Source organism: Proteus sp. G2675 (assembly GCF_963886535.1).
GTDB lineage: Bacteria > Pseudomonadota > Gammaproteobacteria > Enterobacterales > Enterobacteriaceae > Proteus > Proteus mirabilis.
Genome location: NZ_CAWPCB010000052.1, coordinates 115,344 through 173,014 on the forward strand (window position 1 = coordinate 115,344; position 57,671 = coordinate 173,014).

The window sequence follows — 57,671 nt, forward strand, 5'->3', positions numbered from 1 at the left end:
TCGGCGCCCTCGTCGCTGTGGGTGTTGGGCGTTACATTGTTAAGGGATATTCGCCAACAGGTGTGCTACTTACTGGTGGGCTATTATTGCTTATCATCAGTGTGATTATGGGCAAATCAGTATTACCAGCTAGTGTCACAAGTACCGGTTATCGCTTAATCGATATTGTTGAGTATGTAAAAAATCTACTTATGAGCCGTGGTGGTGATCTGGGGATGATGATCATGGTGCTATGTGGGTTTGCTTCTTATATGACTCATATTGGTGCCAATGACGTGGTCGTGAAACTTGCCTCACGCCCATTAAAAATGATCAACTCACCTTATCTTTTAATGGTAGCGGCTTATATTGTTGCATGTTTAATGTCATTAGCTGTTTCATCCGCAACAGGTCTTGGTGTGTTATTGATGGCGACCTTATTCCCAGTGATGGTCAATATGGGAATTAGTCGTGGTGCGGCGGCAGCTATCTGTGCTTCACCTGCATCAATTATTTTAGCGCCAACCTCTGGTGACGTGATTTTAGCGGCACAAGCTTCTGAAATGCCACTTATTGATTTTGCGTTTAAAACAACACTGCCTATCTCTATTGCCGCAATTCTTGGGATGTGTATTGCTCACTTTTTCTGGCAACGTTATCTTGATCGTAAAGAGCATATCGAAACAGAGATGTTAGATGTGAACGAAATCAAAACTCACGCCCCTAATTTCTATGCGATTTTACCTTTCACACCTATTATTGGTGTATTAGTTTTTGATGGTAAATGGTTACCAGAGCTTCATATTGTTGCCATTATTATTCTTTGCATGATGTTATCTGCGGTTATTGAATTTATCCGTAGCTTTAGTGCTAAAGAGGTTTTTGCCGGTTTAGAAGTTGCTTACCGTGGTATGGCTGATGCATTTGCCCAAGTGGTAATGTTATTAGTTGCCGCAGGGGTTTTTGCGCAAGGTTTAACAACGGTTGGCTTTATTCACGCGTTAATTGATGGTGCACAATCATTAGGCTCAGGGGCGATTGTTATGATGATTGCATTAGTCTTAATTACCATGCTCGCGGCAATGACAACAGGCTCAGGGAATGCGCCTTTCTATGCTTTCGTTGAATTAATTCCTCGCTTAGCAAGTAATATGGGTGTGAATCCTGCTTACTTAACTATTCCGATGTTACAAGCATCAAACTTAGGACGGACTTTATCACCTGTATCGGGTGTGGTAGTTGCTGTATCAGGAATGGCGAAAATTTCACCTTTTGAAGTGATGAAACGCGTTTCTGTACCAGTATTGGTCGGGCTTGTGATTGTGATTGTTGCAACGGAAATACTGGTACCCAGCACATTAGGTTGATCATCAATAAATTATTGAAATAAAGTTAGCTTTATCTACTTTATTTTTCATTCTATTGACGGGCTTTGTTATGCATAGACAAAGCCCGTTTTTTATTAAGCACCATTTTCAGATAAAAAATATCCGCCTTAGAGACGGATATTTAGTTATTTAATAGAAATTAAGCTTCGTCGACGTTTTCTTCGTCTTCAGGTGTTGGTTCAACAATACGTACTTTATTAATACGGTGATTGTGTACATCTAATGGTTCAAATTCAATACCATCAATAACCACTTTTTCACCGACGGCAGGAACGCGTTGTAAGTGTTCCATCAATAAGCCAGCCAAGGTTTCATACTCACGTTTTTCATCCAACTTAATAGGAATATAAAGCACCAAGTCTTCCAGTGGTGTAAAACCATTGACGGTCCATGAGCCATCTTCATTTTGTACTAAGTCGTGACGAGAGTCATTTTCCTCTGTACTTACTGGTAAATTACCGGCGATGGTTTCCATTACATCGGTTAAGGTAACAATGCCTTCGACAGAGCCAAACTCATCAACCACAAAGGCAAAGTGAGTATGAGCATTACGGAATTGTTCTAATGCCTGTAATAGTGATAACCCCTCAGGGAAGATTAAGGGTTGTGTAATTAATAAACGCAAATCTAATGGTTCATTACGTAACTGTTGATTTAATAATTGAATAACATTTACCACGCCGATAGGTTCGTCGCTATTTTCTTCGTCGGTAATAACGAGACGAGAATGGGGATCTTCTTCTAGTAATAGGCGAATATCATCTTGGGTGGCTTTTAGATCAACATATTCAACATCATGGCGTGAAGTCATAATACTATTGACGTTTCGCTGGCTTAAACCCAGAACGCGCACAATCATTTGGCGCTCTTGAGGATCAAACACCTCTTCTGTATTAGCAACTAAATCAGAAGTGTGAGGGTCAAGTTCAGAGGCTTCTGGTTTACCATTAATAATGCGCAATACCGCTTCCGCTGTACGTTCACGCAAAGAGCGAGAAGCTGATAAGAAGCGTCGACGGTTAAACTGTGCGAGTTGGTTAAATATCTCTATCATAATAGAGAAACCAATGGCAGCGTATAAATAGCCTTTAGGTATTGGATAGCCAAACCCTTCTGCAACTAAGGCAAAACCAATCATCAATAAGAAGCTTAAACATAAAATAACAATAGTTGGGTGATTATTGACAAATGTGGTTAATGGCTTACTTGCGAGGATCATCAAGAACATCGCAATAGTTACAGCAGCAATCATAACGCCGAGATGGTCAACCATCCCTACCGCAGTGATAACAGAGTCTAGAGAGAATACAGCATCTAGTACAATAATTTGCGCAACAACAGACCAAAAACTCGTGGTTTTACGTTGTTTTCCCTCGTTATGATCTTTACCTTCTAGCCGTTCATTAAGCTCCATTGTGGCTTTGAAAAGTAAGAATATCCCTCCGAGGAGCATGATTAAGTCTCTGGCACTGAAAGGATGATCAAACAGTGTGATAAGAGGTTTGGTTAGGGTGATAAGCCAAGAGAGACTAAATAGCAGTACAATCCGCATAATAAGAGCACACAATAATCCTGTGATACGTGCTTTATCTCTTAATTTTGCTGGGAGTTTATCTGCTAGAATAGCAATAAAAACAAGGTTATCAATACCAAGTACGATTTCGAGAACAATAAGGGTGGAAAGACCTACCCATATCGTCGGATCTACGATCCATTCCATACAGTTTGTTTTACCTTCTATAAAGACGGCATATGCCGACTTGGGAATAATGAGCAATTTAGCGGAATTTTTCAATAAATTATTATTGATAGTGGCAGAATAATTTCATTTTATCCATAAGGAATGCGATATCGATTGCATCAATAACTACCACCAAATGAGAGAGTGAGTTACTATGTGATCAGGTTAACAAATTGTCAGTACATTGAGACTGGCAGGTTTATATTCAGACGGGAGTTATTTCATGTCAAAACAGCAAATCGGCGTGGTTGGTATGGCAGTGATGGGACGTAACCTTGCGCTAAACATTGAAAGCCGTGGTTACACTGTATCTATCTACAACCGCTCGAGCGATAAAACCAATGAAGTGATCGCTGAAAATCCAGGTAAAAAACTGGTTCCGAATTACTCTATTGAGGAATTTGTTGATTCATTAGAAAAACCGCGTCGTATTTTGTTAATGGTTAAAGCGGGTGAAGCAACAGATAAAACCATCGCAGCGCTGACACCACATTTAGATAAGGGCGATATCCTTATTGATGGCGGAAATACTTTCTTTAAAGATACTATTCGTCGTAATCGTGAGCTATCGGCTCAAGGTTTTAACTTTATTGGTACGGGTGTTTCTGGTGGTGAAGAAGGGGCATTAAAAGGACCTTCTATTATGCCTGGTGGTCAAAAAGAAGCCTATGAGTTAGTTGCTCCTATTCTTGAGAAAATTGCCGCGGTGGCAGATGGCGAGCCTTGTGTCACTTATATTGGTGCAGATGGTGCAGGCCACTATGTGAAAATGGTACACAATGGTATCGAATATGGTGATATGCAACTGATAGCAGAAGCTTATTCAGTATTAAAACACTCACTAGGTTTAACTAACGAAGAGTTAGCGGACACTTTTACCGAGTGGAATAAAGGCGAATTAAGTAGCTACCTTATTGAAATTACTGCTGATATTTTCCGTAAGAAAGATGAAGAAGGTAACTACCTTGTTGATGTTATTCTTGATGAAGCGGCAAATAAAGGCACCGGTAAATGGACTAGCCAAAGCTCTTTAGACTTAGGTGTTCCTGTTACGTTGATTACAGAATCTGTTTTTGCACGTTATATTTCTTCACTGAAAGATCAACGTGTGGCGGCATCTAAAGTATTATCAGGTCCAACACCAAAAGCATTTACTGGTGATAAAAAAGCCTTTATCGAGAATGTTCGTCGTGCACTATATTTAGGTAAAATCGTCTCTTATGCGCAAGGCTTCCAACAATTGAAAGCTGCATCAGATGAATATAACTGGGATCTAAATTACGGTGAAATTGCGAAAATTTTCCGTGCAGGTTGTATCATTCGTGCTCAATTCTTACAAAAAATCACTGATGCCTATAATGACGATGCGAATATCGCTAATTTATTATTAGCACCTTACTTTAAAAATATCGCTGATGAGTATCAACAAGCATTGCGTGATATTGTTTGTTATGGTGTTCAAGCAGGTATTCCTACGCCAACATTCTCCGCGGCTATCTCTTATTACGATAGCTACCGTGCGCAAGTGTTACCAGCAAACTTAATTCAAGCACAACGTGACTATTTTGGTGCGCATACTTATAAACGTACTGATAAAGAAGGCGTATTCCATACTGAGTGGATGGAGTAAGTTTTAAAAACAGTGAGTTATAAGTGTTAGGGGTGCTGAATTTCAGCACCTTTTTACTATTTGTAATTAAAAAGTTATAGTTAAAAAATACTTTTTAACTGCATTTTATAGTACTTTTATTAATCATTATCATCTTGGCGAATAAAATGAATTAACTCAGGCTGAGCAATACGCTGATAATCTTGTGTATTAAGAATAATAGAACGCTCTAATGTTCCAGCATTAAAGGCTAATTCATCAAAACGTTCAAATAATAGCGGATCAGCAACCAGTTTTAGTGCTGGATGAAAACTAAAAGGTGGGATCGCGCCAAATACACATTGCGTTAGTTCATCAACTTCTTTCGGGCTTGCAAGAGAGGCTCTTGTCCCACCAATAGCGATAGCGAGTTTTGATAGATCAGCTTGTTTATCAGCAGGTAAAATGGCCAGTACATGTTGTTTAATACCATTGCCTTTTACATGACAAACTAGACCTTTTGCCCCTTGCCCTAATTGTGTACCTCTTATTTTAGCAACTTCCTCAGAACGACCCGCGGTCGGGTGTTCCATGACGCGATAACGGGCGTGGTGGTTATTGAGTAATGTGGTTAATTGCTCGAAAATAGTCAAAGACATCAATGACTCCTAAGATTAAGCATGTATTTTTATTCGGTCATTATACGACTTTAAAAAAATTTTTCTGCGGTGATATGTTTCTTTGGTATTTATTATTTTGATAAGCCTATCAAATTATTTTGTTACAAATGATAATATGTTAATAGTATTATCCTATTGAATTAATAGGATAATTAGATTATCTATATTATTTTAGAGCTCTAATATTATAAAAAAATTAATATTTATTCATTATATTGATAATGATCAATTTAAGAATAAAAAGAATAGAACATATTAAAACGTAGATTAAATTACTAAAAGGAAGTCAATAATGGCCAGTTCAACATTTTATATCCCTTCAGTAAACAAATTAGGCGCAGGTTGTCTTGCAGACGCGATAAACTCAATGAAAGACTTTGGCTTTCATAAAGCACTGATTGTTACTGATAGTGTTTTAAATCAATTAGGTGTTGTAAATAAAGTGAGTGAATTACTGGCGAAATCAGGTATTGCTAGCGTTACTTATGATGGTACAGCGCCAAACCCTACCGTTGAAAATGTTGAAGCGGGGTTAGCCTTATTAAAAGAGCATCAATGTGATTGTGTTATCTCTTTAGGTGGTGGCTCTCCTCATGACTGTGCTAAAGGTATCGCACTAGTCGCTGCCAATGGTGGTAAGATTGCCGATTATGAAGGGGTTGATCGCTCTGAGCATCCGCAATTACCACTGATTGCAATTAATACAACCGCTGGTACTGCTTCTGAAATGACACGTTTTTGTATCATCACGGATACTGCGCGTCATATTAAAATGGCTATTGTTGATAAAAATGTAACACCAATCTTATCTGTAAATGATTCAGAGTTAATGATTGGCATGCCAAAAGGTTTAACCGCAGCGACGGGTATGGATGCGTTAACCCATGCTGTTGAAGCTTATGTCTCTACTGCCGCTAATCCTATTACTGATGCATGTGCGTTAAAAGCAGTGACGATGATCAGTGAGTCTTTACGTAAAGTCGTTGAAAACGGTGGTGATACAGCAGCACGTGAAAATATGGCTTATGCACAATTTTTAGCGGGTATGGCATTTAATAATGCTTCTTTAGGTTATGTGCATGCTATGGCTCACCAATTAGGTGGTTTTTATAACTTACCTCATGGTGTATGTAATGCAGTATTACTGCCTCATGTTCAAGCTTATAACATCCAAGCAGCAGCAGGTCGTTTAAAAGATATAGCGCAAGCTATGGGTGTTGATGTTTCGGCAATGAATGATGAGCAGGGTGCGCAAGCTTGTATTGAAGAGATCCGCAAAATCGCCAAAGATGTCGGTATTCCAGCAGGCCTGAAAGAATTAGGCGTGAAAGAAGAAGATTTCAAAACATTAGCTGAAAATGCATTAAAAGATGCATGTGCCATCACTAACCCTGTTCAAGGTAGTGAAAGTGATGTTATCGAGATATTCCGCCAAGCAATGTAATCGCTAAAAATAAGAGGGTTAATATAAATTAACATCTTGTTTAAGCAAAGAATTAACACCTCAAATATCAATGTCGTATTTGAGGTGTTTTTTATATTATCAAGTATAAAGTGGTCATGTAGTTTAATGACTGATACTTATTTTATTGCGCTTTTTTATGACGCTTTTGTAAGCAATCAATCACATCAGATAGAGATAGTGATTGGTCTTGTAATAGCACCATTAAATGATAGAGCAAATCAGAAGCTTCATTTTTTAACTCTTCACGATCATTAACAGTTGCAGCTAAAGCAGTCTCAACACCTTCCTCTCCGACTTTTTGTGCGATACGTTTGGTTCCGCTGGCATAAAGTTGTGCTGTATAAGAGCTATCTGGCGAAGCGCTTTTACGCTCGCGCAGTAAGTTCTCAAGCTCATAAAGAAATCCCCATTGGCTTTGAGCTGGAGCAAAACAACTTTCAGTCCCATTATGACAAGTAGGCCCGATTGGGTGAGCTAAAATAAGTAAAGTATCGTTATCACAATCAGGATAAATATCCACCAATTTAAGGAAATTGCCTGATGTTTCACCTTTTGTCCATAAACGTTGTTTAGTTCGTGAATAGAAAGTGACCTTGCCACTGTTTAGCGTCATTTCTAATGCAGCTTTATCCATATAACCAAGCATTAAGACATCACCAGAAATAGCATTTTGGATAATGGCAGGCATTAGGTTATCGACTTTTTGCCAATCTAATTGGGCGAGTTTTGTATTATTCATTATATTCTTACCTTAACGCCATTTTCTGCGAGATACTGTTTCAATTCGTTGATATTAATGATCTGCTTATGGAATACGGAAGCGGCAAGGGCACCGTCAACATTGGCTAATTTAAATGCATCCAGAAAGTGTGACATTTCACCTGCACCGCCAGAAGCTATCATGGGAACCTGAGTGACTTGGCGTACCAGTGCGAGTTGTTTTAAATCATAGCCTTGTCTTACACCATCTTGGTTCATCATGTTTAACACTATTTCTCCCGCCCCCCGTTGCTGTACTTCTTGTACCCAATCGAGCGTTTTCCATGGCGTTTGTTGTGTGCGTTTTTCATCACCCGTAAATTGATAAACGAGATATTCCCCGGTTTTTTCATCAAACCATGTATCAATTCCCACAACTACACACTGCACACCGTAGCGATCGGCAAGGCGAGAAATCAGTGTTGGATCAGAAAGTGCAGGGGAATTAATTGAGATTTTATCTGCTCCAAAAGAGAGAATTTTCCCGGCATCTTCTACTGAGCGAATACCACCCGCAACACAAAATGGAATATCAATCACTTCGGCTACCCGCGATACCCAACTTTTATCGACTACTCGGCCATCAGAAGAGGCGGTTATATCATAAAAGACCAGCTCGTCGGCACCTTCTTTCGCGTAGCGTTCTGCTAAGGGAACAATATCACCAATAATTTCATGGTTACGAAATTGCACACCTTTAACAACCTGTCCATCACGAACATCAAGACAAGGAATTATGCGTTTTGCCAACATGATATCGCCTCTTGTAATGTGAATTTGCCTTCTAATAGTGCTCTGCCAACAATAATGCCCGCAACACCCGATCCAGGAAGTGCTGCAATATCCTGTAAATCACCAATACCGCCTGAAGCTTGGAATAAAATATCAGGGAAACGCTGGCTAATTTCTTTATACAGTTCGACGTTAGAACCGGCTAAGGTGCCATCACGAGAAATATCAGTACACAACACATGCTTTAATCCTACAGGTTGATAAAGTGCGATGATCTCTTCTAGTGTATAGGGGGAGTTTTCTTGCCAGCCACTTACCGCCACCCATTTTTTACCTTGTTCGTCGATACGAACATCAAGGGCGAGTACAATCGCATCGGCACCATAACGCTCAAACCATGTTTTGACTAATTCGGGCTGGCTCACCGCTGTAGAGCCAATCACCACTCGACTTGCTCCTGCGGCTAATAGCGACTTCACATCTTCTTCGCTACGAATACCACCACCAACTTGCACAGGAACGTTAACACAGGCAACTAGCTGTTTTAATAGTGGGATCTGCCGTGCAAGTGGATCTTTCGCACCAGTTAGGTCGACGAGATGCAATAATTTTGCTCCGTCTTGTTGATACTGTTGATAGCGACGGATCGGATCATCATCATAATCACGTTGTTTATTATAATCACCTTGATGAAGACGAACGACTTTGCCATCAATTAAATCTAATGCCGGAATAATCATAACGCGTTACATCTCCAAAAAATTCTTAATCAGTTGAGCACCCGCTTTTCCTGAGCGTTCAGGGTGAAATTGCACCCCATAGAAATTATCTTTCTGAATGGCACTGCTAAAGCGTGAACCATATTCTGTTTCGGCTATGGTTGAGTCATTGAGCCCTAAACCATAACTGTGAACAAAATAGAACCAAGCGTCGCTGTCAATATTGCGAAATAGAGGGTGAGCGGGTTTTGCTAATACCTGATCCCAACCCATATGCGGTAAGGGTAATCCTTTGGTATCAAGTTTATTGATATTACCGTCAACTAATCCTAATAGAGGGATATTGTGACCTTCTTCACTCAGAGAGGCCAAAATTTGCATTCCTAAGCAAATGCCTAATACGGGTTGGGTTAACGCTTTAATTAAAGGGATAAGTTCACGGGCTTTTAGTTGTTCCATAGCGGCACTAGCTGTTCCCACCCCGGGTAGAAACAGTTTATCAGCAGATAACACGATATTTTTTTCATAAGAAATAATCGGATCGTAACCTAGCCTTTGTACGGCGTATGCAACCGAGGCTAAATTAGCACAACCTGTATCAAGAATGACGACTTTCATCACAGCACACCTTTTGAACTGGGTAAGGTATTTCCTTCAACACGAATAGCTTGGCGTAAGGTACGACCAAATACTTTAAACAGACTTTCTGCTTTGTGGTGATCGTTTTTGCCTTTTGATTTTAAGTGTAGAGTGCAGCCCATAGTGTAAGAGAGAGAGCGGAAAAAGTGCTCAATCATCTCTGTGCTTAAATCACCAACGCGCTGATATTTAAATTCTGCTTTATATTCAAGGTGAGGGCGTCCAGAAATATCTAGCGCACAACTTGCTAGGCACTCATCCATAGGCAAAGTAAAACCAAAACGTGCAATGCCGCGTTTATTACCTAATGCTTCTCGCAGTGCTTCGCCGAGTGCAAGGCCTGTATCTTCAACGGTGTGGTGATCGTCAATGACTAAATCCCCTTGTACATTGATATTCATACGAAAGCCACCGTGGGTGGCAATTTGATCTAGCATATGATCAAAAAAACCAACTCCAGTGCTAATTTGGCTCTCGCCTTCACGATCAAGCCAGATATCAATGGCAATTTGTGTCTCTTTGGTTTTACGTTCAACGTGGGAGTAGCGATCTTTTTTCGTCAGCAATTCACTGATAGCTGACCAGCTTAATTCATTGGCGTTATAACGTAATCCGTTGATCCCCATATTTTCAGCTAATTGTAGATCGGTTTGTCTATCACCAATCACATAGCTATTGGTTTTATCAAGAGCACTTTCAACCAGATATTGGGTGACTAACCCTGTTTCAGGTTTACGACAAGGACAGTTGTCTTCAGGTTTATGAGGGCAGATTAATACTTCATCAAAAACAATACCTTGTGAAGAAAAAACCTGCATCATGAGATTATGAGGGGGGTCAAAGTCAGCTTGTGGAAAACTGTCTGTACCAAGCCCATCTTGATTGGTGATCATAATAAGCTTATAGCCCGCCTGTTGTAAGTTGAGTAATGCGGGAATAACGCCATTTTCAAAGGCAAGCTTATTGAGACTATCAACTTGGTGATCGGTTGGTGGCTCTGTGATCAAAGTACCATCACGATCGATAAAAAGAATTTTCTGGCTCATGGTTGAGATCCCTCAGTGGTGATTTTTTATTGTTATCATTAGTGATGTTTATACGTTTGCCGTTTGTCTATTTTTTATAGCGGTTATCACGCTATCACACTCTTGACGCGTACCGATAGAGATGCGTAAACAACCTGCCAGCCCATATTGACGCTGTTGATCGCGTAAAATAATCCCTTGCTCCCATAAACTGCGGAAAACACAATCAGCATCAGTGAATTTCACTAAAATATAGTTGGTTTTACTACAATAAACCTGTTCAACATTGGGTAAATTTTTTAGTGCATCCGCTAAATATGTTCTATTGCGTACAATTTCCGTTACCCGTTGTTTCATCGCTTCTATACCTGGGTCAGTTAATGCTTGTGCCGCAATATCAGCAACTGGGGTAGAAAGTGGGTAAGGGGCGATCACCTTAAGTAATAATTCAATAACAGGTGAATTGGCAAGTACAAAGCCACAACGCAGCCCCGCTAATGCAAAAGCTTTAGAGAGCGTTCGCAAAATGACTAAATTCGGATACTCTTTTAACCAAGTGACTAGTGATGCTTGAGGACAAAACTCAATATAAGCTTCGTCAATAGCCACAATGGCTTTATCTTTTGCTAATGCTAATACTTCGCGGATCAGTGAAGGCTCAACGATATTGCCCGTTGGGTTATTGGGACTGCATAGGTAGATAAGTTTTACATTATCAAGTTGTGATGCAATGGCTTTGACATCAGGCTCCCAATCAGCAAGAGCAGGGACAACACGCTGTTCTACACCAAAGGTTTCCGCACTGACGCTGTACATACCATAAGTGGGTGGACAATAGAGAACAGCATCTTTACCAGGCTCACAAAAAGCACGGATCAGTAGTTCTATCGCTTCATCGGCACCTCGGCTAACTAACACTTGCTCAGGTTGGACGCCTGCATATGCTGCATAGCGATTAATTACGTTAACAGGCTGACACTCAGGGTAGCGGTTTAAATTTTTTTCATTAAACGTAAAGTCAGGAGCGGTAGGGTATTCATTGGCATTTAACCAAACCGAGCCATTTCCACCTAAACGTCTCGCCGATTGATAAGGGGTTAACTGGCGAACATTTTTTCTGGCTAATAGGGTAATATCAAAGGGCGTGTTCATGGCTAGTTATCTCCTTGAGCCAAGGCGTTAACGCGAAGTGTGACGGCATTTTTATGTGCAGTTAATTGCTCTGCTTGCGCTAATATTTCAATGGTATTGGCTAAATCAGCCAAACCTTGAGCAGTCAGTTTTTGTACGGTCATACGCTTCATAAAATCGGCTAAGCCTAAACTCGAATAGGTGGCGGTATAACCGTATGTAGGTAGTACGTGATTGGTGCCAGAAGCGTAATCTCCCGCTGATTCAGGAGACCAAGCCCCTAAGAACACTGAGCCGGCGCTAGTAATGCTATCAACAAGTGAGTCTGCATCATTAGTCTGAATAATTAAGTGTTCAGGCCCATAGCGATTACTGATTTCAATACATTGGTTGAGATCACGGGTGATAATGACACGACTTTCGGCTAAGGCTTGTTGTGCTATTTCTGCGCGAGTTAATTGTGTTAATTGGGCTTGCGTCTCGCTAATGACCGCTTTGGCAAGGGCTTCATCTGGGGTTAATAGCACCACTTGTGAGTCAGGGCCGTGCTCTGCTTGTGATAGTAAATCAGCGGCAATAAAGGCAGGATCAGCATCGGCATCAGCAATCACTAATACTTCCGAAGGGCCGGCTGGCATATCAATAGCCGCACCTTGTAGTGATTGGCTGACTTGGCGTTTTGCTTCTGTCACATAGGCATTTCCCGGGCCGAAAATTTTATCTACCTTTGGGATAGACTCTGTACCAAAAGCCATCGCAGCAATGGCTTGAGCACCACCGACTTGGAATATTTCATCAATACCAATTTGTTGCGCAATATACAAAATTTCATCAGCAATCGGTGGCGGAGAGCATAAAATTATTTTGCGACAACCGGCAATACGGGCCGGTAGCCCCAACATCATCACTGTTGAGAGTAAAGGCGCTGATCCACCGGGAATATAAAGTCCTACTGCATCAATAGGGCGACTGAATTGTTGGCAAAATACACCGGGTTGCGTTTCTACCTCAATGGTTTTAGGAATTTGCGCTTCATGAAAACGGCGTATATTGCTCATGGCTTGCGCTATTGCTTGTTTGATTTCGTTATTGAGCCTTGCACAAGCCGCGTCAATCTGTGTTTTTGTTACCAATACGCTATCGGGAGCCGCTTTATCATATTTTTGACTCAGTGCCTTAAGGGCTTTATCCCCATCGTTGCGTACCTGAGAAATAATCGTAGCAACTTGCTCTGTAATAGGTGCTGATGCGGATATCGCTGGGCGAGTGAGTAGCTGTTGTTGTTGCTGTTGTGTGCATTTATCCCAGAAATTTAATGTATTAAACGCCGTTTTCATCATCTCACCTTATTCCATCATTTTTTCAATTGGTAAAACAAGAATTGAACTTGCCCCTAATGCTTTTAGTTTTTCCATCGTTTCCCAAAAGAGGGTTTCACTGCTGACCATGTGCATTGCTACTCGATTTTGATCACCCGCTAAAGGAAGGATGGTGGGGCGCTCAGCACCCGGTAATAGGGCGATAACATCTTCAAGGCAATCACTTGGCGCGTGTAACATAATGTATTTTGACTCGCGCGCTTGAATAACTCCTTGAATACGCGTCATTAAGCGATCGATAAGGGCTTGTTTTGTTGCGTCCATTTCACCGTCACGTTGAATTAAACAAGCTTTAGAACGATAAATAACTTCTACTTCTTTTAATCCATTGGCTTCTAATGTGGCGCCAGTAGAAACTAAATCACAAATAGAATCGGCCAGACCAGCTCGAGGTGCGACTTCAACGGAGCCATTTAATAAGCAAGATTTAAAGGTGATCCCTTTTTGGTCTAAATAACGTTTTAATAGATTAGGGTAAGAGGTGGCAATACGGGTATTATTGAGGCATTCAACCCCTTGATAATCAAAATCAACCGGTGCAGCAAGAGATAAACGGCAAGCACCAAAGTCAAGACGACGTAGTGTGATATAACTTGGATTTTCTCCTTGTGCTCGGCGTTTTAGTAATTCTTCTTCTAATACGTTTTCACCAATAATGCCTAAATCAACCACTCCGTCCATCACTAAACCGGGGATATCATCATCTCTGACACGTAAAATATCGATAGGCATATTTTCCGCATAAGCGATAAGGCGTTGTTGGTTTAAGTTTATTTTAATGCCACAACGCGCTAAAAGTGCTCGTGAATCATCACTTAAACGACCTGATTTTTGCATGGCAATTCGTAATCTTGCTTTATCTAACATAATGTTACCCTATCTTTGTCCGTATTCTTGTTATGAAATTTAGCTATAAAAAAACCCCGGAAGTTGCCTTCCGGGGTTTTTATTTTATTGTCTGCACTCAGACCACCGGAAGCGTTACCTAAACGTCTTCCAGCACTCATCGCCTGAAAGACTAGTCAGGATGATGGTGATGATGGTGGTTTAATTGAATGCTATACATAATGTTTTCCTAGCGAATAAAAATACCCGTTATAAATAATTAACCAGTATTTAGAATTTGTCTGCCTTTCAACCTACCTGATTTATAAAGTAAAAAGCAACCTATTTTTTAATAATAATTTAAATAAATTGTAACCTTATGTTTTTTAGAGAATTTTAATATTTCTTTTCTTTACTTAACCGAGTAAGTGCGCCAGTATATTAAAGCAGGCTAAATATATATAACGCTTAAGCAGTTTTTATCAGTAATGGATAAAATTAAGTTTTGTTACATAATTTAAATAAGCCATGAAAGTAGGGGTAGAAAATGAAACGGATCACGATAGTCGGATTAGGTTGGTTAGGATTACCACTTGCCAATGCCTTGCGTGAAGCGGGGTATCAAGTAAAAGGAACAAAAACCACAGAAGATGGTGTAGAAGCAGCACGAATGAGTGGTGTTGATTGTTGTCTAATGAATTTAACACCGGCTATTGAGTGTGATAGAGATGATTTTGATTACTTAATGGAAACTGACGTACTGATTATTACATTACCTCCCAGTGCGGCGGGGGGAGGATATGATTATGTTGAAGGGATACAAACATTAGTGGATAGCGCCATGTCTCGGCATGTGACAAGAGTGATTTATATTAGCTCTACTTCAGTATATGGCAATCAAAGTGGTGTTATTACAGAAGAAGTTGATATTAGGCCAGAAACGCAATCCGCTAAGATGATAGCGGAAGTTGAAAATTGGTTACATCGCTTACCACTTACGACCGTCGATATTTTACGTTTGGCGGGGTTAGTTGGGCCTGGTCGTCATGCAGGACGCTTTTTATCCGGTAAAAAACAGGTCAAAGGTGCACATCAGAGTGTCAATTTAGTGCATTTAGACGATGTTATTTTTGCGATAGAGCAACTGCTTGCTCAAAATGAAGGAGGCCGTTTATATAATTTATGTGCCCCTATTCATCCTAAAAAGAAAGATTTTTACAGCCGTGTTGCTGCACAGTTAGATCTTACTCCCCCTGAATTTGCTCTAGAAGATAAACCGCCAGCACGAGAGATCGACGGTCAGGAGATTTGTCGAGATCTCGGATTTCATTATCACTATCCTGATCCCGACAAAATGCCAATGAGTTAATTTACCGGCAGTAAAACGACATCACGGAAGATCTGATTTTCACTTAATTGTGCAAACCAGCGTTGTAGATGTGGATAATTTGCACCTTCTTGGCAAACCTCTAGCCATGGGTATACCAAAGGAGCAATAGCGATATCAGCTAATGAAAAAGAGTCACCGGCAAAATAAGCTGTTTTAGCCAGTTGATCATCGGCAATTTTGATCAGTTGGTTTAATTTCGCTTTTAGGCTCTGTACAAGCTGTGGATCTTGCTGCTCTTTTGGTGTGCGAACAAGATTTATCATCATTTGTTGGATTGGGGAAAAAAGGCTACCATTTGACCAATCCATCCATTTTTCAACGTTTGCGCGTTGCTTTACATCGGTTGGGTAGAGATGATAATTTTCATATTTGGTACATAAATAACGAATTATGGTATTTGACTCCCATAAGGCAAAATCATCATCTTGTAAGGTAGGAATAGATGCATTGGGATTGAGTGCTAAATAGTTGGCCTCATGAAGTCCACCAAAAGGGCCTCCGACATCAATTTGTTCGTAAGGAGCTTGAAGCTCTTTTAAACACCACAGGACTTTTTTAACGTTCGATGAGTTTTTTCTACCCCAGACTTTTAACATAAAGGTCTCCTAAACCACGATAAGTAACAAAAATTCCCTCTGTAGGGCGTTAAATATGAATATAAGATAAATCTTTATCTATCAATGTTGGCGTCTTATTCCATAAAGCCCTATAGTAGGAAAGCTTTAACAAATTGATATAAAAGGGTGATCGGTAATGAAAACAAATCTTCCATCCGTATTGGCTAAGGTTACCGCGGGAATGGGTTTACTGCTAATTATTTCTAGTCCTACTTTTGCGGTGAATAATCCTGTGCCGCCTCAAATTGAGGCTAAATCTTACGTATTAATGGATTATAACAGTGGAAAAATACTTGCTTCAGAGAAGCCTGAAGAGCGCCTAGATCCTGCCAGTCTAACCAAAATAATGAGTAGTTATGTGGTAGGACAAGCGATAAAAGAGGGACGTATGTCGCCCGATGATATTGTTATTGTTGGGCGCAATGCTTGGGCGACGGGTAATCCTGTTTTAAAGGGCTCATCCTTGATGTTTTTAAAACCAGGCGATCGAGTTAAAGTGATCGACTTAAATCGAGGTATGGTGATCCAATCTGGTAATGATGCCAGTATTGCGTTGGCAGAGCATGTTGCCGGTAGCCAAGAAACCTTTGTTGATCTTATGAATACCTATGCCGCGAATTTAGGTTTAAAAAACACTCACTTTAAAACAGTACACGGTCTAGATTCTGAAGGGCAGTACACCACAGCACAAGATATGGCGTTATTAACGGCTGCTATGATCCGCGATGTACCTTCAGAATATGATATTCATAAAGAAAAAGAATTTACCTTCAACAATATTCGCCAGCCAAATCGTAACCGTCTATTGTGGAATAAAAATATGAATGTCGACGGTGTAAAAACCGGGCATACCAATGGGGCTGGCTATAACCTTGTCTCTTCGGCAACCGAAGGAAATATGCGTCTGATTGCAGTGGTTTTAGGGGCACCATCAGATAAAGTGCGTTTTGCTGAAAGTGAAAGATTACTCGGCTGGGGTTTCCGCTTTTTTGAAACCGTGACACCTGTAAAAGAGAACGTGCCCCTGACTACGCAAAAAGTATGGTATGGCGATAAAGGTGAAGTGGCTTTAGGTGTTGCTAAAGATGCATCAATCACCATTCCTAAAGGAGAGCTAAAGAACTTAAAAGCCTCTTTTACATTGACTAACCCCGAATTAGAAGCACCATTAACACAAAATCAAGTAGTAGGAACAGTGAATTTCTTACTAAACGATGAAGTGATTGAGCAGCGTCCATTAGTGGTAAAAGAAGCGGTTGAAGAAGGGGGGTTCTTTAGTCGTATCTGGGACTTTGTGGTTAAAACAGTCTCTGGTTGGTTTAATGCGCTTTTTGGTTAATTAAGTTCATAATTACTGAAAAAACTCACCCATTTAAAATAAGAATGCCAGTATTAACTGGCATTCTTTATTGAGTAGGTTTTAAGTGCCTTAGAACAGTCCTTTTATTGCCCCATGATCATCAACGTCCATCGCCATTGCTGCCGGTTTTTTAGGTAATCCTGGCATCGTATTTATTGTGCCCGTTAATGCAACAACAAAGCCTGCACCAGCACTGACATACACTTCCCGGATATTAATGGTAAAATCAGTCGGGCGACCAAGTAATGCGGGATCATCTGATAGAGAATATTGCGTTTTTGCCATACAAATAGGGAAATGGCCAAAGCCCATATCCTCGATTTTTGTTAGCATCTCTTGGGCGTTAGCATTGTAAGTCACTCCTTTTGCACCATAAATTTCTTGAGCAATGGTCTCTATCTTTTGCTTTAAAGGCATATTATCAGGGTAGAGTAATTGAAACTGTGGTGCATCATTTTCTAGTGTATCAATAACCTGATTGGCTAATTCAATACCACCCGCGCCACCTTTCTCCCATACTTGACTAATGGCAAAACGACATCCTCTTTGCTGGCAATATTGGGCGATAAATTCATGCTCTTTAGCAGAGTCTGTCACATAAGCATTTACTGTAACAATAACCGGAACACCATATTTTTTCAGATTTTCAATATGCTTACCTAGATTTTCGATCCCCGTTGCTAAAGCGGTGAGATTTTCGTGATCCCACTGTGTTTTGCCTAAGCCACCATTATATTTTAATGCCTTAGTGGTAACGACTAAAACTGCACAGTCTGGTTGTAAGTCGCCTATGCGACATTTGATATCAAAGAATTTTTCCGCACCTAGATCAGCACCAAATCCCGCTTCTGTTACAGTGATATCAGCCAGTTGAAGAGCAAGTTTAGTCGCTCTTAGGCTATTACAGCCATGGGCAATGTTGGCAAAAGGGCCACCATGAATAATCGCGGGGGTATTTTCTAACGTTTGTACTAAATTAGGATTAAGGGCATCTTTAAGTAAGGTTGCCATAGCGCCGACAGCGTTGAGATCTTCAGCACTAACAGGCTCGCCTTCATAGTTATATGCAACGATGATACGTGCTAAGCGCTGTTTTAAATCATTAATATCTTTTGCTAAACAAAGGATAGACATAATTTCGCTAGCAACGGTGATAACAAAGCTATCTTCTCTAACCACCCCATCTTTGTCGCCACCTAATCCAATCACTAAATGACGTAGTGCGCGATCATTCATATCCATACAGCGCTTAAAAATAATCTTTTTAGGATTAATGTTAAGGGGATTACCTTGATAAAGCGAGTTATCTAACATCGCTGCTAATAAATTATTTGCAGAGGTGATAGCATGAAAATCACCGGTAAAATGAAGATTGAGATCTTCCATCGGTACAACTTGTGAATATCCACCGCCAGCCGCTCCTCCTTTTAGACCAAAACAAGGGCCTAAGGAGGGTTCGCGTAATGCAATAATGGCACTTTTGCCTAATTGATTAAGGGCTTGTCCTAATCCTACCGTAACGGTGGTTTTACCTTCACCTGCTGGTGTGGGATTAATGGAAGTGACAAGCACCAATTTACCCTGTTTTTTTGAGGTGATTTTTGACCAAATACTCTGGCTAAACTTGGCTTTGTATTTGCCATAAAATTCAATATCGTCTTGGTCTACATTTATTTTTTTAGCAATATCTTGGATGGGTAAAAGCGGTGCTTGATGGGAAATTTCAATATCTGATTTCATTTTGGTTCTCTTTTTATCCCGTGTAGAGCTACATGAGTGATAATGCATCAATGCTATCGATTCAACAGATCAAGAAAAAATGTGTCGCTCTGTTGCTACTTATTGAGCGAATAACCCTCTAATTAATCAACTTTAGCTAATAATATAAATATGACCAATAGATTTATAGGTTTATAGATATTGGACTTTAGAAGATATGCTCAGTGTCACATGATACTGCCATTGTGATAAAAATATAAAATTATTATGTTGTGATTGAAGGGATCTTGGTCGGGGAGCAAAAATAAATAATGCCAGCAAAAGCTGGCATTGGTTTATGGGTAACTGCCATGTCAAAGTGTTAAATTAATCGCAAGAGACTTTAATGGCTAAGCCACCTTGTGATGTTTCACGATATTTAGAATTAATATCTTTACCTGTTTCATACATAGTCTCGATGACTTTATCTAAACAGATACGTGGATCACTGACACGACGAAGCGCCATCCGTGCTGAGTTTACCGCTTGTACGGCAGCAATAGCATTACGCTCGATACAAGGCACCTGTACTTGTCCTGCAACCGGATCACAAGTAAGACCTAAGTTATGCTCCATCGCGATTTCAGCCGCAATACAGACTTGCTCAGGACTACCCCCTAGCAGTTCAGTTAAAGCGCCAGCAGCCATTGAGCAGGCTACACCGACTTCACCTTGACAACCCACTTCAGCACCGGAAATAGAGGCATTCATTTTGTACAGCGACCCAATAACACCGGCTACTAAGAAAAAGCGTGTATAAGAGTTTTCGTTGACTGGGCGAATAAATTTATCGTAATAGGAGAGTACGGCAGGAATAATACCGCATGCGCCATTAGTGGGTGCTGTTACAACACGTCCACCGGCGGCATTTTCTTCGTTTACGGCTAATGCAAACATATTGATCCAATCAACCACTGTCATAGGATCGGTGGTGGTTTTATCTTCAGTCACTAACATACGACGTAATGCAGACGCGCGACGAGGAACACGTAATGGTCCCGGTAATAAGCCTTCGGTATTAACACCGCGCTCGATACCTGATTTCATTACCTCCCAAACGGCAGCAAAATGGGCTGAGATCTCTTCTTTACTGCGTAATGCAAGCTCATTTTGCATCACCAGTGCAGAAAGAGAGAGACCGGTTTCCTTACAGTGACGTCGTAAATCAGCAGCATATTGATAAGGATAAGGTACTTCAACTTTATTCTCTTCGGGCTGACCAAAATGCTCTTCATCAACAATAAAGCCGCCACCAATGGAGTAATAGGTTTTTTTCAACAGAAGTTGTTCGCCATTATAGGCGCTGATAGTCATACCATTTTCATGAAGAGGTAAATTACTTTTATGAAAATTCATGCCTCCAACCGCGGGGAAATCAACCTCTTGAGCACCATTAGCTAACATCAAACGTCCGGTATTTTCGACTTGTTTAATAAAAGGTGCGATAGCGTCAATATCAACCGTATCAGGTAAATTACCGGCTAATCCCATAATAATCGCGATATCTGTTGCGTGACCTTTACCTGTTAGAGATAAAGAGCCATACACATCAACGACTACGCGGGAAACAGAGGAGAGAAGGTTTTTCTCAGCAAGTAAATCGACAAATTCTTTACCTGCTTTCATTGGGCCTACCGTGTGTGAGCTTGAAGGTCCAATACCGATTTTAAAAATATCAAAAACGCTAACCATAATATTCGCCTCCCTAATTTAAAGGCGCACTGTGTGTTATTAGAATGAAAACTGTTTTGTAGACTGTAGCGATATGGCTACTTTCATTTTAGAAAGTAGCCATCGATAAACTTATTAGTTAAAGAAATAATTAATGAAAGTATTACCTAAGGTGTAGAAAACCGCTGAGATTGCAATCAGACCCATGATAACAACAAATACGTTGCTAATATGGCCTTGATATTTTTTCATCGCTGGTACTTTACGGATAGCATACATAGGCATTAAGAACAGTAACATTGCGATGATTGGGCCACCCAGTGTTTCAATCATACCAAGGATACTTGGGTTTAATGTTGCAACGATCCACGTTGTAACCAACATAAACAGAGCTGTGATTTTGTTTAAACGATCTTTTTCGACATTCTTACCAATTCCGCGCATCCCTTTGATAATTAAGCCATTGAAACCTTCACGAGCCCCTAAATAGTGACCTAAGAAAGATTTAGTAATCGCAACAAAGGCAATGAAAGGTGCAATGTAAGCGATAACGGGTGCTTCAAAGTGGTTAGCAAGATAAGACAGAATACTGATGTTTTGCTCTTTTGCTTCTGCTAAATTTTCTGGTGTTAAGCTAAATACGCAGCTAAACACGAAGAACATAACAGTGATCACCATCATAATATGAGCATAAGCTAAGATGCGTGAACATTTTTTCTCTGCATTGTCACCGTACTCTTCGCGTTTTGCCACAGCAAAAGCAGAGATGATAGGTGAGTGGTTAAAAGAGAACACCATCACAGGGATAGCTAACCATAAGGTTACTAACAAGCCTTGGCTCATACCAGAAGTTGAGGCGTGATCAAAAGAGAGCGTATCAAGAATGGCACCATTCCATTCAGGAATGAGGTATAAAGCAAGTACCATCAAGATGGCAACGAATGGGAATACTAAGACACTCATTGCTTTAACAATAGCTTGTTCACCAAAGCGAATGATACACATAATACCGACAATCAGTACCAGTGATAAAATCGCACGAGGTGGTGCTGTCATATGCATTTGGTGAACAATAAAGCTTTCTACCGTATTAGTGATAGCGACACTGTAAACCAACAAGATAGGATAAATAGCAAAGAAATAGAGCAGAGTGATTAATACACCTGCTGTTTTACCAAAGTGTTCTTCAACCACTTCAGTAATATCTTCACCTGGATTTTTACCTGATAGCACAAAGCGACACATACCACGGTGTGCAAAAAAGGTCATAGGAAAAGCAAGTACTAACATAATCAACAGAGGAATTAAGCCACCAATCCCGGCATTGATAGGTAAAAACAGAACGCCAGCACCGATAGCTGTACCATACAAACCGAGCATCCATACTGTGTCTGACTTACGCCATGTTTTGTAATCACTTTGGGTATTACCCTGTGCGATAGAACCAGCTTTGGTTGTATCCATAATACTCTCCGAAATAACGCGGTAAAAAAATAATGAAAAATAAAGTGAGTCATTGCCTTTTTACAAAGCAATCACTGCATAAATTTTATTATGAATAAATGAGCGCATTGAGTGCCTGGTGTTATCTCAATATCTTCAATTACCACATACTAAAAAAGCTAGATTTTAAAAGAATAAAAATCTTCTAAAATTTGAAAAAATATTCAATAAGTTTATATCTAGACTTTAGATGGGCAGAATATAGTGTTTTTCAGGATAAACTACCGTGATCACCATCTCAAATGCTAAATATAACTAAAAAATCGCTAAATGTAACATTTTTTATACTTTGTGCTTTTTGTGTGCTGTTTATAAACATTTTGAAATGGTTTTCCAAAATTGTTTATTTTTTAGAATAAAATTAAATATAGAAATATTCATATGTTAATGATTATTTTTCCTGCTTTCTATTTTTTATAAAATAGATGATTTAAATCAATGAGGTTATTTTTATTTACATTTAAAACATTATTTTAACTTTATAATATTTTGATTTATATATAAAAAATAAATTTTGTGACTTGGCTAAAAAATCACTTAAAAGCCTATAGAAATAAAAAAATATGATTATTTATTAATGGTCTTCTACTGTTTGATAAAATAGTTATCTCATTATTTTATCAATAACAGAAATATTGTTTATATTTGGTACAATATTCCTGTTAATAAAATCATAAAATATTTTATTTCTAGTGAATATAAAAACTTCATTTTGATTAAAATAACAACGAAATTATTTTTTGGACAAAAAATATAATAATAGAGAATATTTTTATTCATATATTAATATATAAAATCTTTATTTATTTATATTAAATAGCAGAAAAAGACAACCGCAAAAGACCACATTAATACTGTGGCCTTTTGCGGTTGTTTCTTATCCTAATAGGATTAAGCTTTTGTCCAACCTTTGCGAATAGGATATGCAAAGCAGAGTTGATAAAGCTGGTGGATCGCTTTTTGTAACTTTTTCCCGCCTTGTGACCAAAGTATTTGGCTTAATGCACAAGAGAGGAGAGCAACAATAAATGCACCAACCATATCTATTGGCCAATGGACGCCAAGATAGATACGAGCCCAAGCAATCGCAAGACCTAAAATAAGCATCAGCATGCCAATGCGTTTACTGTTATGCCAAAAAAGATAAGCCAGTGCGATAGTAAACACGAAAGTACCATGATTACTAGGGAAGGAAGGCGTTGCCTCATGATCAAGGAAGTTATAACCGATATTGGCTGCAAAAGGGCGATCATGGGGAGCTATCATACCGATAAACCAAGAGATAGAGAGGGCAATAATCAGAGCGACCCCAGCCTTACAAGCTAAAGTCCTTTGCTGATCAATATGCTTTTCATTTCCCCATAGCCAATAGAAAGCTAAAGACAGAGGGAACAAGTAAACCAAGTATTTAGCAATAAAGATCGCGACATTAATCTCTAAAGGGGAGGCCGAAGGGGTTGCATTCATCAATGAAAATACGGCTAAATTGAGTTGTTCCAGCAAAGTAAGCTCCATATATATCGTGCTGATAGGCAATGTTTATGGTACATAATCAGTCAATCCCACAAGGTTAAATGAGGCTGTGCGCAGGGTAAAGAGTAATTTTCTTATTTAATTGTGCTTTTTTTCAAGAATTGTCAGTTTTTTTTCGCTGACTGACTGAATTGACTAAAAAAACACTTTACCCTTGAGTAATTGCACTTTTTTATCTATCACCCATATGTTTAAAGGTATTAATCAATGTGGTTTCAAAAAGAGATTTTACTTCAAGCAAAACCGAGAGGATTTCATTTAATCACACAGGCACTGTTGCAAGAATTACCCGAACTCAGACAATACAAAATAGGTATTGCTCATTTTTTTATTCAACATACTTCTGCGTCATTAACCATTAATGAAAACGCCGATCCGACTGTACGTAGTGATTTTGAAAGTTTCTTTAATCGCTGTGTGAAAGAGCATGAAGCTTATTACCTTCACACTTATGAAGGCAGTGATGATATGCCTGCCCATCTTAAAAGTAGTTTACTTGGTCAGAGTGTGTCGGTGCCTATTTGCCAAGGGGAATTAAATTTAGGTACATGGCAGGGGATTTATTTAGGTGAACATAGAAATCACGGTGGGCGTCGACGTATTGTGGTGACATTACAAGGAGAGTGTTACTGAATTTTAGGCAATAAAAAACCCGACAGTTATTTCACCAAAAGGGGTTGAAACTATCGGGCTCCTCAATATTTGGGGACATCAAAGAAAAGCAGTGGCACTAATTCAGACTACGAGTTAAAAAGAAAGTTCGCCAATTAATGAAAAAAATTAGAAATATTTTTAGTAAGTGGTCTGAAAAGGGAAAAAACAACGGAGAAAGTAGTAGGTAAAAAAGAATGAAAACGCTAAAACACATTGATAAATAAAGTATTTTAGCGTTTTAAAAATTAGTTATAGATGCCTAAATGCTCTTTCGCATAAGCTTCAAAATCTGTGCAGCCACCAATGTGTTTTTCATCAATAAAAATTTGTGGCACAGTTTCAACTGGTTTACCGACAGTTTTTGATAAGTCTGCTTTGGTAATACCTTCAGCTTGAATATCCACATAGCGGAAATCAAAGTCATCACGTTTTTCAGACAAGGTTTCAGCAAGTTGTTTAGCTCGGACACAATATGGGCAACCAGGACGACCAAAAATTACAACAAACATACGACACTCCTTATTGAGGAAATAAATTCAGGCATAATAGTCTTTATTTGTGAATACTATGCCTTTTTATTCGAATAAACAAAAACAGTTATTGCCTTTTAGTGTAATAAATTATATCAATTTGCTGAATGATGATATAGGACTAGTGCAAGGTGATGAACGGAGACAACATGGAAAAGCCCTCTAAACGGGATATGAAAACACTATCAGATATGCCAAAGCCAATTATTATTATTGAACTAATTGGTATTGTGCTATTGGTTATCGCTTACTTATATATTAATCAATATATGACTTCACCGGAATGGTTAACAACCTATACAGGGCAATTGACCTTGGTTGTTTTAGGGGTGCTTTGTATGATCCCACCTGCAATACATATCGTTTGGCGAGCGATCTATCGTTTAACCTTCTTAGGTATTGATACTAAGGCAACTGAAAATAAAAAGAAAAAGCCACATAACGAAAAATAAATACGCTTTTATATGATGATGATTGAAAGAGGCTAGGTGACTTAGCCTCTTTGTCACTTGACTTTATTTGAGGCGTTTTTCTATTTATTACTGCCTTCTGGTGAAAAAAAGTGGCAAAATAACATCAATGCAGAAAAGCACTCTTATTTTTAGCGCGTAAAGGTTATTTAATGGACGCTGTTGTTACTATCGATCTGGATCAGCTGAAATCTTGGCTGGATGAATTACAGATTGCTTTCTATGAATGTGACTCTTGTCAGGCGTTACATTTACCTCATCTTCAATATATCAATGGTATTTTTGATGCTAAAATTGATGTGCTTGATGATGTGCTTGTTTTTACCGCTATTGCTGAATTAAAACCATCAGCGATAGTGCCTGTTATGGCAAATCTTAGTCAAATTAATGCAAGTTCCCTATTTATTAAGACGTTCCTAGAAATTAGCGATGAAAACTTACCGAAATTAGTTTTGAGCCAATCTTTACCTATTGCTGTGGGACTATCATTTAATCAGTTCGATCTGTTTTTACATAAGGCTGAAGAGCAGTCAGCAGAAGTGATCAGTGAGATCTTTAATAATGATTTTCTGTATGGCGAAAGACAAGAAAATGAAGAAGATGAAGATCTAGACATAACATCATCATCAACAGACTCTTCATATACTGTACATTAATTACTATCTATAACGGTCACAAAATCTTATGCAATGCGCACGCTCCAGTGCGGGTGATTGCCACTCTTGTGAGTGGCTTTCTCTTGCTTATTCCGAACAAATTAATCAAAAACAACATAATCTATTAGACTTATTGCCCAAAAACTACGCGTTTACTCAATTAGCGCCGGTAGAAAGCCAACAAGTTCAATTTCGTAATAAAGCGAAAATGGTGGTAAGTGGTAGTGTCGAAAAACCGATTTTAGGGTTACGTAAACCAGAGGGGGAAGGTGTTGATTTATGCCAATGCCCACTCTATCCCGCTTCCTTTGAACCGGTTTTCCCAATATTAAAAACCTTTATTGCCAAAGCAGGATTAGTGCCTTATAACGTGGAACGTCGTCGAGGCGAGCTAAAATTTATTTTATTAACAGAAAGTCGCCACAATCACAGCATGATGCTACGTTTTGTGCTGCGCTCAGAAAAAAAGCTGGCGCAACTTCGCCAAGCATTACCATGGTTACAGGCTCAATTACCCCAATTAGCCGTTATTTCGGTGAATATCCAACCTGTCCATATGGCGATATTGGAAGGTGAGCAAGAAATTGTATTAACAGAGAAAACCTTTTTAGATGAATATTTTAATGAGATTCCGTTACATATTCGCCCGAAAGGTTTTTTTCAAACCAATCCCGATGTTGCCGCGTCACTGTATGCAACGGCAGGGCATTGGGTCAAAGAGTTGCAGATAAACCGGTTATGGGATCTCTTTTGTGGCTCAGGGGGGTTTGGCTTACATTGCGCACAAAAAAACACAGAATTAATAGGCATTGAGATTAGCCCAGAAGCAATTGAATGTGCACGTTTATCCGCCAATGAATTAGGGTTAGAGCATGTAGAGTTTCAAGCGCTGGACTCTACTGGTTTTGCTTTAGCAAAAGAGTCTGTTCCTGAATTAGTACTGGTTAATCCGCCACGACGAGGTATTGGCGAAACGTTATGCGACTATTTAAATAGTATGAAGCCTCGTTTTATCCTCTATTCCAGTTGTAATGCTCAAACGATGGCAAAAGATATACAACAACTTTCTCATTATCGTATCGATAGAGTGCAACTGTTTGATATGTTCCCTCATACTGCTCATTATGAAGTGTTGACGCTCTTGGTTTTACAACAAAGTTAAACGCTCATTTAATCGCAATAACATGTTATTGTCGTTAACGCTTGATAATTTTAACTGCACAACTTAATAACCCCCAAAGCGGTTGTTCAACTTTGGGGGTTAATTTTAAAGCAAAAAACGTGGTGTAATGATTTAAGTTGCACTAATCACGATGTTCAAAAGCTAAGGCTTTCTTCTCAATTAATCTCATTAACAGTGTCAGTATTCCATTGATAGCTAAATAAATAATGCCTGCAGCAACAAATACCATCACATCATAATTTTGCCCAAAGACTTGTCGGCTATAACCGGTTAGCTCAAGTAAAGTGATAGTGCTAGCAAGAGAAGTACTCTTGAAAATCAGCACCACTTCATTGGAATAAGAAGAAAGGGCGCGTTTAAAAGCATAAGGTAAGATGACATTCGCTGTTTGTAATGGCGACATACCTAAAGCTTGGCAGGATTGCCATTGTCCAGCAGGTATCGCCCTGACTGCACCGTGGAAAAGGAGTGTTGAATAAGCCGCACTATTTAATGCTAATGTCACCATGGCGCAAAACCAAGGTGTGGATAATAATTCCCACAACAGAGGATATTCTTTTAATGAGGGGAATTGTCCTGGTCCATAATAGATTAAGAAAAATTGTACCAACAAAGGTGTGCCAGTAAACAATGTAATATAGACTTTTACGATAGGTGAAATAACAGGGACTTTTAATGCCAAAATAAAAGTCATTAATACCGATAACGTAAAGGCGACTAGGAGCGCAACAAAAGTCAGTGATAAACTGGTCGGTAAGCCTGGTAAAATATCAACAATATAATCCCACATTATGAGGCACTCCGTTCAAATCGGGTCGTTCTCATCTCTAACCATTTCAGAATATATTGGCTGACTAATGTAATGGCTAAATAGATAAGTGCCACAATGCTATACCAAGTAAAAGGCTCTTGAGTACGATTGGCAATACTCTGGGTTTGTAGCATTAAATCATTAACGCTAATTAATGAGACTAAAGCGGTATCTTTTAAGAGCACTAACCACTGATTACCGAGTCCGGGTAACGCGTGACGCCACATTTGAGGCATGATAAAGCGGAAAAAAATGGTGATTTTTCCCATACCCAATGCCTGTCCTGCTTCCCACTGTCCGGTTGGCACGGCTTTTAATGCACCACGTAAAGTTTGTGAAGCGTAAGACGCATACAGAAGTGAAAGGGCGATAACACCACAATAGAAAGGTAAAGATTCAGTATCACCAAAGTCAAATTGTAAGGTGAAAGGACCTAATTCAATACCATCCATGAGCATCATGACACCTTGTAAGGTGCCATAATAGACAAAAAGAACCACCAGCATTTCTGGCAGTCCTCTAATTAGTGTTACCCAGCAAGTTCCTAGAAAAGCAAAGGCTTTCCACTTTGCGGATTCCCACGCAGTAAACAGCATGGCTAGAACTAATCCGATAATAAGAGCAGAAATAGCAAGTGTGACCGTAGTCACGGTCGCACCTGCTAGCGTTGTTATTTCATTCATTTATTAAGCTATTGTTGTTATTAACTATAATTATTCAAACCATTTTTTATAAATGACATCATAGGTGCCATCGGCTTTTACTTCAGATAATGCTTTGTTTAATTTATCTTGTAAATCAGCATTACCTTTTCTTACTGCAATAGCAAGGCCTGTACCAAAATAGTTAGGATCAGTGACCTTATCACCAACAATACCTAATTCAGGATTCTTTTTCAGCCATTCATTAACCACAGCGGTATCACCAAAGATAGCCTCGATACGACCATTTTTTAGGTCTAACACGGCATTTTGGTAACTGTCATAAGGCACCGTTTTCATCTCTTTATGTTGTTCATTGATGAATTTCTGATGGGTTGTCCCATTTTGGACACCAATTTGCTTGCCTTTTAAGCTTGCAACATCGGAAATTTTACCTGTAACGGTGATAAAGACCGCTGAGTTGTCATAGTAAGAATCAGTAAAATCTACCTGTTTTTGACGTTCAGGCGTAATATCAATCCCCGCCATTAATGCGTCAAAACGACGGAATTTTAAGCTAGGAATTAAGCTATCAAATGATTGATTGGTAAAAGTACATTCAGCATTAATTTTTTCACACATGGCATTTGCTAAATCTACATCAAAACCAACGATTTGATTGTTTGCATCAATCATTTCAAATGGAGGATAAGTTGCCTCAGTAGCAAAACGAATAGTCTCTTTATCAGCCGCTGTTGCAGAAAGTGTAATACTGGTCAGAAGTGCTGCAAATAATATTTTTTTCATTGTCAGATCCCGATTTAGTGTGACAAGTAATTAGCAAAAGCTTCCGTTTGAGGGGCAGTGAAATGATGATTATCACCTTGCTCTATAATACGGCCGTTTTCCATATATACAACTTTGCTTGCGGCTTTGCGCGCAATTTCAACTTCATGGGTCACAATAACTTGTGTGATCCCTGTTTCAGAAAGCTCTTTTATGATATCAACAACTTGAGCCGTAATTTCTGGATCAAGTGCTGCCGTTGGTTCATCAAATAACAGTACCTGAGGCTCCATCATTAATGCTCTTGCAATGGCAACACGCTGCTGTTGTCCACCGGATAAATGCAGTGGAAAACGTTGTGCATAATCACTTAAACGTAAACGCTCAAGTAATTTCATCGCTTTTTCTTTAGCTTGCGGTTTTGCCAAACCTAATACACGACAAGGTGCTTCAATTAAATTATCAAGAACCGTTAAGTGTGGCCATAAATTATATTGCTGAAAAACCATGCCAACATTTTGGCGTAATGTACGAATCGCTTTTGCATTCGGTTGCTGGCCAAAATCAAAATGTAGACCAGCAATGTCTAATTCACCAGAACGAGGCATTTCTAATAAGTTTAGAACCCGCATTAGAGAGCTCTTACCCGCACCACTTGGTCCTAACAGAACCATTGTTTCACCAGCAGAACATTCTAGATTAATATCATAGAGTGCTTGGTGCGAACCGTAGAAACAATTTATATTTTTTAATTGAATACTCATGCGTTTTTTTTGAATAGTCATTAACTGTTTCAAATGATAAAACGATGAGAATAATTATGCAACTAATAGTGCATAAAAAATTGCTTTTTTTACTTAAAAATGGATATTAGGACGATTGCTCGGGCTTTTTAGGTGAATTTTTATCCAATCTATAGGCGCAAGTTGAGATGGTTTGAGCCATACCTTTAAAAATAAATAAATGGGCTGGCATCATGGCAAACCAATAGAGTAAACCACTAAAACCAGCAGGATGCCACCAAGCACGGACATCTAATGAGCGTAGGTTACCACTATCGTGAATAGTAAAAGAGAGGCGTCCCAAACCGGGGGCTTTCATACCGAAGAGTAAAGTCAGTTGTTTTTCAGGCTCTAACTTTATTACCCGCCAACCATCAATCATATCACCTAGCGCTAGCGTTTCACGCTGAGGGCGCCCATAAGTGACTTTGTTGCCGACAAGATCATCTAATAAAGCACGCGTTTTCCATAATGCATTACCATAAAAATAACCTTGTTCACCACCAATTTGCTGAACAACATGCCAAAGTGCTGCCGCACTTGCTGGTGTTGACACTGTACATCCGGCATTTTTGGGATAATAGCCATAGCCGGGTTTCCAACGGTTACGTACTTCAGGAGAGTAACCCCAATCTTGATCATCTAAAGCCGCTTCTTCATCTGCGAGTGTTTCTCTGACTGCGTCATCAAAAGAAATTAACTTTTGTGGGATCAGTTTGCGTAAAGAGGCATCTTTAGCGGGAAGATCGTATTTAAGCCCTTGGATAAGCTCCTTGGCGATTGAAGTCGGTACTGAAGTTATTAGGCTAATAAACCCAGCAGAAATAATACTGGCGGGGATCGGCAAAGGGATCAGTAATCGTTTTTTGCCGGAGATATTAATAAAGCGCTCAAAAAGTGTTTGATAGCTAATATATTCAGGGCCACCGGCATCAAAAATGCGGTGTTGATGGGTTGGGTGATGAATAATTTCTGTTAAATAGTAAATTAAATTTTTTAACGCAATAGGGGATGATTTTGAACGCACCCAACGCGGCGGGGTTAATATCGGTAAGTTATATACCATATCTCGCATGATCTCAAAAGCGGCCGAGCCGGGGCCGACAATCATAGAGGTGCGGATTTCCGTCACAGGAATAGAGCTGGTTCTAAGTACTTCTCCCGTAAGCTTGCGGGCAACAAGATGGGGAGAGTAGGGTTGATCTTTATGTTGGAGCGCACTTAAAAAAATAATTTGTTTAACGTCACTCTCTTCTAAAGCATCGACGACGTTCAATGCCGCTTGGCGCTCTTGTTCGATAAGGTTATGGGCATCTCCCATACTGTGTACAAGGTAATACACAATATCCGTATTACGGATGACATCTCGTAATGTTTTGGGATCGTGTAAATCAACAAATACACAGCGTGTATTTTGCCACCCTTGCGACATCATCCAATCGACTCTACGAGCTCCGGCGGTGACTTGATGGCCTTGTGCTATTAAGGCAGGAATAAGATTTTGTCCAATATGTCCACTGGCACCTAATACCAATACACGCTGTTGATTCATCGTTAACCCACTGTAAGAAAAGACGTAATAATACTATTGTTACAAAATTTTCTATGAAGTAAAGAACGCCATTAAGATTGGTGTGACCAAACTTAATACGAAACCATGCACAATTGCAGCAGGAACTATGGCAACCCCTCCACTGCGTTGTAATACAGGTAGCGTAAAGTCCATAGAAGTTGAACCACAAATACCTAATGCCGTATTTCTATAACGATTAACAATAATGGGGATTAGCATGATAGCGGCTAATTCACGCATTAAGTCATTAAAGAAAGCGGTACTACCAATTACCGGGCCAAACGCATCGGTTAATACGATCCCCGATAAAGAATACCAACCATAACCAGAGGCTATCGCTAATCCCATTTTTGTGGGTAATCCGAGTAAATAAGCCGCTAATGCACCACCTGCAAGGGCACTTATTGCCATCACTATTGCAATGGTAGTACCGCGACGATTAATTAAGATCTGCTTTGGACTCATGCCACTATTACGTAATTGTAGACCAACAAGCCATAATAAAAAGATAAGTGCGCCTTGGCTGGCTTGAGATGCATAACTAAAAATTGACCATCCAGTTAAACCGACAAAAAAACCTACTACCACTACACCACAAAGTTGTAGTGATTCGAGTACCATTTTGATACGTGAAGGGGGCTTAGCTTGTTTATGTGCAGGGACATGCCAAGGATCTTTTTTATCCAGCAACCATAAAAACAGCAGATTGGCACCAAAAGTACAGACAAAGAAGACACTGGCATAGGCAAGGATAGAAAATAAATTTTCACCAATATTATCTAACATGGCTAAGCTAACCCCCATTAAAAAGAGGATCACATAGACCATTGCACTAAGTAAACGGTTAGCCAATTGAAGCAAAGGGCGATTGTTTAACTTAATCAAATACCCTATAAACAGGGGCAATAGGATAATCAATAACCCTGATAGCATTTCTATTCCTTACTGAGTGTTGTCAAAATTATAAAATAAACTAATAACGCGAATTGCATTATAACATTTGCTAATAGTTATGTGGATATAGAAACCGCGATAAGTTGAAAATTTTTATTACAGAAGAAGAGCCTAGCACGATCTGATTAATATAGCCTTAATTGTTTGAAAAATGAGCTAATTAGTTATGTGTCGAATAGTTGAGTAAATTTTATTACGCTCATGAGGAACTGTGTTTTAATAAAAATAAGTCATTAAGTAAAATTATTATCAGAAAGCGTATAAAGTTGATAGAGATGCAATAGATGAACCATAACAACTGAGTTGCGACCTGAGAGGGAATTTATGTATTTAGAAAGAGTGGAAATAGCAGGATTTCGGGGGCTTAATCGTCTTTCTCTCCCCCTTGATATGAATACGGTTTTGGTTGGTGAAAATGCATGGGGTAAAACTTCATTACTTGATGCGTTAACCTTGAGTTTGGGTATCGAAACTTATCAATATGCTTTTACAGCAGAAGATTTTCATCGTTTACCTAATGAGCCAGAAAACAGTAAAAAAAACCTACAAATTATTCTAACTTTTACTGAATCACGTCCTGGTCGTCATCGCTCGTATCGTTTTCGTAAATTAGCACCCGTATGGATAGCTAATGGGGACGCTCGTAAGCATATTTATTACCGTATTAGTGCAGAATTAGATGAGCAGCAAAATGTCAAAACCTTTCGTTATTTTCTGGATAAAGAAGGTAAACAGATCCGTTTAGCGAATGGACAGACCAAAGCGATTATTGCTGAAATTGTGCGCCTTTATCCAGTATTGCGTTTACAGGATGCGCGTTTTATACCTAATTTAACAACAGAAGTTATTGACCCTCATAACGAGCCTCGTCGTGAAGCATTTAATAATAAGATGAGTGAATTAACGAAAGCATTAATTAATAACCCAGACAATTTATCAGATGAAGATTTACGTGAAGGGTTAGATGCAATGCAACAGTTATTAGGACACTATTTTGCTGATCACGGTGCGCTACTGTTTAAATCTCATTTGAAACATCGCAAAGTCAGTGAGCCACATATTCGAGGATGGCATGCACTAGAAAATATTAATAAGATTTTAGCGAAACCTAATCAGCGCAATATTCGTTTAATTATCTTAGGTATGTTCTCTTCTATTTTACAGTCACGAGGCAGTGTTGAACTTGATCCTTATGCAAGACCGATAGTGATTGTAGAAAACCCCGAAACTCGCTTACACCCAATTATGCTTTCTGTGGCATGGGGATTATTAAATCTCTTTTCTTTGCAACGCATTACGACAACTAATTCAGGGGAGTTACTCTCCTTAGCGCCACTACAAAGTGTTTGTCGATTAGTACGTGATACAGATAAAGTTGCCGCTTATCGACTTGGCGACAAACAACTTCATGCAGAAGAAGAGCGTCGTATCTCTTTTCATATTCGTTATAACCGACCTTCTGCACTCTTTGCTCGTTGTTGGTTATTGGTCGAAGGGGAAACGGAAATCTGGCTAATGAACGAATTAGCCAGACAATGTAACTACTTCTTTGAATCTGAAGGGATCAAAGTCATTGAGTTTGCGCAGTGCGGACTTAAGCCACTGTTAAAGTATGCTACCTATATGGGTATAGAATGGCATACGTTGGTTGATGGCGATGAGGCGGGTAAAAAATACGCCGCCACCGTTAAAGAATTTGCCGCAAAAAGAAATGATGCGGAGCGTGACCGATTAACACGGTTGCCAGCATTAGATATGGAACACTATTTATATAAAGAAGGTTTTCGCAATGTCTATCATGAGGTTGCTGGTGTTCCTGATAATGAAAAATGGCCAGTAAGACGTGTGATCATAAAAGCGATACAACGTTCATCAAAGCCTGATCTTGCCTTAACGGTTGCTAATAATGCTGCACAACGAGGTATTGATGCTATTCCTACTTTATTAAAGGTGATGTTTTCTCGGGTAGCATGGCTTGCGAGAGGAAAAGCCAATTAAGTCATTTTTCTATGCTTCTATTTATAGGGGCATAGATATCTTATTGTGTTTTTATTATCGAAAAAGTTAAGGGTGATTTTAGGTTATTACCAACAGGACTTTATTTTTTATTTCACTCTTATTGTATAAGAAGGATATTTCATGGCTTTTTTCCTAACTAAAAAGCAAGGGAAGATTATAGCTGCTATTTTGATTTTTATTGCCATAGGCTTATTTTTTTTCTGGCCGAAAGAGCATTTACCTAGTTATCAAACACAAAAAATTACTCGTGGGGAGCTTTCCAAAGAAGTCACAGCAACGGGCAAATTAGATGCGGTACGTAAAGTCGATGTTGGTGCGCAGGTGAGTGGTCAGCTACAAACCTTATATGTAAAAGAAGGGGATGTAGTAAAAAAAGGCGATCTGCTGGCGATTATTGATCCGAAAAAAGCACAAAATGAGGTCGCGGAATCTCAAGAAACGAATAATGAACTGATGGCTAATTTACAGCAAGCTAAAGCCGAATTACGTTTGGCGCAATTGACTTATCAACGTCAATTAAAGCTGATTGGCACACATGTTATAGCCCAAGAAGAGCTTGATCGCACTAAAACAGACGTTGAAGTCAAAAAAGCGCGAGTGGCGACTTATGAAGCACAAATTAGAAAAAATCAGGCAACACTGGATACCGCAAGAACTAATTTGCAATATACCCGTATTACTGCGCCGATGGATGGTGTGGTCACTTTTATCAAAACCCTTGAAGGGCAGACAGTCATTGCAGCTCAAGAAGCACCAACCATATTAACATTAGCTGATTTAGATACCATGTTAGTAAAAGCCGAAGTTTCTGAGGCGGATGTTATCTATTTAAAACCCGATCTTAAAGCCTCTTTTACTGTGTTAGGAGCACCAGACAAAGCCTTCAATGGTAAGTTAAAAGATATTTTACCTACACCTGAAAAAATCAATGATGCGATTTTTTACTATGCACGTTTTGAAGTCCCCAATGAACAACATTTGTTGCGTTTACAAATGACAGCACAAGTTAAAATTCTCCTTGAGCATAAAAAAGATATTCTCTTAGTGCCATTATCAGCATTAGGGGAGGATGTGGGCATAAATGAATATCAAGTAGAGGTTCTCGTCAATGGGCAGCCTGAAAAACGCGTAGTTAAAATCGGTATTCGTACAGATGTTTATGCAGAAGTCATTAGTGGATTAAATGAAAATGATGACGTGATCCTCGGTGAGATTGCAGGAGAGTCATAATGTCTGCATTACTAGAGCTCAACAACGTAAGCCGTTTATATACCAATGGTGAAGAAGACACGCTGGTACTGGATCAGATTTCACTGACGATTAATGCTGGGGAAATGGTCGCGATTATTGGTGCATCAGGCTCTGGAAAATCAACGCTAATGAACATATTAGGTTGCCTAGATAAGCCAAGCAGCGGTGAATATAAAGTGGCTGGGCAATGTGTTGCAGATATGGAAAGTGACCAACTGGCTGCGCTACGCCGTGAACATTTTGGCTTTATTTTTCAACGCTACCATTTGATGGCGCATTTAACTGCTGAGCAAAATGTGGAGATCCCCGCCATATATGCAGGTAAAAGTACAGAGCAAAGAAAAGAGCGCGCCCGTGCGCTATTAACTCGCCTTGGTTTAGCAGAGCGTATTCACTATCGGCCAAGTCAGCTTTCCGGAGGTCAACAGCAAAGAGTCAGTATTGCCCGCGCATTAATGAATGGTGGAGAAGTGATCCTCGCCGATGAGCCAACGGGGGCATTAGATAGCCAATCGGGTAAAGAGGTAATGGCTATCTTAAAGCAATTAAATCAACAAGGGCATACGGTGATTATTGTCACTCACGATCCATTAATTGCCCAACAAGCCGATCGTATTATTGAAATTAAAGATGGTCAAATTATTAGCGATAATAATAATCACCATTCTGCACCAGTGAAAAAGGTACCACCTGCGATCCAAACCGCCTCTTATTTTCAGCAAGTCATTGGACGTTTTACGCAGGCATTAAACATGGCTTGGCGAGCAATGGTGGTGAATAAAATTCGTACCTTGCTGACAATGTTGGGGATCATTATTGGCATTGCCTCTGTTGTCACCATTATTGTTATTGGTGATGCTGCCAAAGATAGGGTCTTAGCAGATATAAAAGCGATTGGCGCCAATACCATTGATATCTATCCGGGTAAGGAGCTTGGTAGTGATTCACCAGAAGATAAACAATCCTTAACCATTCAAGATGTTGATGCGTTAAAACAGCAATCTTATATACAATCAGTGACACCACAGATTTACTTTAGCTCTCGATTACGTCGTGGTAATCAAGATGCGCCGGCAACAGTTTCTGGTGTTAACGAGGATTATTTTTCAGTGTATGCGTTGAAATTTGCACAGGGGAGCACTTTTACGCCTGATATGATCCATCGCCAAGCGCAAGTAGTCGTTATTGATGAAAATACTCGTCATCGTTTTTTCCCGAATAAACAAGCGGTGATTGGCGAGCAAATTATTATTCGTAATATTCCTTCTACTATCATAGGTGTGGTTGCAGAGCAAAAATCCACTTTTGGTGATAATAAGTCATTACGTGTCTGGGTGCCTTACAGTACGCTAAGTAGTCGAATTTATAATCGTAGTTATTTAGATAACATCACGGTAAAAGTAAAAGAGGGCTATGATGCGAGTGTTGCTGAGCAACAAATTCTCCGCTTATTAACGATCCGGCATGGTAAAAAAGATATTTTTACTTATAACATTGATAGCTTTATTAAAGCGGCTGAAAAAACCACGCAAACTATGCAACTGTTTTTAACCTTGGTAGCGGTTATTTCGCTGGTGGTAGGGGGGATTGGCGTGATGAATATCATGTTGGTTTCTGTTACGGAAAGGACTCGGGAAATTGGTATTCGTATGGCGGTAGGCGCACGAGCCAGTGATGTTATGCAACAATTTTTAATTGAGTCAGTACTGGTGTGTTTGGTGGGAGGATTATTAGGTATTAGCCTTTCATTTGCGATTGCTATGTTTGCCAGCATGATGCTACCCAATTGGCATTTTGTGTTCCAGCCCACGGCACTGATAAGTGCTTTTGCTTGCTCTACAGCAATTGGGGTTATTTTTGGTTTTTTACCGGCGAGAAATGCGGCCAAAATGAACCCTATTGATGCCTTAGCGAGAGAGTAAAATAGCGGTAGTCTATAAAAGATCAAAAGCCCTATCTTTCAAAAGATAAGGGCTTTTATTGGTATGATAATGTGAGCGTCATTTTCTGTTTAAAGTGTGAAAATGGACGAAATAAGGGGCGAGAGCGGATAAAATATTATCCACATCATACTTACTTAACCATTATTCGATAATAGGAATGATAAGATCAGCATGATCCCCTTTAGGTCCTTTTATTGTGCTATAATTAACTTTCTGACCCGCTTTCAGTGTGCGGTAGCCTTCCATTCTTATTGATGAATAATGGGCAAAAATATCTTCGCCACCTGCGGCAGGGGTAATGAAACCAAAACCCTTAGCGTTGTTAAACCACTTAACTGTACCTGTCTCCATACTTAGCTTCTCTCATATACTTGTCTTTATTTACTTAACATTACTTTCAGTATATTTACTGAGCTGTTCATAAAACATACTCTAATTAATTGTTTCAATCGTCAAGGGGGAGATGAACAAGAAAATGTTCCGAGTAGGTGAAACTTTGATGTAGCTAACGCTTTGTTATTTATTTTGGTAGAAAAAGAGTTAATAAAAAACCGTTGATAGGCAGACTTTCCTATGAGATGGTAAACTGAATGTCATAGTGAGTCGTGACGTTTAACAAACCAATGAGTAACACATAACAATGGGTCAGTTTGATTTTTTAACAGAAACTACACTAGGGGAGAAGGTCTCTCAGTTAAATGAGCCACCTGCGATGTATAAGGTGATCTTGAATAATGATGATTACACCCCCATGGATTTTGTTGTAGAAGTATTAACAATGTATTTTTTTCTTAACGAAGAAAAAGCCACACAAATTATGTTGGACGTTCATCATAAAGGGAAGGGAGTGTGTGGTGTCTATAGTGCGGATATCGCTGAAACTAAAGTTGCACAAGTGAATCAATACGCCAGAGAGAATGGCCATCCACTTTTGTGTACACTGGAAAAAGCGTAGTCCGGTGAGTCTTTTAAGGAGGAGGTGCTTATGCTTAATCACGAATTAGAGCTTAGTCTTAACATTGCATTCGCGAAAGCCCGTGATAACAGACACGAATTTATGACTGTAGAGCACCTGTTGCTGGCGCTATTAAGTAACAAATCGGCGCGTGAAGCATTGGAAGCTTGTAAAGTCGATTTAGCAGTCTTACGCGAAGAGCTTGAAATCTTTATTCGTAAAACGACACCTATTTTACCCGAGCATGTCGATAGAGAAACACAGCCAACCTTGAGTTTCCAACGTGTATTACAACGTGCTGTGTTCCATGTGCAATCTTCAGGTAAAAATGAAGTTTCCGGTGCCAATGTGCTAGTGGCGATTTTTAGTGAGCAAGAGTCTCACGCCGCTTATCTACTACGTAAACATGATGTTAGCCGTCTTGATGTGGTTAATTTTATCTCTCATGGCATTTTAAAAGATGATCAACAAAACAGTGATGATCAGTCTGATATGGGCGATATAAATGCACAATCTCAACAAGAGATGCCACAAGGCGATGATCGCATGGATAATTTTACCACTAACTTAAACCAGTTGGCGCGTCAGGGTAAAATTGATCCACTTATCGGCCGTCAAGCGGAATTAGAAAGAACGATACAAGTCTTATGTCGTCGACGTAAAAATAACCCATTACTGGTCGGTGAATCGGGTGTCGGTAAAACGGCAATTGCAGAAGGGCTTGCATGGCGTATTGAACAAAATGATGTGCCTGATGTGATGAAAGGCTGTACGCTCTATTCCCTTGATATTGGATCTTTATTAGCAGGAACCAAATATCGTGGTGATTTCGAAAAACGCTTTAAAGCGTTATTGAAAACACTTGAAAAAGATGAAAAAAGTATCTTATTTATCGATGAAATTCATACCATCATTGGTGCTGGTGCCGCCTCTGGTGGACAAGTTGATGCCGCTAACTTAATTAAACCACTATTATCAAGTGGTCGTATTCGTGTGATTGGTTCAACCACTTATCAAGAATTTAGTCAGATCTTTGAAAAAGATCGCGCCTTGGCTCGTCGTTTCCAAAAAATTGATGTAATTGAGCCTTCGGCAGATGAAACCGTATTGATTATTAAGGGATTGCGTCAGAAGTATGAAGCACATCACGATGTGCGTTATACCAATAAGGCAATTCAGGCAGCTGTTGATTTATCGGTTAAATACATTACTGATAGACACCTTCCTGATAAAGCCATTGATGTTATTGATGAAGCCGGTGCGAAAACCCGTTTAATTGCACCAAGTAAACGTAAAAAGACGATTAATGTCTCTGATATTGAATCGGTAGTAGCAAAAATTGCCCGTATTCCAGAAAAAACGGTTTCTAGCAGTGATAAGTCAATGCTAAAAAATCTGGATAACCAATTAAAAATGTTGGTGTTCGGTCAAGATCAAGCTATTCATGCCTTGGCTGAATCTATCAAAATGAGCCGAGCAGGTTTAGGGCAAGAGAATAAGCCGGTTGGCTCTTTCTTATTCGCCGGACCAACTGGGGTGGGTAAAACAGAAGTAACGGTCCAGTTGGCGAAAGCGCTTAATATTAAGCTACTGCGCTTTGATATGTCTGAATATATGGAACGACATACGGTAAGCCGTTTAATAGGGGCACCTCCTGGTTATGTTGGTTTTGATCAAGGTGGATTACTCACAGATGCGGTGATTAAAAACCCTTATTCTGTAGTGTTACTTGATGAGATTGAAAAAGCACATCCTGATGTGTTTAACATTCTGCTACAAGTGATGGATAACGGAACACTTACTGATAATAATGGCCGTAAAGCTGATTTTCGTAATGTGATTTTGGTGATGACAACCAATGCGGGTGTTCATGAAACGCAACGTAAATCGATAGGGTTTACTGAACAAGATCATAGCACTGATGCCATGGTTGAAATCAAAAAAGCGTTTTCCCCAGAGTTTCGTAACCGTTTAGATGGCATTATTTGGTTTAATGCGCTATCAGCCGATATTATTGCTATGGTGGTCGATAAATTTATTGTCGAGTTACAAGCTCAATTGGATGATAAAGGGGTATCGCTAGAGGTAAGTCAAGAAGCTCGCCAATGGTTAAGTGATAAAGGTTACGATAAAGCAATGGGAGCAAGACCTATGGCTCGCGTAATTCAAGAAAATCTGAAAAAACCATTAGCCAATGAAATTCTGTTTGGCTCGTTAGTTAATGGCGGCTCGGTTTCTGTGACCTTAAATGACCAAGAAAATAAATTACAGTACCAATTTACTAGCCAAGAAAAATTGGCTAAAAAAGAAGATACCGTTATTTAATAATAGCGGTTTATCTTAGGCTAAAAAGCAGACACCACAGGTCAGCATCAATTCATGCTTTGCCTGTGGTGTTTTTTTTCACCCGAAATGATGATATTGCGGGAGAGAATGGATTGGGATCAACGGCTACGGAAGATGATACGGCCTTTGCTCAGGTCATATGGGGTCAGCTCAACGGTAACCTTGTCGCCTGTCAGGATACGAATATAGTTTTTACGCATTTTTCCTGAAATATGAGCGGTAACGACGTGTCCGTTTTCTAATTCTACACGGAACATCGTGTTTGGCAGAGTATCCAGTACAGTGCCTTGCATTTCAATGTTGTCTTCTTTGGCCATCTAATCCTCTAAGTTTTAATAACCATATTTTTTAAACGGCAAGATAATGCCGAAAATATTGTCCTATGTAAAGGAATGTTATTGGTTAACAAAGATGTTTGCTTTGCTAACAAGTTAATATTCCTTACCGTTACTTGTGTTTTAGTTGCTGAAAAACAAGGTTAATAACACAAGTCATAATTCTTTATTGTGCGGTATTTATTGCAAATAAAATAACAACATCCAAACCACACTTTGGATGTGCAAGATGAATTTTTGTATAGACCACAGCAGTGAAATTCTATTTAAAATCTGATGGGCTTTACAAAAACGAGTGGTGATTATAATTCCAACGATTGCTGATACCAACACTTTTTATCAATAATCACCTTTTTCCAACGAGATAGCGCCTCTAAATAGCGATCTCTGGCAATTTCTATCGCACCTAATGCTGCCGTATGAGAGTTTAACACTTGGCAATCAAATAGTTGACCCCCATAACGCAGAAAATGGTTATAAAAAGCAACAAAGGCACATTTAGAAGCATTATTTCGACGACTAAACATTGATTCACCGCAGAAAACGGCACCAACGTTAACCCCATATAAACCACCGACCAATTCGTCGCCCTCCCAAACTTCTACAGAATGGGCTTCTCCTTGTTGGTGCAATGCCCGATAGCCGTTTTTTATATCAGGGCCTATCCAAGTTCCCTCATCACGTACACTACAGGCCTCAATGACATCAGAGAATGCCTGATTTAAGGTGATGGTATAAGGCGCTTGGCGTAAAAACTTACGTAACGTACGACCAATATGCAATGTTCCTGCGGGTAAGACGGCTCGGGGATCGGGTGACCACCATAACGGCGTTTCATGGGGTGTATACCAAGGGAAAATCCCCGTTTGATAAGCCTCTTTCAAACGAGCAGGGGAAATATCGCCGCCAATTGCCAATAACCCACTTGGCTCTTTTAAAGCCAAATGGGGGGCAGGAAAAGTCACATCGTGTTCATCTAATTGAAACAACGGCATATTACGCCTCATCATGTGGCATTAACAATGCTTGTCTTTGATGAAATTTAGCATACTGACCTTGCTGTTGTAATAACTGACGATGCGTGCCGGTTTCGACAATATGACCGCCATCCATCACACAAATTTTATCCATTTTATCTAACCCAGAAAGTCGGTGGGTGATCATTAATACCGCTTTTCCTTGGCAATGTTGCTGTAATAGCGCGAGGATCTGTTGCTCTGTGTCTGCATCAAGACCTTCTGTTGGCTCATCAAGTAAAATAAGTGGTGCATTATGGAGTATGGCTCTTGCCAGCCCTAAACGTCGTTGTTCGCCTCCAGAAAGCTGTCTTCCACCATCACCCATCCATGCATTTAAACCTTCATCATTTTCGACCAGTTGTTCAAGACCCACTTGGCGGAGAACATGAGTAAGCTCTTCATCTGTCGCATCGTCTTTTGCCATAATTAAGTTCTCTCTTAAAGTATGGCTGAAAACATGCACACGTTGAGGTACAACAGACATCATTGAACGTAATGTCGCTTCATCATAATCAGCAAGAGGCAAATGATTTAAAGTGATCATACCCTGAGAGGGATCGAACGCGCGATTGACTAACTGTAAGAGTGTTGATTTACCACAACCTGTTTTACCGAGTAATGCCACATGTTGTCCCGCTTCAATGGTGAGATCAACATGATTGATCACAGGCATGGGTTGATTAGGATAGGTAAAGCAGACATCCCGTAGCGTTAATGAGGCGCTCTGTTTTATCTCTCCCCCTTGGGCTGGGAAGGTGACATCGGGTTGTTGCTCAATTAAATGTGTAATACGCGTAGCCGATGTCATGACTTGCCCTAAATGTTGAAATGCGACAGTCACAGGGCCGAGCGATTCAAATGCCGCTAATGCACAGAAAGTAAAGAGGGCGATGAGTGCTTCTGGCATAAAGTGGGCATCAATACCATCGGCAGCTAACCATAAAATCAGTGTGGCGGTTAATCCCGAGGCTAAAATCATTAGCGATTGAGATAAACCAGTTAAGTTAGCTTGTTGTGCTTGACGGCGCAGCCAGCGTGCTTCAAGTTGCGCTAAATTTTGTCTAAAGCGGGGAAGGGCGCCAAAAATTGTTAATTCAGCTTGCCCTTGTAACATACTGGTGAGTACGGTGCGATATTGCCCTCTTAGATCTGTGAGATCACGACCAATGGGCTTTCCGGCATAATAAAATACAAAAGGTAATACCACCAGCAGGGTGAGCATAATACCACCTAGCGTATTTGCTAAGCGAGCATCAATAAGCCCAAGCCCAAACATAATGGTCATGATAACCACAAAGGCGGCAATTATCGGTGAGATCACCCGAATATAAAGGTGATCTAAGGTTTCAACATCAGCCACTAAACGGTTAAGTAATTCACCTTGACGAAAACGGGCGATCCCCCCAGGAGAGAGCGGTAAAATTTTCTTAAAAGTGAAAACACGCAAGTGTGAGAGTACACGAAAGGTGGCATCATGACTGACAAGACGCTCAAAATAACGCCCCGCAGTACGAAATATTGCCGCACCTCGTACCCCAGCGGCGGGTAACATATAGTTAAAACTATAAATGCCCGCAAAACCCGCTAATGACGTGCCCGCTAAGAACCAGCCTGAAAGTGTTAAAAGGCCGATACTGGCTAACAATGTTAAAATTGCCAACAAAATACCCAGTAACAGCATAAACCAGTGACGACGGTATAACGCGAGAAAAGGAAGCAGTACTCTCATGATCAAAGTTCCTCTTTACGATGAGCAAGAAGACGAGCAAAGGCACCATGTTGTTGACTGAGTGACTGATAAGTCCCAGTTTCAATGACTTGCCCTTTTTCCATTACCCAAATCTGATCATATTCCATCGTTTCTTCTAATAAGTGGGTAATCAACAGCGTCGTTTGATGTAATGAAGCTTCATTAAGCGCTTGCATAACGCGCTGTTCACTGTGAGAGTCTAAACTTGCTGCTGGCTCATCTAATAATAAAAAGTGACAAGGTGATAACAGGGCGCGAGCTACCGCAATACGTTGGGCTTGACCAACAGAAAGACGGGCAGCATTATCACCAATAATGGTGTTTAAACCATCCGGTAATTCGTTAATAAAATCACTTACATAAGCTTTTTCAATAGCTTGATTTATCTTCGCTTCACTGGCGTTCGGATCACTTAAACGAATATTATCCAGCAGGGTTTGCTCTGGTAAGTTAGGGTTTTGTCCCACCCAGCTGATACATTGTCGCCATGCCTGTGGAGAGAGTTGAGTTAACTCAACACCATTGACGGTTAACGAGCCACGATAAGGTAAAAAACCTAACAATACATTAAGTAATGAGCTCTTGCCTGCGCCACTTTGCCCGACCAGTGCAATACGCTGTTTGGGATGAATGGTAAAGTTAAGAGGGCCTGCCAGTTTGGCTCCTTGATGTGACAAAATTTCTAATTGTTGGGCAACTATTTCAATACCTTGGTCGGTATTAATAGTTTGATTACCCGTAGGTTGGGGCTGTTCACCTTCGGCTTCTAAAAACTCAACCAAGGAGCCAGCTGCACCTACCGCCTGTGCTTTAGCATGATAATAGGTGCCTAAGTCGCGTAATGGTTGGAAAAACTCAGGGGCAAGGATCAGGGCTAAAAAACCAGAAAATAACGTCACGCCTAACCCATAATCACCAAAGCTCAATTCTCCAAGATAGGAAAAACCAAAATAGACCGCGACGACCGCAATGGATACGGCGGTAAAGAATTCTAATACGCCAGAAGAGAGAAATGCCATACGTAGCACTTCCATGGTTCGCTTACGAAAGTCTTCCGTTGCATCCGTTATCTGTTTTACTTCTGCATCACCACGGTTGAATAGGCGCAATGTATCCAAACCACGTAATCTATCAAGGAAGTTGCCACTTAAGCGACCTAAGGCAAGAAAATTACGCCGGTTAGCATCTGCTGCGCCTAAGCCAACTAACGCCATAAATAAAGGAATAAGAGGGGCTGTGACAAAAAGAATTAATCCTGCGGCCCAATTAATAGGAAAAATGGTAATAAGAATAAGCAAAGGTACAATAGAGGCGAGATACATTTGCGGTAGATAACGCGCATAGTAATCTTGCATATCTTCTATTTGTTCTAGAATAATCGTTGCCCAACTTCCTGCGGGCTTGCCTTTGACCCATACAGGGCCTAGCGCTTCAAGTCTATCAAGTACTATTTTGCGAATTTGCTGTCTGACCGCCATACCACAGCGATAGCCTACACGTTCGCGTATCGCCATCACGACAGCGCGTAAAATAAAGATGCTGATAAGGATAAGGAAAGTAGTCGTATGTGTATCACGACTTAGCCCATCCATAATGAACGCTTGTAGTAGAATGGCTAATAACCATGCTTGCGCAATAATTAATAAACCACTGACTACCCCTAAAATCATTGATAGCCGTAACCAACGGCGGGCTGGAGCACTTTGCTGTTTCAGCCATCGAACCAATTCATTTTGTTTAGTTTTATCCATGAGAAAAGATTCAAATCTGCAGGTGAGATACAAAGTATCAAAAACGCCAAGAATAATAATGATTACTCTTTAACGACCAAGCTAGTATGTTACATGGTAAAAGGCGCTACTGAAATAGCGCCTTGAAAGGAAGTGAGGATTTTAGTTAGATTTTAGTGCGTCTAAGTAACGTTCTGCATCTAAAGCAGCCATACAACCTGTACCAGCTGAGGTAATGGCTTGACGATAAATATGATCCATTACATCACCTGCGGCAAAAACACCTTCAATAGATGTTTGGGTAGCATTGCCTTGCGTACCGGATTGAACTTTAATGTAACCGTTATCTAAGGCTAATTGATCTTCAAAAATTGCCGTGTTAGGGCTATGACCAATAGCAATAAAGACGCCCATGACCTCTAGCTCTTCGGTTTTATCACTTTTCGTATCTTTTAAGCGCACTTTAGTGACACCCATATCATCACCTAACACTTCATCTAAGGTACGATCGGTATGCAAAATGATATTGCCACTGTTAACTTTGTCCATTAAACGGTCAATTAAGATTTTTTCAGAGCGGAATGAATCGCGGCGGTGGATTAGGTGCACTTCTGAGGCGATATTTGCTAAATACAGTGCTTCTTCTACGGCAGTATTACCGCCACCGACAACAGCAACTTTCTGGTTACGATAGAAAAAGCCATCACAGGTTGCACAGGCAGAAACACCACGGCCTTTAAATGCTTCTTCAGAAGGTAAACCGATATAACGTGCTGATGCCCCTGTTGCAATGATCAAGGCATCACAAGTATATTCTTGTTCATCACCAAATAGGCGGAAAGGTCGGTTTTTCAGATCGACTTTGTTGATATGGTCAGAGATAATCTCGGTATTAAATTTTTCAGCGTGCTGAAACATGCGATCCATTAAACCAGGACCAGTTAATCCTTCAGGGTCGCCAGGCCAGTTTTCAACTTCAGTTGTGGTAGTGAGCTGTCCTCCTTTTTCAACACCCGTAATCAGCACGGGTTCTAGGTTAGCTCGTGCTGCATAAACTGCTGCAGTATAGCCGGCAGGACCTGAACCTAAAATAATAAGTTTGCTATGTTTGATGGTGCTCATGGATACCTCATCTTTGATTAGGCTTGATGCGAATTGAGCGATTGTAGGAGAAATAAGACGTTAAAAAAAGCCAAGAAAGGGAAATAGCGATAATATTTTAACTATTTTAGCAATAGTTAATAGTAATATAGTTTAATAATTATAGAGTTATATTGCGTTAACATCATCGAATTAACCTGAAACATTTTGCTTTACAATTGCTGTTTATCTTGCATATATAGACAATAACATAGCGCCTTGTTCTGATTTTTGCTCATTTGCTTTGACAATCCGCTGTACATTTGCGAAAACATGACTGTAAAAGATAATTATCCTCAGACGTAATAGGTATTATTTTTTAGACAGACAGGGCATAGGATAGTGCTTTTGCAAGATGAATAGATAAGAATTTGGATAAAATGATTGTTTTATCTGGCATTAAATAAAAATAGATTGGTAGTTTGCTCTGACCGTTTGATACCGAGGTCTCAATATGATGCTGAAGGTGTACAGGTATGGGTATAGGAAAATAAAGTAAGAGAAAAAGAGAAAGAGAGTATAGAGATGATTGATAATAAAAAACGTCCGGGTAAAGATCTTGATAGAATAGACCGGAATATTCTAAATGAGCTTCAGAAAGATGGTCGTATCTCAAACGTTGAGCTGTCTAAACGCGTTGGTTTATCACCAACCCCATGTTTAGAGCGTGTACGCCGATTAGAACGCCAAGGATTTATTTCTGGTTATACTGCGCTATTAAACCCCCATTACCTAGATGCATCTCTGTTGGTATTTGTGGAAATCACATTAAACCGTGGTGCACCAGATGTCTTTGAACAATTTAATATGGCTGTTCAAAAACTTGAAGAGATCCAAGAATGTCATTTAGTTTCTGGTGACTTTGACTATCTGTTGAAAACTCGTGTACCTGATATGTCTGCTTATCGTAAATTATTAGGCGAAACGCTATTACGTCTTCCTGGTGTAAACGACACCCGCACTTATGTGGTGATGGAAGAAGTAAAACAAAGCAATCGCCTAGTGATTAAAACACGCTAAGCCTGCTAATAGGTTAGTGCAAAACAGGATAAAGTTAGGTACACTCCTGTTTATGTATACAGTTTCAACGCTGGGTTATCTCAGCGTTGTTCCGTTTAAACCTTAAGTGAAACCTGGAGAGCCCTCTTTGAGCCAGGAATATACAGAAGATAAAAATATTCGTTTTACTAAGATAAGTAACCGCCGTCGTATTTGGGAAGCCCTTCTTATTTTGATAGGCATTGGTGCTATCTTTTTAATGATTTCTTTACTGAGCTTCCATCCAGCCGATCCGAGTTGGTCACAAACCACGTGGAATGAACCTATTCAAAACTTAGGTGGCAATATTGGTGCATGGCTTGCTGATATCCTTTTTTCAGCATTTGGCTTGCTCGCTTATGCAATCCCTATTGTGGTGGTATTTGGTTGCTGGAATGCATTACGTCATCAAAAAAATCGTGAATACACAGATTTTTTCTCCCTTGCATTACGTACAATTGGTGCCTTGGCTCTGGTTCTTACATCTTGTGCGTTAGCTGATCTTAATTTTGATGATATCTACAATTTTAGCTCTGGTGGGGTGATTGGTAGCTTATTTAGCAAGGCATTGCTACCTTGGTTTAATATGCTAGGTGCAACACTGGCGCTACTATCAGTATGGGCGATAGGCTTTACGCTATTTACTGGCTGGTCATGGCTGACGATTACCGAAAAGATTGGTGCGGTTATCTTAGGTGCGGTTGCTTTTATTACTAATCGTGGTCAAAAAGATATTGATTATGATGATTATGAAGAACCCGCCGATCCTGCTCAGGCAGATCCTGAGGCGCTGGTGGATAACAACACCCAGCCAGAACATCAACTTTCTGCGCAAATAGAACCAGATAGTGATGATATTCTCTTTTCTGCACCTTCCGCCCTTGAGTTAGCGCGTCAGCAAGAAATGGCGATCACGCCACAACATGATGATATAACTGAAACTTCAGAAGTTGCTAGCGGATCTGCAACCCCAACGATTTCAGCCACAGAGACAGTTATCGCTGAGGCGCACGAGAGCAAAGAGCGGGCAGAGCATATTGTTGATAATCAACAACCGACGCATGCCACAACCCATGATGCAGAAGTAACACCGCCATCCATTATGGCTACTCATGACGCTAGCCCAGTCACTGAGCCTGAACCTGAACACTATCGCTTTGAAATACCATCGGCATTTCTTAAGCAACAAGCGCATTCCTCTGACTCTATGGCAGACAATGGTGTCGTGACAGAAGAAGTACCGACAACCATGCCATTGACGGAAAACAAACCTATTGAGACAAACGAAGCGCCAATTGTCTCGCAAAAAACAGCGGCGGATAATAGCGACCATAGTGCATCATTATTTACGCCATCTGCTACATCAGCTACATCAACAGATAGCAATTCAGCTTCATTAACTCAAACAGCCGCCGGTGTTGCCAGTGTGGCAACAGCAGCAATAGTCAGTCACGGTGCACAAGTTAAACAAGGATTAGGGCCTGAATTACCTCGACCAAATCCGGTACGATTACCAACGCGTCGAGAGCTTTATGGTATTCGTATCCCATCACAACGTGAGGCGGAATTACGCCGCCGTGAAGAAGCGCTTCAACAAGATCATGAAGACGATTTAGCGGATATACAAGAGCAGGCTAATTTCGAACAATCGTTACGTCAGCAATTTCTTGAGCAACAACGTGAGCGCTATGGTGAGGATACATCAGCAACACAAAATGTTGAGCCAACCATCACGATGTCATCAGCGACATCTAGCTCGCAGTCAACCTATGACGAGTCTGATAATCAACCTTTCATTGATACCCATACCTTTTCTGCGCAAGAAACAGGAGAGGAGAGTGATGAGTATGAACAACACCTCGCTGAGCAGTTTAAGCAACAACTGCAAGAACGCTACGGTGAGGATGTTTTACAGGATGAAGATGACGAGGTATTGCCATCAGTCACGACTGGAGCATCCGAAACGCCAGCCTCGGCACAAGGGTATCATCCCCATATTCAGCACTCTTTTGCGTCTCAATCTACCCCTGTTACTCAACAGACTGATAACAGCACTCTTTATCCTAACAGTGATGCATTCTTACAAGTATCACCTCGTGATGATGAAGAAGAGGAATACACACCGACTATCGAGTTACAAGAAAATCTTGATGCATTAGGCTCGTTATCACCGGTGGATGATTTGTTAGATGAAGAGCCTGCAGAGCCTGTTTTTACGCCGATGGTAACCCCTGCAGAGCCAGTATCTTCTGTATCTTCTGTAGGGCAAACACCTATTGAGCCTCAAGCACAGATGGCTCAACATTTTGCACAGCAACAGCAACAGCAACAGCAACAGCAACAGCAACAGCAACAGCAACAGCAACAGCAACAGCAACAGCAACAGCAACAGCAACAGCAACAGCAACAGTCATTAATTCATCCGTTATTAATGCGCAATGATAGGCCGTTACAAAAACCAACAACACCAATGCCATCACTTGACTTATTAACCTCTCCTCCTATGGATGATGAACCTGTTGATATGTTTGAGCTTGAGCGTATTGGTAAGTTAATTGAAGCGCGTTTAAATGACTACCGTGTTAAAGCAAAAGTGGTTGGTATTTCACCGGGCCCGGTGATCACCCGTTTTGAGCTAGAGCTAGCGCCTGGTGTAAAAGCTGCACGTATTTCAAATCTATCCCGCGACTTAGCACGTTCACTTTCCACGACGGCAGTGCGTATTGTTGAAGTTATACCGGGCAAACCTTATGTTGGGCTTGAGTTACCAAACAAAAAACGCCAAACCGTCTATATGCGTGAACTATTAGATAGTGATGCATTCCGTGACAGTCGTTCACCATTAACTGTGGTATTAGGGAAAGATATCGGTGGGCAACCTGTGGTTGCTAACTTGGCTAAAATGCCTCACTTACTGGTTGCAGGTACTACAGGTTCGGGTAAATCTGTTGGGGTGAATGCGATGATCATCAGCATTCTCTATAAAGCGAAGCCAGAAGATGTACGCTTTATTATGATTGACCCGAAAATGTTGGAATTATCGGTTTATGAAGGTATTCCGCATCTGTTAACCGAAGTGGTGACAGATATGAAAGATGCTGCGAGTGCTTTGCGCTGGAGTGTCGCAGAAATGGAACGCCGTTATAAATTAATGTCCGCATTAGGGGTACGTAACCTTGCGGGCTATAACGAAAAAATTAAAGAAGCGGAAGCCATGGGGCGTCCAATTCCAGATCCACTATGGAAACCTTCTGACAGCATGGCACCTGAGTTGCCTATGTTAGAAAAAGAGCCTTATATTGTTGTCATCGTCGATGAGTTTGCTGATCTAATGATGACCGCGGGTAAAAAAGTGGAAGAATTAATTGCTCGCTTAGCACAGAAAGCACGTGCGGCGGGAATTCACTTAGTATTAGCCACTCAGCGCCCTTCAGTGGATATTATTACTGGTTTAATTAAAGCGAATATTCCAAGTCGCATCGCATTTACCGTATCGAGTAAAATCGACTCGCGCACTATTTTAGACCAAGGTGGTGCCGAATCCTTGTTAGGTATGGGTGATATGCTTTATGCCCCTAATGGCTATATGCCAGAGCGTGTACATGGTGCATTTGTCAGCGATGATGAAGTACATGCGGTTGCAACAGACTGGAAAGCACGTGGCCGACCTCAATATATTGAAGCCATTACCAAATGTGGTGAAGAAGGCGAAGGTGGCAATGGTGGTGGTTATGATGATGGTGAAGAGCTTGATCCGCTATTTGATCAGGCCGTAGAATTTGTGGTTGAAAAACAGCGAGTCTCTATTTCGGGTGTACAGCGTCAATTTAGAATTGGCTATAACCGTGCAGCCAGAATTGTTGAACAGATGGAGATGCAGGGTATTGTCAGTGCACCTAATCACAATAATACGCGTGATGTATTATCACCACCGCCAGCAGAAATGTAATATCTTGAAAACAGAGTTATCAGCGCTTAAATCAGCATGATAATCTAATAAATATCACTATAACTTATACGCCGACATGATGTCGGCGTAATCTCAGTCAGAGGCGTGTTGAATGAAAAAAGTATTACTCACAGTCTGTGCTATCGCGTTGTTTGGTAGCCAAGCCGCTTGGGCGGATGCTCGTCAAGACTTACAACAACGTCTTAATAAAGTGAATAGCTTTCAGGCTAACTTTAGTCAAACGGTGACCAGTAACGAAGGTGCGTTAATTCAAAAAGGGGAAGGACATTTAAAAGTACAGCGTCCTGATCTGTTTAATTGGCAAATGACGGCACCGGATGAGAGCACACTAATTTCTGATGGTAAAACATTGTGGTTTTATAACCCATTTGTCGAACAAGTGACGGCAACTTGGTTAGAGAGTGCCACAACGAATACCCCTTTTATGTTGATTGCGCGTAATGATAGTAAAGAATGGCAAAATTACGATGTTAAGCAAAATGGTGATCGCTTTGAATTAACCCCTAAAACAGAGAACAATTTAAAGCACTTTTCTATTACCGTTTCACCTAATGGTCAAATCCAACAATTTGCGGCTACAGAGCAAGATGGGCAAGTCAGCCAATACCAATTAACGGCACAAAAGGTCGCCCCCATTGATGCATCAGCGTTCCGCTTTACACCACCCGCGGGTGTGACGGTGGATGACCAACGCTAGTGAGGCTATTTTGAGTAATTTATCACTCGACTTTTCACAAAATGAATTTCAACCTCTGGCCGCGAGAATGCGGCCTGAAACATTAGAACAGTATATTGGGCAGAAGCATCTACTCGCTGAAGGTAAACCGCTACCACGGGCGATAAAAGCAGGCCAATTGCATTCAATGATCTTATGGGGACCTCCGGGTACAGGAAAAACCACATTAGCTGAAATTATCGGGCGCTATGCCCAAGCGGATATAGAAAGACTTTCTGCGGTGACGTCAGGGATCAAAGAGATCAGGGCCGCCATTGACATAGCGCACCAAAATAGAAATGCGGGGCGTAGAACCATCCTATTTGTTGATGAAGTTCATCGTTTTAATAAAAGCCAACAAGACGCTTTTTTGCCACATATTGAAGATGGCACTATCACCTTTATTGGTGCAACAACGGAAAACCCTTCTTTTGAATTAAATTCGGCACTGCTATCACGTGCACGAGTTTACCTGCTACGCTCATTGACAGAAACAGACATTGAACAGGTATTACAGCAAGCATTAGATGATACTGAACGTGGTTTAGGTGGGCGTAATATTATTTTACCTGATAATACACGCAAAATGATTGCTGAATTAGTCAATGGTGATGCGCGCCGTTCACTCAACCTGCTTGAAATGATGGCTGATATGGCAGAAGTCGATAGCCAAGGCAAACGAACGCTAACAGCGGAATTACTAAAAGAAATTAGTGGTGAACGTAGCGCCCGTTTTGATAATAAAGGTGATCGATTTTACGATCTTATCTCTGCCTTGCATAAATCAGTACGTGGCTCGGCACCTGATGCAGCACTTTATTGGTATGCTCGTATCATCACTGCGGGGGGAGATCCACTGTATGTTGCTCGTCGCTTACTGGCTATTGCTTCAGAAGATGTCGGTAATGCAGATCCTCGAGCTATGCAAGTTGCCATCGCTGCATGGGATTGCTTTACGCGGGTAGGCCCTGCAGAAGGTGAACGTGCGATAGCACAAGCGATTGTTTATCTTGCTTGTGCGCCGAAAAGTAATGCCGTGTATACCGCTTATAAAGCCGCACTGGCAGATGCGAAAAGTAAACCTGATTATGATGTACCTGCACATTTACGTAACGCGCCAACGCAATTAATGAAAGAGATGGGCTTAGGTGCAGAGTATCGCTATGCTCATGATGAACCTAATGCTTATGCGGCAGGAGAGGTCTATTTTCCTGCTGAAATGGCACAAACGCGTTATTATCACCCTGTTAATCGAGGGTTAGAGATCAAGCTTGCTGAGAAATTAGACTGGCTTTCTCAGCAAGATCAAAATAGTGTGACAAAACGCTATCGCAAATTGTAAAGATGCGGTAAGGTTATTCAATCATTAGTAATTTTTTTAACTACCCCTTATCTCAGGTATCTTCGCGATAGGTAAACAAGAGAATGATAGGAGATAAGGTTTTTATTAATCTATCAATAAGCACAGGATAAGCATGCTCGATCCAAATCTACTGCGTAATGAGCTAGACGCGGTCGCCGAAAAACTGGCTCGCAGGGGGTTTACCCTCGATGTGGAAAAAATTCGTCAACAAGAAGAACGCCGTAAGGTGTTACAGGTTGAAACAGAATCCCTGCAAGCAGAACGTAATTCCCGATCGAAGTCTATTGGTGCTGCTAAAGCGCGTGGTGAAGATATTGAGCCACTTCGTCAGGAAGTTAACCAATTAGGTGAAAAACTTGAAGCGGCAAAAGCGGAATTAGATAAACTGCAAGCCGACATTCGTGACTATGCGTTAACTTTACCGAATCTGCCTCATGACTCTGTGCCTAATGGTAAAGATGACAGCGAGAACGTTGAAGTATTTCGCTGGGGTGAACCAAAGACTTATGACTTTGAATTAAAAGATCACGTTACTCTAGGTGAACTCACAGATGGTTTAGATTTCCCATCTGCCGTGAAAATCACCGGTTCACGTTTTGTTGTGATGAAAGGTCAAATTGCACGTTTACATCGCGCGATCGCCCAGTTCATGCTGAACTTGCATACAGAACAACATGGCTATCAAGAAATGTATGTGCCTTATTTAGTTAACCATGCCACTTTATATGGCACAGGACAGTTACCTAAATTCAGTGGTGATTTATTCCATACCAAACCACTTGAAGAAGAGTCTGAAAGCCAATATGCGCTGATCCCAACAGCAGAAGTACCTGTTACCAATATGGTTAGAGACGTTATTCTCGAAGAAGACGAACTACCATTGCGAATGACTGCACATACGCCATGTTTCCGCTCAGAAGCGGGCTCTTATGGCCGTGATACACGTGGTCTGATCCGTATGCACCAATTTGATAAAGTAGAGTTAGTACAAATTGTACATCCTGAAAAATCAATGGATGCATTAGAAGAGCTAACTGGCCATGCAGAGAAAGTGTTGCAATTGCTCAATCTGCCTTACCGTAAAGTGGTACTTTGTACAGGTGATATGGGCTTTGGTGCACGTAAAACCTATGACTTAGAAGTGTGGGTACCGGCACAAAATACCTACCGTGAAATTTCTTCATGCTCTAACTGCTGGGATTTCCAAGCACGCCGTATGCAAGCACGTTTCCGTGCTAAAGGTGACAAGAAAACTCAACTTGTGCACACTTTAAATGGTTCAGGTTTAGCTGTAGGGCGTACTTTAGTCGCCATTATGGAAAACTATCAAACCGCTGATGGTCGTATTGAAATTCCAGAAGTTTTACGTCCTTATATGAATGGCCTTGAGTATATTGGTTAATAAAAACCTAATTACTCAGTGGTTATAATATTAAAACCCCCTATTAAACAGGGGGTTTTTTAATGGTATAAAGAGCATCAAAAGACTAGTGGTGGTAATTTCTATTAACCTTTTAACCTGAGTATAATTTTATTAATGTTTTATATTCTGGCTATATACTAGCTTCAGTATCTAATACTTCAATGAGGTTGAGATAAGTAAGGCAACAAAGAGAAGAATACTTCTATTTTTCTTTCATTTGTCATATCAACAAAATCGTCCATTGCAATTTCTATAAAATCAATGGTGTTATTATCAATAGTGAATTTATACATTAAATGGCCACTCCAACTGCGATGAACATAGACACAGTTTTCTATACTATATGAAAGCCATTTATCTTCCATACATGCAGGTAACCAGCCGTTTAGTATATTTTTTTTAGCATCTTCAGTTAGGGAATAATTAATATGATGAATCAATGGTGTTTTTTCAAAATACTTTAGGTTCTTTAACATTTCTTTATTTATCATTCTTTATTCCACAAATAATAATTGTTATTACAGACTACCTAAATGGACTTAAATGATCAAAAGAAACATATCATTTTTTCTCTTTGATACAGATGAAGGGTGACATTATTAATAAATAATAGCAGGTGGGTTTTTACTGATGATTTTTTAATAAAAGAGCGTTTTATTGCTCTTAATATTATTTAATAACAGTTATCAGGTGCAGAAAAAACAGATGATTATTAAAAAATTCTTACTAAAATAAGTGAGATTAAATAAAAATATAATGCAATTCGCTATTGGTTAAACTGATCACAGCAGATCATCTCTATACTGCTACATTAAAATTATCGCTCAAGTTAATTTCAATTATCTTATGACGTTTCTATTTATTTAGAACCCTACTAAAGAGCCTATTGTATGATAATTTCTAAACAGCAGTTACACCAATTAATCAAAAATAAGTTACATAATGCAGGACTGAATGAAAACCATGCAGACATTGTTGCCGATGTATTAGTTCATGCTGATGTGAAAGGAATTCATTCCCATGGTGCTGTACGTGTGGAATATTATGCTGAGCGCATTAGTAAGGGAGGAACAAATACGCATCCTAAGTTTACTTATCAAGAGACAGGACCTTGTAGTGCGATTTTTGATGGTGATAATGGTGCTGGACATGTTGCTGCTAAGCAGGCCATGGAGCACGCGATTAATATGGCACAAGAGAAAGGCATTGCTGTTGTTGGGGTTAGACGTATTGGTCATAGTGGGGCGTTATCCTACTTTGTAGAACAAGCCTCTGCATCTGGAATGATTGGTATTTCACTTTGCCAATCGGATCCTATGGTAGTGCCATTTGGTGGCTCTGAAGTTTATTATGGCACTAATCCTATCGCTTTTTCAGCCCCGAGTGCAGATGATAAACCTATTACCTTTGATATGGCGACGACGGTGCAGGCATGGGGTAAAATTCTCGATGCGCGAGCTAAACATAGTGCCATTCCTGACACATGGGCGGTAGATGAAGCGGGCAAACCAACCTGTGATCCCTTTGCAGTAAAAGGTTTATTACCTATTGCGGGGCCAAAAGGCTATGGCTTGATGATGATGGTCGATGTATTGTCCGGTATTTTATTAGGATTACCCTTTGGTAAACATGTTAGCTCTATGTATCATGATTTGACACAAGGTCGTGAATTAGGCCAGCTCCACATTGTGATTAATCCAGCCTTCTTCACTGATGCTGATTTATTTAAAAAACACATTTCTCAAGTAATGG

Annotated in this window: 49 protein-coding genes and 1 other annotated feature (2 of these 50 cut by a window edge); of the genes, 20 read left to right on the plus strand and 29 right to left on the minus strand. The window is 40.2% G+C overall.

Features of this window, described 5'->3' with window-relative positions:
* Positions 1–1,346 carry the 3' portion of an anaerobic C4-dicarboxylate transporter DcuC gene (dcuC, locus tag AACQ49_RS16880; protein ID WP_004247593.1) on the plus strand. Its footprint begins 16 nt before the window's first position, so only the last 1,346 of its 1,362 coding nucleotides appear in the window; its start codon lies beyond the left edge, outside the window; the stop codon is at positions 1,344–1,346.
* Positions 1,347–1,506: 160 nt separating this feature from the next.
* On the opposite strand, the gene AACQ49_RS16885 is transcribed toward dcuC, so the two are convergent.
* The gene (locus AACQ49_RS16885) at positions 1,507–3,087 is read right to left on the minus strand and encodes a TerC family protein (protein WP_049209986.1); all 1,581 of its coding nucleotides are present in this window, start codon (positions 3,085–3,087) and stop codon (positions 1,507–1,509) included.
* Between the two features lie 244 nt (positions 3,088–3,331).
* Between AACQ49_RS16885 and gndA the strand changes: the two genes are divergently transcribed.
* On the plus strand, positions 3,332–4,738 hold the full coding sequence (gndA, locus tag AACQ49_RS16890; protein ID WP_049218422.1) for an NADP-dependent phosphogluconate dehydrogenase: 1,407 nt from the start codon (positions 3,332–3,334) through the stop codon (positions 4,736–4,738).
* Between the two features lie 119 nt (positions 4,739–4,857).
* Here the strand turns inward: gndA and AACQ49_RS16895 are convergent, their stop codons facing one another.
* Positions 4,858–5,355: a YbaK/prolyl-tRNA synthetase associated domain-containing protein gene (locus AACQ49_RS16895; protein ID WP_004244520.1), complete on the minus strand. Its 498-nt coding sequence runs from the start codon at positions 5,353–5,355 to the stop codon at positions 4,858–4,860.
* A gap of 313 nt (positions 5,356–5,668) precedes the next feature.
* Here AACQ49_RS16895 and yiaY point away from each other — a divergent pair, with 313 nt between their 5' ends.
* Positions 5,669–6,820, plus strand: a complete 1,152-nt coding sequence (gene yiaY, locus AACQ49_RS16900) for an L-threonine dehydrogenase (protein WP_004244521.1) — start codon at positions 5,669–5,671, stop codon at positions 6,818–6,820.
* Positions 6,821–6,962: 142 nt separating this feature from the next.
* Here yiaY and hisIE read toward each other — a convergent pair whose 3' ends face one another.
* Genes hisIE through hisG form a run of 8 tightly spaced genes read right to left on the minus strand, consistent with a single transcriptional unit; the run spans position 6,963 to position 14,092 of the window.
* Positions 6,963–7,580, minus strand: a complete 618-nt coding sequence (gene hisIE / locus AACQ49_RS16905) for a bifunctional phosphoribosyl-AMP cyclohydrolase/phosphoribosyl-ATP diphosphatase HisIE (protein WP_049218419.1) — start codon at positions 7,578–7,580, stop codon at positions 6,963–6,965.
* Positions 7,580–8,353, minus strand: coding sequence for an imidazole glycerol phosphate synthase subunit HisF (gene hisF, locus AACQ49_RS16910; RefSeq protein WP_004244523.1), 774 nt, complete (start codon positions 8,351–8,353; stop codon positions 7,580–7,582). Before hisF ends, hisIE begins: the two co-directional genes overlap by 1 nt.
* Positions 8,335–9,072, minus strand: coding sequence for a 1-(5-phosphoribosyl)-5-[(5-phosphoribosylamino)methylideneamino]imidazole-4-carboxamide isomerase (gene hisA / locus AACQ49_RS16915; RefSeq protein ID WP_004244524.1), 738 nt, complete (start codon positions 9,070–9,072; stop codon positions 8,335–8,337). Before hisA ends, hisF begins: the two co-directional genes overlap by 19 nt.
* Positions 9,073–9,078: 6 nt before the next feature.
* Positions 9,079–9,669: an imidazole glycerol phosphate synthase subunit HisH gene (hisH, locus tag AACQ49_RS16920; protein WP_004244525.1), complete on the minus strand. Its 591-nt coding sequence runs from the start codon at positions 9,667–9,669 to the stop codon at positions 9,079–9,081.
* Positions 9,669–10,736, minus strand: coding sequence for a bifunctional histidinol-phosphatase/imidazoleglycerol-phosphate dehydratase HisB (gene hisB, locus AACQ49_RS16925; protein ID WP_049218417.1), 1,068 nt, complete (start codon positions 10,734–10,736; stop codon positions 9,669–9,671). The genes hisH and hisB overlap by 1 nt, the downstream gene beginning before the upstream one ends.
* Positions 10,737–10,784: 48 nt before the next feature.
* Positions 10,785–11,867, minus strand: a complete 1,083-nt coding sequence (gene hisC, locus AACQ49_RS16930; protein ID WP_049218413.1) for a histidinol-phosphate transaminase — start codon at positions 11,865–11,867, stop codon at positions 10,785–10,787.
* A 2-nt stretch (positions 11,868–11,869) separates the two neighbouring features.
* Positions 11,870–13,186: a histidinol dehydrogenase gene (gene hisD, locus AACQ49_RS16935; protein WP_161779184.1), complete on the minus strand. Its 1,317-nt coding sequence runs from the start codon at positions 13,184–13,186 to the stop codon at positions 11,870–11,872.
* A gap of 6 nt (positions 13,187–13,192) precedes the next feature.
* The gene (hisG, locus tag AACQ49_RS16940) at positions 13,193–14,092 is read right to left on the minus strand and encodes an ATP phosphoribosyltransferase (RefSeq protein ID WP_004244529.1); all 900 of its coding nucleotides are present in this window, start codon (positions 14,090–14,092) and stop codon (positions 13,193–13,195) included.
* A gap of 44 nt (positions 14,093–14,136) precedes the next feature.
* Positions 14,137–14,268 (minus strand) — a sequence feature (His leader region).
* Between the two features lie 329 nt (positions 14,269–14,597).
* On the opposite strand from hisG, the gene AACQ49_RS16945 reads away from it, so the two are divergent.
* Positions 14,598–15,419: an SDR family oxidoreductase gene (locus AACQ49_RS16945; RefSeq protein WP_004244530.1), complete on the plus strand. Its 822-nt coding sequence runs from the start codon at positions 14,598–14,600 to the stop codon at positions 15,417–15,419.
* Here AACQ49_RS16945 and AACQ49_RS16950 read toward each other — a convergent pair.
* Positions 15,416–16,036 carry a glutathione S-transferase family protein gene (locus tag AACQ49_RS16950; protein WP_036908226.1) on the minus strand — a complete coding sequence of 207 codons (621 nt, stop codon included), beginning with the start codon at positions 16,034–16,036 and terminating at the stop codon, positions 15,416–15,418. The genes AACQ49_RS16945 and AACQ49_RS16950 overlap by 4 nt on opposite strands.
* 157 nt (positions 16,037–16,193) lie before the next feature.
* On the opposite strand from AACQ49_RS16950, the gene AACQ49_RS16955 reads away from it, so the two are divergent.
* Entirely contained in the window at positions 16,194–17,396 is a 1,203-nt protein-coding gene (locus AACQ49_RS16955; RefSeq protein ID WP_004247605.1) for a serine hydrolase, read from the plus strand.
* A 90-nt stretch (positions 17,397–17,486) separates the two neighbouring features.
* Here AACQ49_RS16955 and AACQ49_RS16960 read toward each other — a convergent pair whose 3' ends face one another.
* From AACQ49_RS16960 to ybjG, 4 genes are all read right to left on the minus strand, one after another.
* Entirely contained in the window at positions 17,487–19,157 is a 1,671-nt protein-coding gene (locus AACQ49_RS16960; protein WP_004244535.1) for a formate--tetrahydrofolate ligase, read from the minus strand.
* Positions 19,158–19,502: 345 nt separating this feature from the next.
* Positions 19,503–20,867 carry an L-serine ammonia-lyase gene (locus AACQ49_RS16965; RefSeq protein WP_004244536.1) on the minus strand — a complete coding sequence of 455 codons (1,365 nt, stop codon included), beginning with the start codon at positions 20,865–20,867 and terminating at the stop codon, positions 19,503–19,505.
* Between the two features lie 114 nt (positions 20,868–20,981).
* Positions 20,982–22,310: an HAAAP family serine/threonine permease gene (locus AACQ49_RS16970; protein ID WP_004244537.1), complete on the minus strand. Its 1,329-nt coding sequence runs from the start codon at positions 22,308–22,310 to the stop codon at positions 20,982–20,984.
* A gap of 930 nt (positions 22,311–23,240) precedes the next feature.
* Positions 23,241–23,852 (minus strand): undecaprenyl-diphosphate phosphatase, encoded by a 612-nt coding sequence (gene ybjG, locus AACQ49_RS16975; protein WP_004247606.1) that lies wholly within the window; start codon positions 23,850–23,852, stop codon positions 23,241–23,243.
* A 237-nt stretch (positions 23,853–24,089) separates the two neighbouring features.
* Between ybjG and AACQ49_RS16980 the strand changes: the two genes are divergently transcribed.
* Positions 24,090–24,515 (plus strand): secondary thiamine-phosphate synthase enzyme YjbQ, encoded by a 426-nt coding sequence (locus AACQ49_RS16980; RefSeq protein ID WP_004252055.1) that lies wholly within the window; start codon positions 24,090–24,092, stop codon positions 24,513–24,515.
* A gap of 266 nt (positions 24,516–24,781) precedes the next feature.
* On the opposite strand, the gene AACQ49_RS16985 is transcribed toward AACQ49_RS16980, so the two are convergent.
* A complete protein-coding gene (locus tag AACQ49_RS16985; RefSeq protein ID WP_004244541.1) occupies positions 24,782–25,045 on the minus strand; it encodes a GrxA family glutaredoxin in 264 nt (87 codons plus the stop codon).
* Between the two features lie 170 nt (positions 25,046–25,215).
* On the opposite strand from AACQ49_RS16985, the gene AACQ49_RS16990 reads away from it, so the two are divergent.
* The 3 genes from AACQ49_RS16990 to rlmC all read left to right on the plus strand — a co-directional run bounded on the left by AACQ49_RS16990 (position 25,216) and on the right by rlmC (position 27,354).
* Positions 25,216–25,518, plus strand: a complete 303-nt coding sequence (locus tag AACQ49_RS16990; RefSeq protein WP_004247610.1) for a YbjC family protein — start codon at positions 25,216–25,218, stop codon at positions 25,516–25,518.
* A gap of 170 nt (positions 25,519–25,688) precedes the next feature.
* Complete coding sequence (locus AACQ49_RS16995; protein ID WP_004244546.1) at positions 25,689–26,192, plus strand: YbjN domain-containing protein; 504 nt, start codon at positions 25,689–25,691, stop codon at positions 26,190–26,192.
* Between the two features lie 28 nt (positions 26,193–26,220).
* On the plus strand, positions 26,221–27,354 hold the full coding sequence (gene rlmC / locus AACQ49_RS17000) for a 23S rRNA (uracil(747)-C(5))-methyltransferase RlmC (RefSeq protein ID WP_036908225.1): 1,134 nt from the start codon (positions 26,221–26,223) through the stop codon (positions 27,352–27,354).
* A 142-nt stretch (positions 27,355–27,496) separates the two neighbouring features.
* Here the strand turns inward: rlmC and artM are convergent, their stop codons facing one another.
* The 6 genes from artM to AACQ49_RS17030 form a co-directional block, all read right to left on the minus strand.
* Positions 27,497–28,165 carry an arginine ABC transporter permease ArtM gene (artM, locus tag AACQ49_RS17005; RefSeq protein WP_004244548.1) on the minus strand — a complete coding sequence of 223 codons (669 nt, stop codon included), beginning with the start codon at positions 28,163–28,165 and terminating at the stop codon, positions 27,497–27,499.
* Positions 28,165–28,869, minus strand: coding sequence for an arginine ABC transporter permease ArtQ (gene artQ / locus AACQ49_RS17010; RefSeq protein WP_004244549.1), 705 nt, complete (start codon positions 28,867–28,869; stop codon positions 28,165–28,167). Before artQ ends, artM begins: the two co-directional genes overlap by 1 nt.
* Before the next feature lie 30 nt (positions 28,870–28,899).
* A complete protein-coding gene (artJ, locus tag AACQ49_RS17015) occupies positions 28,900–29,634 on the minus strand; it encodes an arginine ABC transporter substrate-binding protein (protein ID WP_004244550.1) in 735 nt (244 codons plus the stop codon).
* 14 nt (positions 29,635–29,648) lie between these two features.
* Positions 29,649–30,377 (minus strand): arginine ABC transporter ATP-binding protein ArtP, encoded by a 729-nt coding sequence (gene artP / locus AACQ49_RS17020; protein WP_012367698.1) that lies wholly within the window; start codon positions 30,375–30,377, stop codon positions 29,649–29,651.
* A 106-nt stretch (positions 30,378–30,483) separates the two neighbouring features.
* On the minus strand, positions 30,484–31,947 hold the full coding sequence (locus tag AACQ49_RS17025) for a DUF2867 domain-containing protein (RefSeq protein ID WP_036971351.1): 1,464 nt from the start codon (positions 31,945–31,947) through the stop codon (positions 30,484–30,486).
* Between the two features lie 51 nt (positions 31,948–31,998).
* A complete protein-coding gene (locus AACQ49_RS17030) occupies positions 31,999–32,901 on the minus strand; it encodes a lysine exporter LysO family protein (RefSeq protein ID WP_088206713.1) in 903 nt (300 codons plus the stop codon).
* 345 nt (positions 32,902–33,246) lie between these two features.
* Here AACQ49_RS17030 and AACQ49_RS17035 point away from each other — a divergent pair, with 345 nt between their 5' ends.
* The 3 genes from AACQ49_RS17035 (at position 33,247) to macB (ending at position 38,114) form a co-directional block, all read left to right on the plus strand.
* Positions 33,247–34,920 carry an ATP-dependent nuclease gene (locus AACQ49_RS17035; RefSeq protein ID WP_020945404.1) on the plus strand — a complete coding sequence of 558 codons (1,674 nt, stop codon included), beginning with the start codon at positions 33,247–33,249 and terminating at the stop codon, positions 34,918–34,920.
* A 141-nt stretch (positions 34,921–35,061) separates the two neighbouring features.
* The gene (gene macA / locus AACQ49_RS17040; protein ID WP_004247613.1) at positions 35,062–36,171 is read left to right on the plus strand and encodes a macrolide transporter subunit MacA; all 1,110 of its coding nucleotides are present in this window, start codon (positions 35,062–35,064) and stop codon (positions 36,169–36,171) included.
* On the plus strand, positions 36,171–38,114 hold the full coding sequence (gene macB, locus AACQ49_RS17045; RefSeq protein WP_036908221.1) for a macrolide ABC transporter ATP-binding protein/permease MacB: 1,944 nt from the start codon (positions 36,171–36,173) through the stop codon (positions 38,112–38,114). Before macA ends, macB begins: the two co-directional genes overlap by 1 nt.
* A 162-nt stretch (positions 38,115–38,276) precedes the next feature.
* Here macB and cspD read toward each other — a convergent pair whose 3' ends face one another.
* Complete coding sequence (gene cspD / locus AACQ49_RS17050; RefSeq protein ID WP_004244557.1) at positions 38,277–38,486, minus strand: cold shock domain-containing protein CspD; 210 nt, start codon at positions 38,484–38,486, stop codon at positions 38,277–38,279.
* A 289-nt stretch (positions 38,487–38,775) separates the two neighbouring features.
* On the opposite strand from cspD, the gene clpS reads away from it, so the two are divergent.
* Together clpS and clpA are read left to right on the plus strand one after the other, a co-directional pair.
* The gene (gene clpS, locus AACQ49_RS17055; protein ID WP_004244558.1) at positions 38,776–39,090 is read left to right on the plus strand and encodes an ATP-dependent Clp protease adapter ClpS; all 315 of its coding nucleotides are present in this window, start codon (positions 38,776–38,778) and stop codon (positions 39,088–39,090) included.
* 30 nt (positions 39,091–39,120) lie between these two features.
* Positions 39,121–41,415 carry an ATP-dependent Clp protease ATP-binding subunit ClpA gene (gene clpA, locus AACQ49_RS17060; protein ID WP_004244559.1) on the plus strand — a complete coding sequence of 765 codons (2,295 nt, stop codon included), beginning with the start codon at positions 39,121–39,123 and terminating at the stop codon, positions 41,413–41,415.
* 119 nt (positions 41,416–41,534) lie between these two features.
* On the opposite strand, the gene infA is transcribed toward clpA, so the two are convergent.
* From infA to trxB, 5 genes are all read right to left on the minus strand, one after another.
* A complete protein-coding gene (infA, locus tag AACQ49_RS17065) occupies positions 41,535–41,753 on the minus strand; it encodes a translation initiation factor IF-1 (RefSeq protein ID WP_004244560.1) in 219 nt (72 codons plus the stop codon).
* 320 nt (positions 41,754–42,073) lie between these two features.
* Positions 42,074–42,766 carry a leucyl/phenylalanyl-tRNA--protein transferase gene (gene aat / locus AACQ49_RS17070; RefSeq protein WP_049203584.1) on the minus strand — a complete coding sequence of 231 codons (693 nt, stop codon included), beginning with the start codon at positions 42,764–42,766 and terminating at the stop codon, positions 42,074–42,076.
* A gap of 1 nt (position 42,767) precedes the next feature.
* Positions 42,768–44,519: a heme ABC transporter ATP-binding protein/permease CydC gene (gene cydC / locus AACQ49_RS17075; protein ID WP_112843271.1), complete on the minus strand. Its 1,752-nt coding sequence runs from the start codon at positions 44,517–44,519 to the stop codon at positions 42,768–42,770.
* 2 nt (positions 44,520–44,521) lie between these two features.
* Positions 44,522–46,291 (minus strand): heme ABC transporter permease/ATP-binding protein CydD, encoded by a 1,770-nt coding sequence (cydD, locus tag AACQ49_RS17080; protein ID WP_036908219.1) that lies wholly within the window; start codon positions 46,289–46,291, stop codon positions 44,522–44,524.
* 141 nt (positions 46,292–46,432) lie between these two features.
* Positions 46,433–47,392 carry a thioredoxin-disulfide reductase gene (trxB, locus tag AACQ49_RS17085; protein WP_004252032.1) on the minus strand — a complete coding sequence of 320 codons (960 nt, stop codon included), beginning with the start codon at positions 47,390–47,392 and terminating at the stop codon, positions 46,433–46,435.
* Positions 47,393–47,935: 543 nt separating this feature from the next.
* On the opposite strand from trxB, the gene lrp reads away from it, so the two are divergent.
* The 5 genes from lrp to serS all read left to right on the plus strand — a co-directional run bounded on the left by lrp (position 47,936) and on the right by serS (position 55,898).
* Positions 47,936–48,430: a leucine-responsive transcriptional regulator Lrp gene (gene lrp / locus AACQ49_RS17090; protein ID WP_004244566.1), complete on the plus strand. Its 495-nt coding sequence runs from the start codon at positions 47,936–47,938 to the stop codon at positions 48,428–48,430.
* A gap of 127 nt (positions 48,431–48,557) precedes the next feature.
* Positions 48,558–52,397 carry a DNA translocase FtsK 4TM domain-containing protein gene (locus tag AACQ49_RS17095; RefSeq protein ID WP_161779185.1) on the plus strand — a complete coding sequence of 1,280 codons (3,840 nt, stop codon included), beginning with the start codon at positions 48,558–48,560 and terminating at the stop codon, positions 52,395–52,397.
* A gap of 112 nt (positions 52,398–52,509) precedes the next feature.
* Positions 52,510–53,115: an outer membrane lipoprotein chaperone LolA gene (gene lolA / locus AACQ49_RS17100; RefSeq protein ID WP_004244569.1), complete on the plus strand. Its 606-nt coding sequence runs from the start codon at positions 52,510–52,512 to the stop codon at positions 53,113–53,115.
* A 10-nt stretch (positions 53,116–53,125) separates the two neighbouring features.
* Entirely contained in the window at positions 53,126–54,475 is a 1,350-nt protein-coding gene (locus AACQ49_RS17105; protein WP_012367706.1) for a replication-associated recombination protein A, read from the plus strand.
* Positions 54,476–54,608: 133 nt separating this feature from the next.
* Positions 54,609–55,898 (plus strand): serine--tRNA ligase, encoded by a 1,290-nt coding sequence (gene serS / locus AACQ49_RS17110; RefSeq protein WP_004244571.1) that lies wholly within the window; start codon positions 54,609–54,611, stop codon positions 55,896–55,898.
* Between the two features lie 179 nt (positions 55,899–56,077).
* Here serS and AACQ49_RS17115 read toward each other — a convergent pair whose 3' ends face one another.
* Positions 56,078–56,410, minus strand: a complete 333-nt coding sequence (locus tag AACQ49_RS17115) for a hypothetical protein (RefSeq protein WP_004244572.1) — start codon at positions 56,408–56,410, stop codon at positions 56,078–56,080.
* Between the two features lie 399 nt (positions 56,411–56,809).
* Between AACQ49_RS17115 and allD the strand changes: the two genes are divergently transcribed.
* Positions 56,810–57,671, plus strand: partial view of an ureidoglycolate dehydrogenase gene (gene allD, locus AACQ49_RS17120; RefSeq protein WP_036971363.1) — the 5' portion only. The gene runs 188 nt beyond the window's last position; 862 of the gene's 1,050 nt are visible here — the first part of the coding sequence; its start codon is at positions 56,810–56,812; its stop codon lies beyond the right edge, outside the window.

Bases quoted from the DNA above. Each gene is read 5' to 3' on its own strand.
- AACQ49_RS16885 (WP_049209986.1), bottom strand. From the start codon at position 3,087: ATGGAATGGATCGTAGATCCGACGATATGGGTAGGTCTTTCCACCCTT.
- gndA (WP_049218422.1), top strand. From the start codon at position 3,332: ATGTCAAAACAGCAAATCGGCGTGGTTGGTATGGCAGTGATGGGACGT.
- AACQ49_RS16895 (WP_004244520.1), bottom strand. From the start codon at position 5,355: ATGTCTTTGACTATTTTCGAGCAATTAACCACATTACTCAATAACCAC.
- yiaY (WP_004244521.1), top strand. From the start codon at position 5,669: ATGGCCAGTTCAACATTTTATATCCCTTCAGTAAACAAATTAGGCGCA.
- hisIE (WP_049218419.1), bottom strand. From the start codon at position 7,580: ATGAATAATACAAAACTCGCCCAATTAGATTGGCAAAAAGTCGATAAC.
- hisF (WP_004244523.1), bottom strand. From the start codon at position 8,353: ATGTTGGCAAAACGCATAATTCCTTGTCTTGATGTTCGTGATGGACAG.
- hisA (WP_004244524.1), bottom strand. From the start codon at position 9,072: ATGATTATTCCGGCATTAGATTTAATTGATGGCAAAGTCGTTCGTCTT.
- hisH (WP_004244525.1), bottom strand. From the start codon at position 9,669: ATGAAAGTCGTCATTCTTGATACAGGTTGTGCTAATTTAGCCTCGGTT.
- hisB (WP_049218417.1), bottom strand. From the start codon at position 10,736: ATGAGCCAGAAAATTCTTTTTATCGATCGTGATGGTACTTTGATCACA.
- hisC (WP_049218413.1), bottom strand. From the start codon at position 11,867: ATGAACACGCCCTTTGATATTACCCTATTAGCCAGAAAAAATGTTCGC.
- hisD (WP_161779184.1), bottom strand. From the start codon at position 13,186: ATGATGAAAACGGCGTTTAATACATTAAATTTCTGGGATAAATGCACA.
- hisG (WP_004244529.1), bottom strand. From the start codon at position 14,092: ATGTTAGATAAAGCAAGATTACGAATTGCCATGCAAAAATCAGGTCGT.
- AACQ49_RS16945 (WP_004244530.1), top strand. From the start codon at position 14,598: ATGAAACGGATCACGATAGTCGGATTAGGTTGGTTAGGATTACCACTT.
- AACQ49_RS16950 (WP_036908226.1), bottom strand. From the start codon at position 16,036: ATGTTAAAAGTCTGGGGTAGAAAAAACTCATCGAACGTTAAAAAAGTC.
- AACQ49_RS16955 (WP_004247605.1), top strand. From the start codon at position 16,194: ATGAAAACAAATCTTCCATCCGTATTGGCTAAGGTTACCGCGGGAATG.
- AACQ49_RS16960 (WP_004244535.1), bottom strand. From the start codon at position 19,157: ATGAAATCAGATATTGAAATTTCCCATCAAGCACCGCTTTTACCCATC.
- AACQ49_RS16965 (WP_004244536.1), bottom strand. From the start codon at position 20,867: ATGGTTAGCGTTTTTGATATTTTTAAAATCGGTATTGGACCTTCAAGC.
- AACQ49_RS16970 (WP_004244537.1), bottom strand. From the start codon at position 22,310: ATGGATACAACCAAAGCTGGTTCTATCGCACAGGGTAATACCCAAAGT.
- AACQ49_RS16980 (WP_004252055.1), top strand. From the start codon at position 24,090: ATGTGGTTTCAAAAAGAGATTTTACTTCAAGCAAAACCGAGAGGATTT.
- AACQ49_RS16985 (WP_004244541.1), bottom strand. From the start codon at position 25,045: ATGTTTGTTGTAATTTTTGGTCGTCCTGGTTGCCCATATTGTGTCCGA.
- AACQ49_RS16990 (WP_004247610.1), top strand. From the start codon at position 25,216: ATGGAAAAGCCCTCTAAACGGGATATGAAAACACTATCAGATATGCCA.
- AACQ49_RS16995 (WP_004244546.1), top strand. From the start codon at position 25,689: ATGGACGCTGTTGTTACTATCGATCTGGATCAGCTGAAATCTTGGCTG.
- rlmC (WP_036908225.1), top strand. From the start codon at position 26,221: ATGCAATGCGCACGCTCCAGTGCGGGTGATTGCCACTCTTGTGAGTGG.
- artM (WP_004244548.1), bottom strand. From the start codon at position 28,165: ATGTGGGATTATATTGTTGATATTTTACCAGGCTTACCGACCAGTTTA.
- artQ (WP_004244549.1), bottom strand. From the start codon at position 28,869: ATGAATGAAATAACAACGCTAGCAGGTGCGACCGTGACTACGGTCACA.
- artJ (WP_004244550.1), bottom strand. From the start codon at position 29,634: ATGAAAAAAATATTATTTGCAGCACTTCTGACCAGTATTACACTTTCT.
- artP (WP_012367698.1), bottom strand. From the start codon at position 30,377: ATGAGTATTCAATTAAAAAATATAAATTGTTTCTACGGTTCGCACCAA.
- AACQ49_RS17025 (WP_036971351.1), bottom strand. From the start codon at position 31,947: ATGAATCAACAGCGTGTATTGGTATTAGGTGCCAGTGGACATATTGGA.
- AACQ49_RS17030 (WP_088206713.1), bottom strand. From the start codon at position 32,901: ATGCTATCAGGGTTATTGATTATCCTATTGCCCCTGTTTATAGGGTAT.
- AACQ49_RS17035 (WP_020945404.1), top strand. From the start codon at position 33,247: ATGTATTTAGAAAGAGTGGAAATAGCAGGATTTCGGGGGCTTAATCGT.
- macA (WP_004247613.1), top strand. From the start codon at position 35,062: ATGGCTTTTTTCCTAACTAAAAAGCAAGGGAAGATTATAGCTGCTATT.
- macB (WP_036908221.1), top strand. From the start codon at position 36,171: ATGTCTGCATTACTAGAGCTCAACAACGTAAGCCGTTTATATACCAAT.
- cspD (WP_004244557.1), bottom strand. From the start codon at position 38,486: ATGGAGACAGGTACAGTTAAGTGGTTTAACAACGCTAAGGGTTTTGGT.
- clpS (WP_004244558.1), top strand. From the start codon at position 38,776: ATGGGTCAGTTTGATTTTTTAACAGAAACTACACTAGGGGAGAAGGTC.
- clpA (WP_004244559.1), top strand. From the start codon at position 39,121: ATGCTTAATCACGAATTAGAGCTTAGTCTTAACATTGCATTCGCGAAA.
- infA (WP_004244560.1), bottom strand. From the start codon at position 41,753: ATGGCCAAAGAAGACAACATTGAAATGCAAGGCACTGTACTGGATACT.
- aat (WP_049203584.1), bottom strand. From the start codon at position 42,766: ATGCCGTTGTTTCAATTAGATGAACACGATGTGACTTTTCCTGCCCCC.
- cydC (WP_112843271.1), bottom strand. From the start codon at position 44,519: ATGAGAGTACTGCTTCCTTTTCTCGCGTTATACCGTCGTCACTGGTTT.
- cydD (WP_036908219.1), bottom strand. From the start codon at position 46,291: ATGGATAAAACTAAACAAAATGAATTGGTTCGATGGCTGAAACAGCAA.
- trxB (WP_004252032.1), bottom strand. From the start codon at position 47,392: ATGAGCACCATCAAACATAGCAAACTTATTATTTTAGGTTCAGGTCCT.
- lrp (WP_004244566.1), top strand. From the start codon at position 47,936: ATGATTGATAATAAAAAACGTCCGGGTAAAGATCTTGATAGAATAGAC.
- lolA (WP_004244569.1), top strand. From the start codon at position 52,510: ATGAAAAAAGTATTACTCACAGTCTGTGCTATCGCGTTGTTTGGTAGC.
- serS (WP_004244571.1), top strand. From the start codon at position 54,609: ATGCTCGATCCAAATCTACTGCGTAATGAGCTAGACGCGGTCGCCGAA.
- AACQ49_RS17115 (WP_004244572.1), bottom strand. From the start codon at position 56,410: ATGATAAATAAAGAAATGTTAAAGAACCTAAAGTATTTTGAAAAAACA.